53 protein-coding genes and 2 tRNA genes (2 of these 55 cut by a window edge) are annotated in these 57,050 nt (G+C 73.3%); 33 read left to right on the forward strand and 22 right to left on the reverse strand.

What is annotated here, in order from left to right:
- From AB0J24_RS20490 to AB0J24_RS20515, 6 genes are all read left to right on the forward strand, one after another.
- Positions 1-175, forward strand: the 3' end of a protein-coding gene (locus AB0J24_RS20490; protein ID WP_358683625.1) for a UTP--glucose-1-phosphate uridylyltransferase. It extends 728 nt beyond the left edge of the window; only the last 175 of its 903 coding nucleotides appear in the window; the start codon falls outside the window, past its left edge; its stop codon occupies positions 173-175.
- Positions 176-181: 6 nt separating this feature from the next.
- Complete coding sequence (gene glp, locus AB0J24_RS20495; RefSeq protein WP_358683627.1) at positions 182-1,402, forward strand: gephyrin-like molybdotransferase Glp; 1,221 nt, start codon at positions 182-184, stop codon at positions 1,400-1,402.
- Between the two features lie 20 nt (positions 1,403-1,422).
- Positions 1,423-2,073: a GNAT family protein gene (locus AB0J24_RS20500; RefSeq protein ID WP_358683629.1), complete on the forward strand. Its 651-nt coding sequence runs from the start codon at positions 1,423-1,425 to the stop codon at positions 2,071-2,073.
- Positions 2,074-2,250: 177 nt separating this feature from the next.
- The gene (gene glpR / locus AB0J24_RS20505; RefSeq protein ID WP_358683631.1) at positions 2,251-3,471 is read left to right on the forward strand and encodes a gephyrin-like molybdotransferase receptor GlpR; all 1,221 of its coding nucleotides are present in this window, start codon (positions 2,251-2,253) and stop codon (positions 3,469-3,471) included.
- A gap of 44 nt (positions 3,472-3,515) precedes the next feature.
- A tRNA-Ala gene (locus AB0J24_RS20510) sits at positions 3,516-3,588 on the forward strand.
- Between the two features lie 691 nt (positions 3,589-4,279).
- Entirely contained in the window at positions 4,280-4,978 is a 699-nt protein-coding gene (locus tag AB0J24_RS20515) for a DUF3761 domain-containing protein (protein WP_358683733.1), read from the forward strand.
- 60 nt (positions 4,979-5,038) lie between these two features.
- On the opposite strand, the gene AB0J24_RS20520 is transcribed toward AB0J24_RS20515, so the two are convergent.
- Complete coding sequence (locus AB0J24_RS20520) at positions 5,039-5,965, reverse strand: LysR family transcriptional regulator (protein ID WP_358683633.1); 927 nt, start codon at positions 5,963-5,965, stop codon at positions 5,039-5,041.
- A 92-nt stretch (positions 5,966-6,057) separates the two neighbouring features.
- On the opposite strand from AB0J24_RS20520, the gene AB0J24_RS20525 reads away from it, so the two are divergent.
- The 7 genes from AB0J24_RS20525 to AB0J24_RS20555 all read left to right on the forward strand — a co-directional run bounded on the left by AB0J24_RS20525 (position 6,058) and on the right by AB0J24_RS20555 (position 13,505).
- Positions 6,058-7,566, forward strand: coding sequence for an SLC13 family permease (locus tag AB0J24_RS20525; protein WP_358683635.1), 1,509 nt, complete (start codon positions 6,058-6,060; stop codon positions 7,564-7,566).
- Positions 7,563-8,900 carry an acyclic terpene utilization AtuA family protein gene (locus AB0J24_RS20530; protein ID WP_358683637.1) on the forward strand — a complete coding sequence of 446 codons (1,338 nt, stop codon included), beginning with the start codon at positions 7,563-7,565 and terminating at the stop codon, positions 8,898-8,900. Before AB0J24_RS20525 ends, AB0J24_RS20530 begins: the two co-directional genes overlap by 4 nt.
- Positions 8,900-9,226 (forward strand): hypothetical protein, encoded by a 327-nt coding sequence (locus AB0J24_RS20535; protein WP_358683639.1) that lies wholly within the window; start codon positions 8,900-8,902, stop codon positions 9,224-9,226. The genes AB0J24_RS20530 and AB0J24_RS20535 overlap by 1 nt, the downstream gene beginning before the upstream one ends.
- Before the next feature lie 136 nt (positions 9,227-9,362).
- Positions 9,363-10,838, forward strand: a complete 1,476-nt coding sequence (locus AB0J24_RS20540) for a GAF domain-containing protein (RefSeq protein ID WP_358683641.1) — start codon at positions 9,363-9,365, stop codon at positions 10,836-10,838.
- A gap of 80 nt (positions 10,839-10,918) precedes the next feature.
- Positions 10,919-11,383 (forward strand): hypothetical protein, encoded by a 465-nt coding sequence (locus tag AB0J24_RS20545; protein WP_358683643.1) that lies wholly within the window; start codon positions 10,919-10,921, stop codon positions 11,381-11,383.
- A complete protein-coding gene (locus tag AB0J24_RS20550; protein WP_358683645.1) occupies positions 11,380-12,945 on the forward strand; it encodes a GMC family oxidoreductase in 1,566 nt (521 codons plus the stop codon). The genes AB0J24_RS20545 and AB0J24_RS20550 overlap by 4 nt, the downstream gene beginning before the upstream one ends.
- Before the next feature lie 14 nt (positions 12,946-12,959).
- Positions 12,960-13,505, forward strand: coding sequence for a YbhB/YbcL family Raf kinase inhibitor-like protein (locus AB0J24_RS20555; RefSeq protein WP_358683647.1), 546 nt, complete (start codon positions 12,960-12,962; stop codon positions 13,503-13,505).
- Positions 13,506-13,543: 38 nt separating this feature from the next.
- Here the strand turns inward: AB0J24_RS20555 and AB0J24_RS20560 are convergent, their stop codons facing one another.
- From AB0J24_RS20560 to AB0J24_RS20570, 3 genes are all read right to left on the reverse strand, one after another.
- Positions 13,544-14,485 (reverse strand): CopD family protein, encoded by a 942-nt coding sequence (locus tag AB0J24_RS20560; RefSeq protein WP_358683649.1) that lies wholly within the window; start codon positions 14,483-14,485, stop codon positions 13,544-13,546.
- Between the two features lie 16 nt (positions 14,486-14,501).
- On the reverse strand, positions 14,502-15,068 hold the full coding sequence (locus AB0J24_RS20565) for a copper resistance CopC family protein (RefSeq protein ID WP_358683651.1): 567 nt from the start codon (positions 15,066-15,068) through the stop codon (positions 14,502-14,504).
- Between the two features lie 74 nt (positions 15,069-15,142).
- Positions 15,143-16,678: a phospholipid carrier-dependent glycosyltransferase gene (locus AB0J24_RS20570; protein ID WP_358683735.1), complete on the reverse strand. Its 1,536-nt coding sequence runs from the start codon at positions 16,676-16,678 to the stop codon at positions 15,143-15,145.
- Between the two features lie 84 nt (positions 16,679-16,762).
- Between AB0J24_RS20570 and rsmI the strand changes: the two genes are divergently transcribed.
- A complete protein-coding gene (rsmI, locus tag AB0J24_RS20575) occupies positions 16,763-17,620 on the forward strand; it encodes a 16S rRNA (cytidine(1402)-2'-O)-methyltransferase (RefSeq protein ID WP_358683653.1) in 858 nt (285 codons plus the stop codon).
- 36 nt (positions 17,621-17,656) lie between these two features.
- Here rsmI and AB0J24_RS20580 read toward each other — a convergent pair whose 3' ends face one another.
- Complete coding sequence (locus AB0J24_RS20580; RefSeq protein ID WP_358683655.1) at positions 17,657-18,832, reverse strand: cation:proton antiporter; 1,176 nt, start codon at positions 18,830-18,832, stop codon at positions 17,657-17,659.
- Positions 18,833-18,838: 6 nt separating this feature from the next.
- Complete coding sequence (locus AB0J24_RS20585; protein WP_358683657.1) at positions 18,839-19,321, reverse strand: cation:proton antiporter regulatory subunit; 483 nt, start codon at positions 19,319-19,321, stop codon at positions 18,839-18,841.
- 106 nt (positions 19,322-19,427) lie between these two features.
- On the opposite strand from AB0J24_RS20585, the gene AB0J24_RS20590 reads away from it, so the two are divergent.
- Positions 19,428-19,979, forward strand: a complete 552-nt coding sequence (locus tag AB0J24_RS20590) for a Uma2 family endonuclease (RefSeq protein WP_358683659.1) — start codon at positions 19,428-19,430, stop codon at positions 19,977-19,979.
- A gap of 11 nt (positions 19,980-19,990) precedes the next feature.
- On the opposite strand, the gene AB0J24_RS20595 is transcribed toward AB0J24_RS20590, so the two are convergent.
- Entirely contained in the window at positions 19,991-20,554 is a 564-nt protein-coding gene (locus AB0J24_RS20595) for a TetR/AcrR family transcriptional regulator (protein WP_358683661.1), read from the reverse strand.
- 113 nt (positions 20,555-20,667) lie between these two features.
- Between AB0J24_RS20595 and metG the strand changes: the two genes are divergently transcribed.
- The 9 genes from metG (at position 20,668) to AB0J24_RS20640 (ending at position 31,888) form a co-directional block, all read left to right on the forward strand.
- Positions 20,668-22,458, forward strand: a complete 1,791-nt coding sequence (gene metG / locus AB0J24_RS20600; protein WP_358683663.1) for a methionine--tRNA ligase — start codon at positions 20,668-20,670, stop codon at positions 22,456-22,458.
- On the forward strand, positions 22,455-23,303 hold the full coding sequence (locus AB0J24_RS20605) for a TatD family hydrolase (protein WP_358683665.1): 849 nt from the start codon (positions 22,455-22,457) through the stop codon (positions 23,301-23,303). The genes metG and AB0J24_RS20605 overlap by 4 nt, the downstream gene beginning before the upstream one ends.
- A gap of 303 nt (positions 23,304-23,606) precedes the next feature.
- Entirely contained in the window at positions 23,607-24,464 is an 858-nt protein-coding gene (locus AB0J24_RS20610) for a resuscitation-promoting factor (protein ID WP_358683667.1), read from the forward strand.
- A 44-nt stretch (positions 24,465-24,508) separates the two neighbouring features.
- Positions 24,509-25,390, forward strand: coding sequence for a 16S rRNA (adenine(1518)-N(6)/adenine(1519)-N(6))-dimethyltransferase RsmA (gene rsmA, locus AB0J24_RS20615; RefSeq protein WP_358683669.1), 882 nt, complete (start codon positions 24,509-24,511; stop codon positions 25,388-25,390).
- 61 nt (positions 25,391-25,451) lie between these two features.
- The gene (locus AB0J24_RS20620; RefSeq protein WP_358683671.1) at positions 25,452-26,972 is read left to right on the forward strand and encodes a DHA2 family efflux MFS transporter permease subunit; all 1,521 of its coding nucleotides are present in this window, start codon (positions 25,452-25,454) and stop codon (positions 26,970-26,972) included.
- Between the two features lie 63 nt (positions 26,973-27,035).
- Positions 27,036-28,013: a 4-(cytidine 5'-diphospho)-2-C-methyl-D-erythritol kinase gene (locus tag AB0J24_RS20625; RefSeq protein WP_358683673.1), complete on the forward strand. Its 978-nt coding sequence runs from the start codon at positions 27,036-27,038 to the stop codon at positions 28,011-28,013.
- Between the two features lie 15 nt (positions 28,014-28,028).
- Positions 28,029-29,819, forward strand: a complete 1,791-nt coding sequence (locus tag AB0J24_RS20630) for an ABC-F family ATP-binding cassette domain-containing protein (protein ID WP_358683675.1) — start codon at positions 28,029-28,031, stop codon at positions 29,817-29,819.
- A 276-nt stretch (positions 29,820-30,095) separates the two neighbouring features.
- A complete protein-coding gene (locus AB0J24_RS20635) occupies positions 30,096-31,061 on the forward strand; it encodes an ATP-binding cassette domain-containing protein (RefSeq protein WP_358683677.1) in 966 nt (321 codons plus the stop codon).
- Complete coding sequence (locus AB0J24_RS20640; RefSeq protein ID WP_358683679.1) at positions 31,058-31,888, forward strand: ABC transporter permease; 831 nt, start codon at positions 31,058-31,060, stop codon at positions 31,886-31,888. Before AB0J24_RS20635 ends, AB0J24_RS20640 begins: the two co-directional genes overlap by 4 nt.
- Here AB0J24_RS20640 and AB0J24_RS20645 read toward each other — a convergent pair.
- The 3 genes from AB0J24_RS20645 to AB0J24_RS20655 form a co-directional block, all read right to left on the reverse strand.
- Complete coding sequence (locus AB0J24_RS20645) at positions 31,863-35,039, reverse strand: BTAD domain-containing putative transcriptional regulator (RefSeq protein WP_358683681.1); 3,177 nt, start codon at positions 35,037-35,039, stop codon at positions 31,863-31,865. The two genes, AB0J24_RS20640 and AB0J24_RS20645, sit on opposite strands and share 26 nt — an antisense overlap.
- 125 nt (positions 35,040-35,164) lie before the next feature.
- Positions 35,165-35,995, reverse strand: coding sequence for an LLM class F420-dependent oxidoreductase (locus tag AB0J24_RS20650; RefSeq protein ID WP_358683683.1), 831 nt, complete (start codon positions 35,993-35,995; stop codon positions 35,165-35,167).
- Positions 35,996-36,033: 38 nt separating this feature from the next.
- Positions 36,034-37,410 (reverse strand): dipeptidase, encoded by a 1,377-nt coding sequence (locus AB0J24_RS20655; protein WP_358683685.1) that lies wholly within the window; start codon positions 37,408-37,410, stop codon positions 36,034-36,036.
- A 78-nt stretch (positions 37,411-37,488) separates the two neighbouring features.
- Here AB0J24_RS20655 and AB0J24_RS20660 point away from each other — a divergent pair, with 78 nt between their 5' ends.
- Positions 37,489-39,171 carry a fatty acyl-AMP ligase gene (locus tag AB0J24_RS20660; protein WP_358683687.1) on the forward strand — a complete coding sequence of 561 codons (1,683 nt, stop codon included), beginning with the start codon at positions 37,489-37,491 and terminating at the stop codon, positions 39,169-39,171.
- Positions 39,172-39,199: 28 nt separating this feature from the next.
- On the opposite strand, the gene AB0J24_RS20665 is transcribed toward AB0J24_RS20660, so the two are convergent.
- From AB0J24_RS20665 to glmU, 5 genes are all read right to left on the reverse strand, one after another.
- Positions 39,200-40,093: a DMT family transporter gene (locus AB0J24_RS20665; RefSeq protein ID WP_358683689.1), complete on the reverse strand. Its 894-nt coding sequence runs from the start codon at positions 40,091-40,093 to the stop codon at positions 39,200-39,202.
- A gap of 88 nt (positions 40,094-40,181) precedes the next feature.
- Positions 40,182-40,775 carry an aminoacyl-tRNA hydrolase gene (gene pth / locus AB0J24_RS20670; protein ID WP_358683691.1) on the reverse strand — a complete coding sequence of 198 codons (594 nt, stop codon included), beginning with the start codon at positions 40,773-40,775 and terminating at the stop codon, positions 40,182-40,184.
- A complete protein-coding gene (locus AB0J24_RS20675) occupies positions 40,772-41,464 on the reverse strand; it encodes a 50S ribosomal protein L25/general stress protein Ctc (RefSeq protein ID WP_358683693.1) in 693 nt (230 codons plus the stop codon). Before AB0J24_RS20675 ends, pth begins: the two co-directional genes overlap by 4 nt.
- 218 nt (positions 41,465-41,682) lie before the next feature.
- On the reverse strand, positions 41,683-42,663 hold the full coding sequence (locus tag AB0J24_RS20680; protein ID WP_358683695.1) for a ribose-phosphate diphosphokinase: 981 nt from the start codon (positions 42,661-42,663) through the stop codon (positions 41,683-41,685).
- Entirely contained in the window at positions 42,660-44,252 is a 1,593-nt protein-coding gene (gene glmU, locus AB0J24_RS20685; protein ID WP_358683697.1) for a bifunctional UDP-N-acetylglucosamine diphosphorylase/glucosamine-1-phosphate N-acetyltransferase GlmU, read from the reverse strand. Before glmU ends, AB0J24_RS20680 begins: the two co-directional genes overlap by 4 nt.
- A 340-nt stretch (positions 44,253-44,592) precedes the next feature.
- Between glmU and AB0J24_RS20690 the strand changes: the two genes are divergently transcribed.
- Positions 44,593-45,036 carry an OsmC family protein gene (locus AB0J24_RS20690; protein WP_358683699.1) on the forward strand — a complete coding sequence of 148 codons (444 nt, stop codon included), beginning with the start codon at positions 44,593-44,595 and terminating at the stop codon, positions 45,034-45,036.
- A 123-nt stretch (positions 45,037-45,159) separates the two neighbouring features.
- Here the strand turns inward: AB0J24_RS20690 and AB0J24_RS20695 are convergent, their stop codons facing one another.
- From AB0J24_RS20695 to AB0J24_RS20720, 6 genes are all read right to left on the reverse strand, one after another.
- The gene (locus tag AB0J24_RS20695) at positions 45,160-46,104 is read right to left on the reverse strand and encodes an alpha/beta hydrolase (protein ID WP_358683701.1); all 945 of its coding nucleotides are present in this window, start codon (positions 46,102-46,104) and stop codon (positions 45,160-45,162) included.
- Between the two features lie 80 nt (positions 46,105-46,184).
- On the reverse strand, positions 46,185-47,900 hold the full coding sequence (locus tag AB0J24_RS20700) for an NAD(P)/FAD-dependent oxidoreductase (protein ID WP_358683703.1): 1,716 nt from the start codon (positions 47,898-47,900) through the stop codon (positions 46,185-46,187).
- 286 nt (positions 47,901-48,186) lie between these two features.
- Positions 48,187-48,468, reverse strand: a complete 282-nt coding sequence (locus AB0J24_RS20705; protein WP_358683705.1) for a DUF4287 domain-containing protein — start codon at positions 48,466-48,468, stop codon at positions 48,187-48,189.
- A gap of 75 nt (positions 48,469-48,543) precedes the next feature.
- Positions 48,544-48,975, reverse strand: coding sequence for a protein-tyrosine phosphatase family protein (locus tag AB0J24_RS20710; protein WP_358683737.1), 432 nt, complete (start codon positions 48,973-48,975; stop codon positions 48,544-48,546).
- A 74-nt stretch (positions 48,976-49,049) separates the two neighbouring features.
- Positions 49,050-49,916, reverse strand: coding sequence for an AraC family transcriptional regulator (locus AB0J24_RS20715; RefSeq protein WP_358683707.1), 867 nt, complete (start codon positions 49,914-49,916; stop codon positions 49,050-49,052).
- A gap of 102 nt (positions 49,917-50,018) precedes the next feature.
- The gene (locus AB0J24_RS20720) at positions 50,019-50,606 is read right to left on the reverse strand and encodes a TetR/AcrR family transcriptional regulator (RefSeq protein WP_358683709.1); all 588 of its coding nucleotides are present in this window, start codon (positions 50,604-50,606) and stop codon (positions 50,019-50,021) included.
- A 119-nt stretch (positions 50,607-50,725) separates the two neighbouring features.
- On the opposite strand from AB0J24_RS20720, the gene AB0J24_RS20725 reads away from it, so the two are divergent.
- The gene (locus tag AB0J24_RS20725; protein ID WP_358683711.1) at positions 50,726-51,943 is read left to right on the forward strand and encodes a YbfB/YjiJ family MFS transporter; all 1,218 of its coding nucleotides are present in this window, start codon (positions 50,726-50,728) and stop codon (positions 51,941-51,943) included.
- 38 nt (positions 51,944-51,981) lie between these two features.
- Entirely contained in the window at positions 51,982-52,521 is a 540-nt protein-coding gene (locus AB0J24_RS20730) for a pyridoxamine 5'-phosphate oxidase family protein (protein ID WP_358683713.1), read from the forward strand.
- Between the two features lie 92 nt (positions 52,522-52,613).
- Here the strand turns inward: AB0J24_RS20730 and AB0J24_RS20735 are convergent.
- Positions 52,614-52,684, reverse strand: a tRNA-Gln gene (locus AB0J24_RS20735).
- Positions 52,685-52,901: 217 nt separating this feature from the next.
- On the opposite strand from AB0J24_RS20735, the gene AB0J24_RS20740 reads away from it, so the two are divergent.
- From AB0J24_RS20740 to AB0J24_RS20760, 5 genes are all read left to right on the forward strand, one after another.
- Complete coding sequence (locus AB0J24_RS20740; RefSeq protein WP_358683739.1) at positions 52,902-54,125, forward strand: class I SAM-dependent methyltransferase; 1,224 nt, start codon at positions 52,902-52,904, stop codon at positions 54,123-54,125.
- A gap of 1 nt (position 54,126) precedes the next feature.
- Positions 54,127-54,966, forward strand: a complete 840-nt coding sequence (locus AB0J24_RS20745) for a sugar phosphate nucleotidyltransferase (RefSeq protein ID WP_358683715.1) — start codon at positions 54,127-54,129, stop codon at positions 54,964-54,966.
- 31 nt (positions 54,967-54,997) lie between these two features.
- Positions 54,998-55,684, forward strand: coding sequence for a PIG-L deacetylase family protein (locus AB0J24_RS20750; protein WP_358683717.1), 687 nt, complete (start codon positions 54,998-55,000; stop codon positions 55,682-55,684).
- Between the two features lie 31 nt (positions 55,685-55,715).
- Positions 55,716-56,741 carry an SDR family oxidoreductase gene (locus AB0J24_RS20755; RefSeq protein WP_358683719.1) on the forward strand — a complete coding sequence of 342 codons (1,026 nt, stop codon included), beginning with the start codon at positions 55,716-55,718 and terminating at the stop codon, positions 56,739-56,741.
- 69 nt (positions 56,742-56,810) lie between these two features.
- Positions 56,811-57,050, forward strand: the 5' portion of a protein-coding gene (locus tag AB0J24_RS20760; RefSeq protein WP_358683721.1) for a DUF2277 domain-containing protein. The gene runs 30 nt beyond the window's last position; 240 of the gene's 270 nt are visible here — the first part of the coding sequence; it begins with the start codon at positions 56,811-56,813; its stop codon lies off the right edge, out of view.

A 57,050-nucleotide genomic window follows, 5' to 3' on the forward strand; every position in this document is an offset into this window, starting at 1 on the left:
CGTCGCCCTGCTGATCTCCGAGGGGCACCCGGTGCACGTTGTCGTGCACCGCGGCGGGCGCCACGACCTGGGTAATCCGGCCGGTTACGCGCGCGCCTACGTCGACTTCATGCTGCTCCACCCGGAGTACGGCGAGAGCCTGCGCGGCTGGCTGACCGACCGACTGAAGGACTGAGGCGGCGTGCGCACGGTCGAGGAGCACCTCAGCCGGATCCTGGACGTGGCCGTACGGCCGGCCCCGGTGCGGGTCGCGATCGCGGACGCGCAGGGACTTCGCAGTGCCGAGGAGGTCGTCACCGGTCGTCCGCTCCCGGTGTTCGACCAGGCGGCGATCGACGGTTACGCGGTCCGCAGCGTGGACGTCGCCGGCGCCACCGAGGCGAGCCCGGTGACGATCCCGGTGGTCGGTGAGATCGCGGCGGGATCGCGGCAGCCGTTGCGGCTGCAGCCCGGCCAGGCCGTCCGGGTCGCGGCGGGGGCTCCGCTGCCGACCCTCGCCGACGCCGTCGCGCCGGTGGCATGGACCGACTCGGGCGCGGCCAGGCTGACGGTGCGCCGCGGTGTGCCCTCCGCCGGTTTCGTGCGCCGCGTCGGTGAGGACGTGCAGTCCGGTGACGTCGCCGTCCGCGAGGGCGACATCGTGGGATCCGCGCAGGTCGCGATGCTGGCGGCGGCCGGGCGGGACAAGCTGCTGGTGCATCCGCGGCCGCGGGTGTCGATCGTGTCGGCCGGTGACGAGCTGGTCGAGGTGAGCCGGGCGGCGTCGTCCGGGCAGGTCGCCGACGTCTGCTCGCACGCGCTCACCGCCGCCGCCCGGGAGGCCGGTGCGGAGACGAACCGGGCCCGGATGGTCGGCGGCAGCGCCGGTGAGATCCGTGGGGCGGTCGAGGACCTGCTGCCGGCCAGCGAGATCATCGTGGTGTGCGGTGCCGGCGGCGGTTCGGCGGCCGCCGAGGCGCGCAGCGCGCTCTCCGATCTCGGCGGGATCGACGACACCCGGATCGCGGTGCACCCGGGATCCGCGCAGGGGTACGGCCGGCTCGGTCCGGACGCGGTGCCGGTGTTCCTGTTCCCGCCGCACCCGGCGACGGCGCTGGTGTTGTTCGAGGTGTTCGTGCGGCCGCTGGTCCGGCTGGCGCTGGGGCAGGAGGCCCGGCGCCGGACCCGGACCGCGCGCCTGACCTCGCCGCTGGTCTCACCGGCCGGGCGACGGTCCTACGTCCCCGCCCGGTTGTTGCGCGACGACGTGGGTGGTGAGCTGCTCGCTCAGCCGCTCGGCGGGTCAGGCACCCATCTGCTCGCCGTCCTCGCCGAGGTCAACGCGCTGGCCGTGGTCCCGGAGGACGTCACCGAGCTCACGGTGGGGGAGCAGATCGAGCTCGTTCCCCGCGGCCGCGGCTGACCGGGGTGCCCCCCGCGCCGGTGCCGGAGCCACCCGGTGCTCACCCCGGCTGGCCCGCCCGGCTCGGCCCGTTGCGGGTGCGCGGCCATGAGGTCGGGTTGCGCCCGGTCCGGTTGCGCGACGGCGCCGACTGGGCCCGGATCCGGCGGCGTGACGAGGCCTACCTGCGCCCGTGGGAACCCACCACGCACGGTGGATGGGCCCGCCGGAACTCGCCCGCCGAGTGGCCGGGCCGCTGGTACCTGCTGCGTGCGGCGGCCCGCCGGGGTCTGTCGCTGCCGTTCGCGATCACCGTCGACGGCGGGTTGGTGGGGCACGTGATGGTCGGGAACGTCGTGCGCGAACCGCTGCTCTCGGCCTACGTCGGATACTGGTGCGACTCCCGTTTCGCCCGGCGGGGGATCACGACGGCCGCGGTCGCGATGGTGCTCGACCACTGTTTCGGACCGGTCCGGTTGCACCGGGTGGAGGCGACCGTCCGGCCGGAGAACGCCGCCAGCATCGCCGTGCTGTGCAAGTTGGGTTTCCGGCGCGAGGGGTTGTTGCTGCGCTACCTCGACGTCGACGGCGCCTGGCGTGACCACTACGCCTACGCCCTGACCGCCGAGGAGTCCCCGGCCGGTGGTTTCGCAGCGAAACTCATCCGGGACGGCCGGGCCACCCGCGCCTGACCGTCACCCTCCGGAGTCACTGGTGTACCGCCCGTCTCTCAGGTGCTGCCGTCCGTCCGGGGGACCACGGCGCGTCGCGACCGCGGAGCGGACCGTTCGCCGATTACGGTGATCGTCGGTGGACGGGATCGGGGCCCGCCATCGGGTGGACTGCGCCGGTCGGGGAGGAGGCAGCCCGTGCCCAGCTCGCTGATCTTCGTGGGTCTGGTCGTGCTGTGGCTGCTGATCCTGGTGCCGACCGTCGCCCGTCGTCAGCAGGAGGTGGCCCGGCTGAGCCCGGCGCTGCTGTCCGGTCGGGTGCTGGAACGCCCGATGCGGCATCGATACCCGGAGGTACTGGTGATGGAACGATCCGGTCCGAGCACCGTGGGCGAGCTGGTACAGCGCAGCGACGGCGTGCCCGGCCCCCGCGACCGTCACGACGGCGCGTACGACGGGTACGACGAAGAGATCGACGCCGAGATCGACGACGAGGGCCACGTACACGGTCTCGACGACGATCACCTCGGCGTGGAGGCCGGGAGCGACGAGCACCCCGAGCCCGACGGCGGCCGTGCCGCGGACCGGGAGCGCGACCCCCGGGCAGCGGCGTCGGTCGCCGTCGGTGACACCGGTCCCGCGGAGGACCGGTTCGTCGACGGGGATCACGACATCGATCGTGACGAGATGCTCGAACCGGACGGAACCGGCATCGGGCATCGGGACGACGAGCACGCCGATCGGTCCCCGTACCGGTACCGGCCCGGCCGCGGTGGGTTCGATCCCGACGCGGCGGCCGCGGCGGCGCACGCCAAGTACGCGTTCCGCCAGCGGGTGGTGCTGGCCCTGCTCGTGCTGCTGGTCGCCGCGGGCGCGACCGCGCTCCTGGTGTCCACCGTGTTCTGGTGGGTCGCCGGTGCCCTCGGGGCCGGTCTGGTCGGCTACCTCACCTACCTGCGGCGTCAGGTCCGGATCGAGGAAGCCATCCGGGCCCGCCGCGCGGCCCGGTTCGCCGCGCCGCGCCGCGCCACGGCCGAGGCTGCGGTGGGCGAGGACACCGATCCCCGCGGCGCCGACGACCGCGGCGCCGATCACCGCAGTGCCGATCACCGCGAGGGGGGCAGCGACGCCAGGGGTGACCAGCAGCCCGAGAGTGGTGAGGACGACACCGACTGGACCGCCGACGACGGCGAGCCGACCCGGGTGCGCGGAACGGGCCAGCCCCTCGGAGTGCTCCCGGCCCGCCGGCGCACCGTGGACGGCCCGGCCTCGACCGAGCACGAGTCGTCGCTGCCGAGGCTGGTCGCGGCCCCGCCGCCGCCGGTCCCGGAGGGCACATCGCTGGTCGACGTGGACGCCGAGGAGGAGCCGGACGTCCTCGACGAGCTCACCCCGCACCGGCGTGCGGCGGGCGAATAGGGGTCTGTTAGTGTTCTCCAGGTCAGCCCGCGAGGGCGGGCCGCGGGGCTGTAGCGCAGTTGGTAGCGCGTCTCGTTCGCATCGAGAAGGTCAGGGGTTCGATTCCCCTCAGCTCCACATACCACGTCCGGTTCGCGCTCCGACCTCCGGTGGAGGCCGGAGCGCTGTCGTTCTGCTCGGCCCAGGCTCACGAGCGCCATCCGGCCCGGCTCAGCAGGCCCGTGTGGACTTCCCGCGCGGGATGGCCTCTCAACTACACCTGACCCAGGGCAGTGCGCTCGCGTCCGGGCTCGTCACGATCGTCGATCACACTCGGTCCGTCCGTGACGCGGCCCCGGGTCGCGGCCCACCCGGACGCTGGTGCCGCTCGAGCCGGTGACGCAGTCATGCGCGTCGCCGCGCCGCCGCCGTCGAGTACGGAAGCCGCACCGTCGGCCCGGCTGACGGGGCTCTCCGGGGGTGGACCGCTCTGCGGGCCGAACCGGCTCTCCCGGGCACGGGGCCGCGACGACGCTGTGAGGTCAGCCCCTGGCAGTCAGGGCAGTGGTTTCCCTTCCGTGTGCGGAAACCCGGATCATCACAGTTGCGGATAACCGTGAGTAACTCTCCCGTTGCCGCAACGAGGTCGCCGACCGTCTCGATGCTGTGTGTGCCTAGCTGATCACGGCACGTAACTCGACGAAACGGTGAGACGACGGTGAACGGACCCGCACATCCCGGCCGGTACGAGGACCCGCCGACGGATCGGCTCCCCGTGGTGCCGATCGACCGGTCGCGTAACCGCCTTGCGACGGCGGGCATCGTGCTGATGCTCCTGGCGGTGGTCCTGCTGCCGCTCGCACCGGCCGTCGGGACGTTGCCGGCGCTGGCCGCGCTGGTGTGCGCGGCGGTCGGCGCATGGCGCAGCCGGGGCGGGCACGCGGTGAACCGGGGCCGGGCGGTGACCGCACTGATCGGCGCACCGGTCGTGCTCGTCGCTGCGGTCGCGCTGACACCGCCGGTCGCCCCGGTGACGGCCGAGCCGGCGGCGGCGGAGCGAGCTGATGCCCGGGCCGCCGAGACCGCCGCCCGGGAGCGCGCCGCCGAGGAGCGCGCGGCGACGGAACGGGCCGAGCAGGAGCGGCTGGCGCAGGAGCTGGCGGCCGAGCGACGTGCCGCGGAGCAGACCAGGGCAGAGCAGGCCGAGAGAGAGCGGCTGGCCGAGGAACGGGCCGAGCAGGAGCGCGCGGACAGGGAACGGGCCGAGCAGGAACGCGCGGACGGGGAACGCGCTGACAGGGAACGCGCACAGCAGCAGCGGGCCGCGGCCGCCGACCCGGCCCCGGCCTCCGTCTGCAACTCCTCGACGCACTACGTCAACGCCGACGGCAACTGCATTCCCCGGCCGACGGAGGCGGCGAGCCCTCCGGCCGGTGCGACCGCGCAGTGCAAGAACGGTTCCTACAGCTTCAGCCAGAACCGGTCGGGAACCTGCTCCCGCAACGGTGGGGTCGCACGCTGGCTCTGACGGGACGGGCACGCTCGGGGCCGCCGCACGGACCGGACCGGTCCCCGACCGGCCGGTCGGTCAGCCTGCGCGTTCCACCCCCGGGCCGAAGCCGACCCCGGTGCGTCCGAGGTCGTCGAGCAGGCTCAGTAGTGCCGCGGCGGCCGGGGAGGACGGCCGTCGCGGGTCGTGGATCATGCACACCTCGCGGCGCAGCTCCGGCTCCCGGAGCGGGACGTGGGCCAGCCCGCTGAACGGGATCAGCGGCAGGACCAGCGCGGGCACGGCCGACACCCCGAGTCCGGCGGCGATCAGCCCGCCGACGGCGAGGATGTTGCGGGCGCGGGTGACGGTGCCCAGTTCGACCTCCTGCTCGGCGAGGACCCGGTCGGTGTGCGCCCGGATGCTGCTGCTGGGGTCGAACGCGACGAAGTCCCGGCCGTGCAGCTCGCGCCAGGCCACCGAGGCCTGTCCGGCGAAGGGGTCGTCCGCGGGCGCCACCAGGTGGAACAGGTCCCGGACCAGCGGAGTCGTCCGCAACCCGGTGACGGGCTCGGTCGACACGGTGAGTCCCAGGTCGGCGGTGCCGTCCCGGACCCGGTCGAGCACCTCGCGGGACAACCCGTCCAGCACCTCCACGGTGACCTCCGGGCGGTCCTCCCGGTAGCGGGCGAGGGCCGCCGGGAGGAGCCCGGCGGCCAGCGACGGCAGCGCGGCGACCGTGAGGTGGCCGCGGACCCCGGCCAGATAGCCGGTCAGGTGCGCCATCGCGGTGCGGTGCTCGGCCAGCACCCGCCGGGCGAGGACGACGAACTCGGCGCCCTCCGCGGTCGTCGCGACCGAGCGGGTCGTCCGCCGGAACAGCCGGACGCCGACCCGGCGCTCCACATCCTGCACCGTCCGCGACAGCGACGACTGCGCGAGCCCGAGCGACTCCGCCGCCTGCGAGAAGCTCCCGGCCTGTGCTACGGCGACCACCGCGCGGAGCTGCCGAATCTCCACATCCATGTCGGGCATACATCAATGTATCGATATTTGATGTTGGACAGTCAATTATGCGTGCGGTCACAGTGGGCCGATCCGCCACGAGAGGACCGACGATGGTGACGTTCCTGGGCTTCCTGACGATCGGGTTGATACTCACCCTGCTGCTCACCCAACGGGTGAGTGCCGTGGTGGCGCTCGCCGGCGTGCCGGTGGTGACGGCGTTGCTCGCCGGGTTCGGGCCCGGTGAGATCGGCACGTTCGTGTCCGACGGGTTGTCCGACGTGGTCGGTGTGACGGCGATGTTCGTCTTCGCGATCGTCTACTTCGGGGTGATGCGCGATGCCGGCCTGTTCGACCCGGTGGTCCGCCGGCTCGTCGCGCTGGCCGGGAACGCACCGACCACGGTGTGCCTGGCGACGACGGCGCTGGCGATGGCCGCCCATCTCGACGGCGCCGGCGCGACCACCTTCCTCATCACGATCCCGGCGATGCTGCCGTTGTTCGACCGGCTCGGGATGAGCCGGCTGACGCTCACCGTCTGTGTCGGCATGGGTGCGGGCACGATGAACATACTGCCGTGGGGCGGGCCGACCGCCCGCGCGGCGACCACCGCGGGAGTGGACGCCAACGAGGTCTGGGTCCCGCTGATCCCCGCCCAGCTGGCCGGAATGGTGGTCGCCCTGCTGATCGCCTGGTACCTCGGGCGTCGGGAGAGCCGCCGGGAGCCGGTGCGCGAAGCCGTCCGTGCCGCCGCGGGCGCGGACCCGGCCGCCGGTGGCCGGGCTGTCGGGGTCGCCGTCGAAGGATCGGCCGCGAGCGTGCCGGTCGCCCCGAGCCGGGACACGGGAACCGCTGGGCCGGAAGGGGCCGCCGAGCCGGCGAGCACCGGTCGGCCGGGTACCCGGAACAGGACCGGCCGGGAGAGCACGACCGGCGCCGAGCGCTCCCCGGACGACGGCGGTGCCACGACGGAGGCCGAGCCCTCCGCTGTCCCGGCGCGTCGGGTGTCGATGGCGGTGAACGTCGTGCTCACCCTCCTGACGGTGGCCGGTCTGGTGTCCGGGGTCGCGGCGCCCGAGTTCGTCTTCCTCTGCGCCGTCGTCCTCGCCCTGGTGATCAACTTTCCGGGGCTGTCCGAGCAGACCGAGCGGATCAACGCACAGGCCCCGGCCGCGATGCTGATGGCGTCGACGCTGTTGGCGGCCGGCGCCTTCCTCGGCATCCTGGAGGGCAGCGGGATGATCGACGCGATGGCGGTGGCGGTCGCCCAGTCGATCCCGGACGGCGTCGGTGGCGCGCTGCCGGTCGTCGTGGGCGTGCTCGGTGTCCCGCTCAGCCTGGTCTTCGGGCCGGACGCCTACTACTTCGGTGTGCTGCCCGTGCTCACGGCCGTGGGTGCGGAGTTCGGGGTGAGTGCGGTCGACCTGGCCCGCGCCTCGGTCGTCGGCCAGGAGACCGTCGGGTTCCCGATCAGCCCGATGACCGGGTCGTTCTACCTGCTCGTCGGACTGGCCGGGGTCGACATCGGACGCCACATCCGCGCGTTGTTCGGCTGGGCCTGGCTGATCAGCCTGGTGATGCTCGGCGTCGCCCTGGCCACCGGCGTGGTGATGCTGGGATGACCCGTCGGACACGTGTCGGGGCCGGCGCCGGGTTCGCCGGGGACCGCATCGACCCCGCGGTACGGCTGGTCGAGCAGGCCGGCCTGGACCACATCGTCTTCGAGTGCCTGGGCGAGCGGACGGTCGCCGCCGGCACGCTGCGGCGGTTGAGCGATCCGGCCGCCGGGTACGACCCGCTGCTGGCGGCCCGGCTGACGGCGGTGCTCCCGGCGTGCCGGAGCGCCGGGACGACCCTGATCACGAACTCCGGGGCGGCGAACCCGGAGGCCGCCGGTGAGCTGACCGGGCGGGTGGTCGCCCGGACCGGCTGCGGCCCGGTGCGGCTCGGCGTCGTCACCGGTGACGACGTGCTCGATGCCGTTCGACGGGCCGACCCGGTCGTGGCCGAGACCGGTCGCCCGGTGTCGGCGGGCCCCGAGCCGGTCTCGGCGCACGCCTACCTCGGTGCCGAACCGGTCACCGAGGCACTGGAGGCCGGCGCCGGGATCGTCGTCACCGGCCGGGTCGCTGACCCGTCGCTCTACCTGGGTGCGTTGCGCCACGACCTCGGCTGGGACGACGGACCGCATCTGTCCGGGATCGGGACGATGGTCGGTCACCTGCTGGAATGTGCGGGCCAGCTCACCGGCGGGTACTTCGCCGACCCGGTGACCAAGCCGGTGCCGGGCCTGGCGCGGCTCGGGTTCCCGTTCGCCGACGTCACCGCCGACGGCCGTGTGGAGCTGGGCAAACTCGCCTCCGACGGTGGACGGCTGGACCGGCGCACCTGCGCCGAGCAACTGCTCTACGAGGTCGGGGACCCGGCCGCCTACCTCACCCCGGACGTCACCGCCGACTTCTCCGGCGTCACGTTCCGGGAGACCGGCCCGGACACCGTCGCCGCAGGCGGCGCCACCGGCCGGACCCGCCCGGACCGGCTGAAGGTCACCCTCGGCTACCGCGGGGGCTGGGTCGGCGAGGGCCAGATCAGCTATGCCGGACCGCGCTGCCTGGACCGTGCCCGGCTGGCCGGGGAGATCGTGCGGGAGCGGCTGCGCGACGTGCACGGCATCCCGGAGGACGACGTCGAGGTCGAGTTCCTCGGTGCGGGCGCGGCGCACCGCGGGCTGGCTGCCCCGGGCGACCCGGTCGAGGTTCGGTTGCGGGTGGCCGCCCGCGCCCCGGACCGGGAGCGCGCCGATCTGGTCGGCTGGGAGGTCGAGTCGCTGTACACGAACGGCCCGGCCGGCGGCGGCGGCGCCCGTGCGGGTGCCCACGAGCAGGTCGTGGTCCGGTCCTGCCTGCTCGACCGGGCCCTGGTCCGGCCCGTGGTGACCGTGACGGAGGTGCGCTGATGCGGGTCGACGACGTCGCCGATGTCCGGGCGGGGGACAAGGGGGACACCCTGATGCTGGCGGTCCTCCCGCGGGACGAGGCCGGCTGGGCGCTGTTGCGGGAGCAGCTCACCGGCGCCGCGGTGCGGCGGCATTTCGGACCGGCCGTGACCGGCCCGGTGGACCGCTACGAGGTGCCGGGGCTCCCGGCGCTGGTGTTCCGGCTCCCCGGCGCACTCGGCGGGGGGGTGACCGGATCGCTCACCCTCGACGGGCACGGCAAGGCGCTCTCGTACCACCTGCTCACGCTGGAGCTGGAGGATCGGGGTGGGCCGGACGGACGCTGAAGCGGTGACGTGCTCCCACGACGGCACGGACGATCTTGTCTCAGGCTGAGACGTCCGGGGGGCGCGCCGGACGGCTGCGCCGTGCCACAGTCGGAGCATCTGATGAGTGCGACGACGCCTCGGAGGTCGTGAGAACATGGACGGCTCAGCCGGGCTCTGCGAGCGGGAGCAGATCGCACGGGCCACCGCCGTGGGCGGCGGTCCGGGCGTTCCGGACCGGATCGCCGCGTCGTGGCGGCGCAGCACGGAGTTCGGCGCGCCGCTGGACGAGGTCACGCCGTCGTTGTGCGGCGCGGTCGACGACGAGTCGCTGTTCTTCCGCTGCGGGCGCGAGGTCCTCGACGGCCTGCAGGAGACGTTGGCCGGGGAGCCGGTCAGCCTGATGCTCACCGACCCGGACGGGGTGGTGCTCGACCGGTCCTGCCGGGAACGCTCGCTGCTCTCCGCCCTCGACGCGGTCTACCTCGCACCGGGCTTCGACTACAGCGAACGGACGACCGGGACGACCGGGCTGGGCCTGGCACTGGCGGACCGGGCGCCGTCGCTGGTCCGGGCCGATCAGCACTTCTGCACCGAGCTGTGGGGCTACACCTGCGCCGCCGCCCCGGTGTCGGACCCGGTCACCGGTGAGCTGGTCGGCACCGTCAACCTGACCACGTGGGCGCAGCGCTCCGAACCGCTGCTGCTGGCGCTCGCACAGAGCGCCGCGAGCAGCGCGGCCGCGCTGATGCTGGCCCGGCACCGGGGCCGCAGCCCGCGCCCGGTCACCCAGGGGCGGGTCTTCCGGGTCCTGCTGCACCCGCCCGAGCCGGTACCGCCACCGCCGTCGCGGGCCCGCAGGGCCGCACTGGACGACGTCGAGGCCGCACTGTCGGCCGGGCGGATCGTCGCCGTCGTCGGTGAGGACGGGGTGGGCCGTACCGCGTTGCTCACCGACGCGCTCGCCCACACGCACCCGCGCGGGCGGGTGCTCGCGGCCCGGCCACCGACCGACCGGAGCGCCGAGGCCTGGCTCGACCTCTGGACGCCGGAGCTGGGCGAGGACGCCACGAGCATCGTGGTCAGCGCGGTCGACGGGTTGACGCCACCGGTCGCGTCGAAACTGGCCGGGATGCTCCGCGGTGGGAGCCCCGGGCGCCGGCCGGCGTTCGCGTTCACCGCCCGCGACCCGGACGCCGTACCCGCGGCGCTGCGCCCGTTCGTCGACGACTACGTGGAGCTGCCGCCGCTGCGGCACCGCCGCGAGGACGTCCTGCCGCTGGCCCGCACGTTCGCCGCGGCGCGCCGCGGCCGCGAGGTGCGGTTCACCGCGACCGCACGGCGGAGTCTGTCGACGTTCGGATGGCCCGGCAACGTCGAGCAGCTCCGCTCCGTGGTGGAGGCGGCGGTGGCGCGCAGCGACGTGGTCGACACCGGGCACCTGCCGTCCGAGGTGGCCGGCGGTGCGCCCCGGCGGACCCTGTCGCGGATCGAGATGGTGGAACGTGACGAGATCCTGCGCGTCCTCGCCGATCCGGGTACGACCATGAGCCGCGCCGCGCACGACCTCGGCATCAGCCGGGCGACCCTCTACCGCAGGCTCGACGTGTACGGGATCCGCAACGGATCCTGACCCCCTTTTCCGAGAACACACCGCATCCCTTCGACGGGACACCTGTGCCCGATTCCGGCCGAGACGAGAGCGAGACGACGATGTCCACCCTGTTGTCCGACGACCAGCGCCGCACGCTCGTCGACGTACTGCGTGCGGCGTTCCCGCACGACACCTTCCCCACGGGGCCCTACCAGCGGGCCGCGCAGGCCGTCCTCGACGCAGCGGCGGTGAACCCGCGCCTGCAGGCGCAGCTCCTGCAGGGGCTCACCGACCTCGACCGGCAACGCGAGGTCCCGTTCTCCCGTCTCGATCCCGACATCGCCGCGGTGGTCCTGCGCGGAGTGGCCGGCACGCCCTTCCTCACCGGGATCGTCGACGTCGCCGTGGTGGCCCTCTACGACGACCACGAGGTGTGGGAGGTGCTCGGTTACGAGGGCCCCTCCTACGACAAGGGCGGGTACATCGACCGCGGGTTCGACGACCTGGACTGGCTGCCCGACCCGCGGATCGAGAGCTACGGCTCCGGCAACGGGGCCGACGACCGGCAGGAGGCATCGGCATGACCCGCTTCGACTACGACGATTCCGACGTGGTGGTGGTCATCGGTTCCGGCGCGGGTGGCGGCACCCTGGCCAACGAACTGTGCCAGCGCGGCTTCAAGACCGTCGTCCTGGAGGCCGGACCGCATCTGACCGGCGAGGACTACCACCAGGACGAGTGGGCGGCCTTCGGTCAGATGGCCTGGACCGACCCCCGCACCACCTCGGGCAGCTGGGGGATCGCCCGGGACTTCCCGAACCTGCCCGCCTGGATCGTCAAGGCCGTCGGCGGTACGACGACGCACTGGGCCGGTGCCTGCCCGCGGTTCAAACCGCACGAGTTCGCCACCCGCACCATCTACGGCGACATCGACGGTGCCAGCCTGCTCGACTGGCCGATCACCCTGTCCGAGCTCGAGCCGTACTACGACAAGGCCGAGCGGAAGATGGGCGTGACGCACCGGCACGGGCGTCCGCCGCTGCCCGCCAACAACAACTACAAGGTGTTCGCCAACGGCGCCGACAAGCTCGGTTACCGCGACTACGCCACCGGTCCGTACGCGACCAACGCCGAGCCCTACGACGGCCGCCCCGCCACCGTCCAGGACGGGTTCAACTTCCAGGGCGACAAGCACGGGTCGAAGTGGTCGACACTGGTCGCCGAGCTGCCCAAGGCCGAGGCCACCGGGAACCTCGACCTGCGTCCGGACAGCCAGGCCGTGCAGATCCTGCACGGGCCGGACGGCCGGGCCACCGGTGTGCTCTACGCCGACCGCAACGGCACGTTGCGCCGCCAGCGCGCCGCGATCGTCTCGGTCGCGGGCAACTCGATCGAGACCGCGCGGTTGCTGTTGCTCTCGGCGTCCACCCGGTACCCGGACGGCCTCGCGAACTCCTCCGGGCAGGTCGGGCGCAACTACATGCGCCACACCACCGGCACCGTGTGGGGCCAGTTCGACAAACCGGTCCGGATGTACCGCGGCGAGACGATGGCGGGCGTGATCGCCGACGAGTCCCGTCTCGACACCGACCGGGGTTTCGCGGGCGGTTACTACATGGAGACGATCGCGCTCGGGCCCGCGTTCTTCGCCAAGTTCGTCGCACCCGGAAGCTGGGGACCGCGGTTGACCGAGATCGTCGACGGCTACCTCAACACCGCCGGCATGTGGATCGTCGGTGAGGACATGCCGCAGGAGACCAACCGGATCACCCTGTCCGACACGGTGGACGAGCACGGCCTGCCGGTCGCGAACGTCCACTTCGACGACCACCCGAACGACCTGGCGATGCGTCGTCACGGTCTGACCCAGGGCGCCGCGGTGTACAAGGCGGTCGGTGCGCACCGCACGATCGAGACGCCGCCCTACCCGTCGACGCACAACCTGGGTACCTGCCGGATGAGCCAGCGCCCCGGTGACGGTGTCGTCGACCGGTTCGGGCGCGCGCACGACGTGCCGAACCTGTTCGTCACCGACGGGAGCGTGTTCACCACCGGCGCGGCGGCCAACCCCACGCTGACGATCGTCGCCCTGGCCGTCCGGCAGGCCGACTACATCGCGTCCGAGTACCGCGCGAGCGGGAACTGAGGAGGAAGAATCCGATGACGTCATCGGTCTCGGCACCGCCGAACCCGTACCTGTTCCTGCCCGAGGTGCAGAGCTTCACCCTGACCATCACCGACATCGCCGACGGCGTGCCGCTGGCGCCGCCGCAGGTCAGCGGCATCATGGGCGCCGGTGGGCAGGACCGCTCACCGCAGCTGAGCTGGCGCGACTTCCCGGTCGCCACCCGCAGCTTCGCCGTCACCGTCTACGACCCGGACGCCCCGACCGGCAGCGGCTTCTGGCACTGGGCGGTCGCCGACATCCCGGCCGGGGTCACGTCGCTGGCGGCGGGCGCCGGGGACCCGGGCGGGGCGGGCCTGCCCGAGGGGGCGCTCGCCCTGCCCAACGACGCCGGGATCCACCAGTACCTCGGGGCCGCGCCACCGGAGGGCCACGGCCTGCACCACTACTACGTCGTCGTGCACGCCGTCGACGTCACACGGCTGGGTGTTCCGCGCACCGCCTCCCCGGCCTACCTGGGGTTCAACCTGTTCAGCCACACCCTGGCCAGGGCGACCATCACCGCGACCTACGAGCGCTGAGCCCGGACCAGGAGGGAGCCGAGGAGGGCTGCGCCCGGTCAGGCGGTGTGGGTGAGGGTCGCCGCGACACCGATCGCGGCGAGGAGCAGCAGGATCTCCACGCCGGCCCAGGCGAGCACCGGGATCCGCCCGGCACGTAACCGTCGGCGGGTGAGGCCGCCGAGCGCGGCCGCACCCGCCAGCAGCACGATCTTGACCAGCACCAGGGCGCCGTACCCGCCGTCGACGAGCTCAGCGGGTGAGCCCAGCCGCGCGGTCGCGGCGAGCACCCCGGAGACGACCAGCAGCGCGACGCTCCAACCGGCCAGCCGGGAGAAGCGGGGCAGCGCGACCGCCAGTCGTGCGGGTTCGCGGGCGAGTACGAGCACCGCACCGAGGCCACCGACCCACAGCAGCGCCGCGGCCACGTGCAGCACCACTCCGGGGACGGCGAGCGCCGCGTGCGGCGACGCCGCGGCGTGCCCGAACGCGGCGGGTGCCGCGGCCCCGGCGATCGCCAGCGCCAGCACCAGCGCCGCCGGGCCCGCGCCTGCCGGACGCCCGGCGACACAGCCGAGCAGCAGCACGGTGGCCGTCCCGGCCAGGATCAGGCCGGTCCCGGCGGCCGGGCCGGTCAGGTAACCGACGACGTCGGCCGGGCGCACCCTCGTGAGCGGCTCCCCGGCCGCCGTCGCACCCCGGACGACGGCCTCGACGAGCAGCACCGCCGTCCAGGCGGGCACCGCGACGATCAGTGCCCGGTCCGTGCCGGGGGACCGTCCCGGGGCCAGGAGCATCGTGAGCGCCGCCCCCGCGACGAGCAGCGCGGCCAGGTCGGCGGTGGCCCGCACCAGGGCCGCGGCGAGATCGAGCGGCACCGAGTCCGGCCCGATGCCGCCGCTCAGCCCGGCGGCGACGACCGCGGCGCCGAGCGCGACGGCGGACCAGCCCGCGAGGGTGGCCGGTCCGGCGTCGCGCCGGGGGGTGGTCGTGTCGGTCATCTCGTCGGGCGCGGGATCAGCCGGGGCGGCGGCGCAGGGCCACCGCCGCCCCGCCGCCGAGCACGACGACCGCGAGGAGCACCCACGGCCAGACCGGTGCCCCGTCACCGCCGTCTCCACTGTCCTCGGCGGCCGCGGGCGCGGCGGCGGAGGTCGTCGGAGCGGCGGTCGCCGCGTCGGCCGTCGCAGCGCCCGGCCCGGCCTGGGTCAGGACGAAGGGGATCGTGCCGGAGACCGGATGGCCGTCGTCGGAGACGACCCGGTACTCGATGGTGTAGGAGCCGGCGGCGCCCAGCGGTTGCAGGGGCACCGTCAGGGTGCCGTCCGCACCGGTGGCGGGGCCCCCGGCGTGGTCGGTGCCGTCCGGCCCGAGCACGGCGATCTCGGCGGTGTCCGCCGGCACGTTCTCGGAGAAGGTAAGGGTGATCTCGGACGGGGCCTGGGCCACCTCGGCGTTCTCGGCGGGCGTGCTGGACTCCAGCTCGGTGTGCGCCCACGCGGGAGCGGCTCCGAACAGCAGCGCGACCAGCACCACGGGCAGGACGAGGGTGACCCGGCGGATCGGGGAGGGTACGGGTGTCACCCTGCAGGAGTCGGTCGCCGGCGGCAGCCGGTTCCCGGGCAGGCCCCGGTTCACTCGTCCGGCGCAGGGTGCGGTCAGCGCCACGACGGCAGCCACAGCTGCGCCTGCCAGTGTTGCGGGGTGATCGGGTCGCCGACCAGGATCGGCCACAGCCACACGAAGTTGACCAGGATCAGGGCCACCCAGGCCGAGACGACCAGCAGGCCGGCCCGGCGTCGTCGCTCGGACATGCCCGCGGACCCGAGCAGCTGGCCCATCGCGAGCGTCGCGGCCAGCACCAGGAACGGCGCCACCGGCATCATGTAGAAGAAGTACATCTGCCGATCAAGGTTCACGAACCACGGCAGGAACCCGGCGCCGTAGCCGACCAGCACGGCCGTCCAACGCCAGTCCACCCGGGTGAGAGCCCGCCACAGACCCCACAGCAGTACCGGGACCGACGCCCACCACAGCGCCGGGGTGCCGACCAGCATCACCGCCGAGACGCACTCCGAGGCGCCGCAGCCGGTCGCCTCGTCGGAGTAGCGGTAGAGCATCGGCCGCAGACCCATCGGCCACGTCCACGGCTTGGACTCCCACGGATGCTGCCCGGCGCTGTCGCTGGTCAGGTTCGCGTGGAACTCCAGCGCCTGGCCGTGGTAGTACCACAGTGAGCGGAGCGCGTCCGGTGCCCAGGCGAACGGCCCGCCGGTGCCGATCCCGCGGCCCACCTGGTGCCGGTCGATCCCGGTCTCGCTGCCGAACCAGGCCCACCAGGACGCGACGTAGGTGAGGACCGGGACCAGCGCGAGCGCCCACAGGGCCGGGGCGAGGTCGCGTGCCACGGTCCCCGCCCACGGCCGGGCGACGCCTGCGCGGCGTCGCAGCGACACGTCCCAGAGCACGCAGAGCACGCCGAACGCGGCGACGTAGTACGACCCGCTCCACTTCACGGCGCAGGCCAGCCCGAGGCAGACACCGGCGGTGAGCCGCCACCAGCGCACCCCCCAGCGCGGCCCGAAGGGGGTGTCGGTGACCCGGCCCTGGGCCACCACCCTGGCCATCCGGGCCCGCACGTCGTCCCGGTCGCAGAGCAGCGCGGCGAACCCGGCCACCACGAAGAGCGCGGCGAACACGTCCAGCATGCCCATCCGGGACTGCACGTGGGACAGGCCGTCGGCGATCAGCAGCAGACCGGCCAGCCCGCCGAGTGCGGTGGACCGGGTGAGGCGCCGACCGGCCCGCACCACGAGCAGCACGGTCAGCACCCCGGCCAGTGCCGCCGCCGCCCGCCAGCCGACGCCGTCGTAGCCGAACACCATCTGGCCCAGCGCGATGAGCTGCTTGCCCAGCGGGGGATGGACGATCTTCTCGTAGCCGGGGTTGTTCTCCACCCCCCCGTTGCGGACCATCTCCCAGGCCTGCGGCACGTAGTGCTTCTCGTCGAACACCGGGGTGCCCCGGTCGGTGGGCTCGCCCAGCTCGTAGAACCGCAGCAGGGCGGCGAGCAGCACCACCCCGCCGGTGACCAGCCACCCGCGCAACCGGTCGGTGGGCGGCGGCGCGCCGAGCCGCGCGGCCGGACCGGGATCGGCGCGGCGCAACGGCGGGGGGGTGCCGAGGGGCGTCAGCCCCGGCTCGGGGGCCGCTCCGGCGACCCGGCTCCCGGGGTCGGCGGTCGAGGTGGCCACGGGGCCCGATCGTAGGGTGGTGCGGTGCCCGCATCGACCGCTGCTCCCGGTGTCCTGGTCCTGGCCGCCACACCGCTGGGCGACCCGCGGGACGCCTCGGCCCGGCTGTGCGAGCTGATCGGCACCGCGGACGTGATCGCGGCCGAGGACACCCGCCGGTTCCGCACGCTCGCCGCGGCGCTCGGTGTCACCTGGACGGGGAAGCTCGTCAGTCACTACGACGCGGTGGAGACCGAGCGGGCGCCCGGCCTGCTGGCGGCCGTCCGGGACGGGGCGACGGTGCTCGTCGTGTCCGACGCCGGGATGCCCGCGGTCTCGGATCCCGGTTACCGGTTGGTCGCCGCGGCGGCCGCCGAGGACCTCCCGGTGACCTGCCTGCCCGGCCCGTCCGCGGTGACGACGGCGCTGGTCCTGTCCGGGCTGCCGGCCGAGCGGTTCTGTTTCGAGGGTTTCCCGCCGCGCCGGCCGGGGGAGCGGCGCCGCTGGCTGGAGACGCTGCGCGACGAGCGCCGCGCCGTGGTCTTCTTCGAGTCCCCGCGGCGCACGGCGGACCTGCTGTCCGCCGCCGTCGAGGTGCTCGGGGCGCAGCGCCGGGCCGCGGTGTGCCGGGAGCTGACCAAGACCTACGAGCAGGTCCGGCGCGGCACCCTCGCCGAGCTCGCCGACTGGGCGGCGAGCTCGGAGGTGCTCGGCGAGGTCACGATCGTGCTCGCCGGTGCCGAGGCACCGGTGGCACCGCCGGTGGCGTCGCTGGTCGATGCCGTCCGGGAGCGGGTCGACGACGGTGAGCGCCTCAAGGACGCCGTCGCCGCCGTCGCCGCGGCGGCCGGGGTGCCCAAGCGCGACCTCTACAACGCCACCCTCGCCGCCCGGGACGGCTGACCCACCGCACGGATCCGCGGGCGCCGCTCGCCGGTGTCAGGTCGTGACGGCGCTCCGGGTGGGCAGCAGTCGCATCACCGGCTCGACGGAGCGGGCCAGGATCGGGCCCACCATCGCCATGATCAGCACATATGCGGTGGCCAGCGCGGACAGCTCGTCGGGCACCGCCGCGTACCCGACGGCCAGTCCGGCGATGACGATGGAGAACTCGCCCCGGGCGACCAGCGCCGCTCCGGCGCGGGCCCGGCCCATCCGTCCGATCCGGGCCCGGCTCGCCGCCCACCAGCCGGTCGCGAACTTGGTGACGGTGGTCGACACGACCAGCACCAGCGCCCAGCCGAGCACCGGCGGGATCGTCGCCGGATCGGTGGACAACCCGAACACGACGAAGAACACGGCCGCGAACAGGTCCCGCAGCGGCTCCAGCAGCCGGGTCGCGTTCTCCGCGGTGGAGCCGGAGATCGCGATCCCGAGCAGGAACGCGCCGACCGCCGCCGAGACCTGCATCGCCTGCGCGAACCCGGCGACCAGCAGCGCGGCGCCGAGCACCTTGAGCAGGAAGACCTCCTGGTCGTCGGAGTCGACGACCGCGGAGACGTAGCGGCCGTAGCGCAGCGCGACGACCAGCACCACCGAGATCACGGCGACCGAGATCGCGACCGCGCCGATCCCGCCCCACAGGGTCACCCCGAGCAGCAGCGCGGTCAGGATCGGCAGGTAGAGGGCCATCACGAGGTCCTCGAACACCAGTACCGACAGCACCACCGGGGTCTCCCGGTTGCCCAGCCGGCCCAGGTCGGACAGCACCTTGGCGACGATCCCGGACGACGAGATGTAGGTGACGCCGCCGAGCACCATCGCCCCGACCGGGCCCCAGCCGAGGACCAGTGCGACCGCGGCGCCGGGCGCCGCGTTGAGCACGATGTCGACGATCCCGGCGAGCCAGGACCGGCGTAGCCCGGTGACCAGCTCGGCGGCCGAGTACTCCAGTCCGAGCAGCAACAGCAGCAGGACGACGCCGACCTCACCGGCCAGCGAGGTGAAGTCACCGATGTCACCGAGCGGGAGGATCCCGCCGTTGCCGAAGGCGAGCCCGCCGAGGAGGTACAGCGGGATCGGGGACAGCCCGATCCGGTGCGCGAGCCTGCCCAGCAGGCCGAGGCCGAAGAAGACGGCGCCGAGTTCGAGCAGTTCGAGTGCGGTGTGGTCCAAGACGGTTCAGCCGCGGGCCAGCACGTCGGCGGCCTGGTCGAGCTTGTCGGCCTCCCCGACGGCGATCACGATGTCCCCGGAGACGAGCACGAAGTCCGGCGTGGGCGAGGGGACCACCTGCCCGGCCCGCATCACGGCCACCACCGACACCTGGGTGCGGGTGCGCAGCGAGGTGTCGCCGAGCGGGCGACCGTCGTAGGGGCTGTTCGTCCGGATCGGCAGCTTGCGGGTGGTGATCCCGGGCAGGTCGCGGTGCTCGTCGTTGAGCTGGTTGACCAGCTGCGGGGCGCCGAGCAGGTTCGCCAGCGTGCCCGCCTCCTCGACGGTGAGCGGGAGCTCGGCGAGGCAGGCGTCCGGGTCGTCGGCCCGGGAGAGGATGAGCTCGATCCGGCCGTCGCGGTGGGTGATGACACCGATCCGGCGGCCGCTGCGCAGCTCGATCTCCTTGCGCACCCCGATCCCGGGCAGCGGTGTCACGTCCACGTTCACGGTGCAACGATACGCCGCACCGGTCGGTCCGCGAAGGGACGACGGTCCGGCCGCCATCCGTCCGGATCGGGTCCCGGGGTGCTGCCCGCTGCGTATCATCACCTCCATGAAGGTCCTCATGCTCGACCCGCCGCAGGCGATGCTCGACGAGCGCCGCCGGCTGGGGCTGGACGGCCGGGACGAGATGTGGGACGGAGTGCTGCACATGGTTCCGCCGCCGGGTGGCCCGCATCAGCGGCTCAGCACGAATCTGATGCTGGCCCTCGGCCGGCTCGCACAGCGTCGCGGACTCGTCCCGCACGTGGAGACGGGGCTGTTCCGTTCCGAGGACGACTACCGGATCCCGGACCAGCTCTACTGCCGCCCCGAGCATCTCTCCGACCGTGGCGTGGAAGGTGCCGATCTCGTCGTCGAGGTCCGATCCGCACAGGACGAGACCTACGAGAAGATCGAGTTCTACGCTGCGGCCGGCGTGCGGGAGCTGCTCGTCGTGCACCCCGACGACCGGCGTGCCGAGGTGTTCCGCGCGGTCGGGAGCCGGCTGCTCCCGGTGCAGGCGACCGGTGGCGTCCTCGGGCTGGAGACGCTCGGCGTCGAGCTGCGTACCGTCACCGGTGCCCTGCACCTGAGCTGGGACGAGGGCTCCGCGCAGGTCTGAGCGGCGTCGGTTCAGCGGGTGGACATGCAGGACTCGTAGAGCCGCACCCCGTGTTCGAGGGCCTGGCCGCGGGTCACCGGGCTGTCCGGGTCCAGCCAGGCCAGGATGATCTCGGTGAGCCCGCCGAGGCAGAAGTGCCCGGCGACCCGCAGGTCGTCCGGTTCGATCCGGCTCCCGGCGTGGCCGCTGGTGATCAGCTCCGCGAAGCCCCGGTTGGCGCTGCGCCGCCGGGCGGCCAGCGGAGGGCAGCCGATCGCGTCGACCAGCGCGACCACCCGTCGCGGGTCCTCGTCGACGTTGTCGAAGAACGCCTCGAGCGCCGCCCGTACCTTCGCCATCGTGCTCGGTCCGGCCTGCTCGACCGCGCTGAGCGTGACGGCCGCGCGCTCGTCGACGACGTGGTCGAACACCGCGCACGCCAGGTCCACACCGGAGTCGAACTCCCGGGTGCTCTCTGCCCCGACGCCGGCCCGCTCGGCGGCCGACACGGGGTCGACTGCCGCCCAGCCGCCGTCCGCCCACTGCTGGAGGGCCGCGTCCAGCAGCGCGTCCCGGTCGCGCTCGGCAGCATCCATGACGTTCATCATGGCACCGGCCCGCCGCGTCGGCCGGTGGATCTGCGGTCCGGGCCGGCGTGGCGGACGTGCCGCCCGGCGGCGCGTCGGCCGCCGTGAATAGGCTGGGGAGCATGAGTAATGCCGTGCTGACCGCCGTGGCGTGGCCCTACGCCAACGGACCCCGGCACATCGGCCACGTCTCCGGCTTCGGTGTGCCCTCCGACGTGTTCGCCCGCTACCGGCGAATGGCGGGGGACCGGGTGCTGATGGTCTCCGGGACCGACGAGCACGGCACTCCCATCCAGGTGCAGGCCGACGCCGAGGGGCTGACGCCGCGACAGCTGGCGGACAAGTACAACGACGTCATCACCGCAGACCTGCAGGGTCTCGGACTGTCCTACGACCTGTTCACCCGCACCACGACCTCGAACCACTACGAGGTCGTGCAGCACATCTTCTCCTCGCTGTACCGCAACGGCTACATCGTGCCGAGGACACAGCTGGCCGCGATCAGCCCGTCCACCGGGCGCACCCTGCCGGACCGTTACGTCGAGGGCACCTGCCCGATCTGCGGTTACGACGGCGCCCGCGGCGACCAGTGCGACAACTGCGGCAACCAGCTCGACCCGGCCGATCTCAAGAACCCGCGATCGAAGATCAACGGGGAGACGCCGAGCTTCGTCGAGACCGAGCACTTCTTCCTGGACCTGCCCGCCTTCTCCAAGGCGCTGGGTTCCTGGCTGGCCACCCGGACCGACTGGCGGCCGAACGTGCTGCGGTTCTCGGCGAACCTGGTCGAGAACCTCAAGCCGCGGGCGATCACCCGTGACCTGGAGTGGGGCGTCCCGGTGCCGCTGGACGGCTGGTCGGACAACCCGATGAAGAAGATCTACGTCTGGTTCGACGCGGTGATCGGCTACCTGTCGGCGTCGGTGGAGTGGGCGCGCCGTGGGCCCGACCCGGACGCCTGGAAGCAGTGGTGGACCGACCCGGCGGCCCAGGCGTACTACTTCATGGGCAAGGACAACATCACCTTCCACTCGGTGATGTGGCCGGCCATCCTGCTCGGCCAGAACGGGCAGGGCGACCGCGGCGGCGAGCCCGGTACCTTCGGCACGCTGAACCTGCCCAGCGAGGTCGTCTCGTCGGAGTACCTGACGATGAGCGGCTCGAAGTTCTCCACCAGCCGCGGCACCGTCATCTACGTCGGCGACTTCCTGCGCGAGTTCGGGCCGGACGCGCTGCGCTACCACATCGCCGTCGCCGGGCCGGAGAACCAGGACGTCGACTTCACCTGGGACGAGTTCGTCCGCCGGATCAACTTCGAGCTGGCCAACGAGTGGGGCAACCTGGTCAACCGGTCCATCTCGATGGCGCACAAGAACGTCGGCGCGATCCCGAAGCCGACGGCACCCGCGCAGGCCGACGCCGAGCTGCTCGCCTACTCGAAGGCCGGGTTCGACACGGTCGGCGGGCTGCTCGCCCGCAACCGGTTCAAGCAGGCCGCGGGCGAGGCGATGCGGGTCGTGACGGCGGCCAACCGGTACCTGTCCGACCAGGAGCCGTGGAAGCGCAAGGACGACCCGGAGCGCCGGGACACGATCCTGCACACCGCGCTGCAGGTCGTGCAGGACGCGAACACGCTGCTCACCCCGTTCCTGCCGCACTCCGCGCAGCAGGTGCACGAGTCGCTGGGCGGAGCCGGGGTGTGGGCGGCGCAGCCGGAGCGCCAGGAGGTCGACGATCTCGGCGACGGGCCGTCCTACCCGGTGCTGACCGGCGACTACGCCGCCGAGCAGGCGCACTGGGGCTCCACCCCGATCGAGGTGGGCCGCCCGCTGGCCAAGCCGTCGCCGATCTTCACCAAGCTCGCGCCCGAGCTGGGGGAGACGGGCCCGGAGTGGGCCCCGATCCAGCAGTGAGCGAGGCGCAGACCGGCGCGCACGGGCGCCGGCCGCGACCGGACCCGCCCGAGCCGCTCGCCGCGCCGACGATCGACAGCCACACCCATCTCGACGCGTGCGGCTGCGAGACCGACGCCGACGTGGTCGCCGCGATGGACCGGGCGGCGGCGGTCGGCGTCGTGGGTGCGGTGACCATCGCCGACGACCTGGCCGGTGCCCGGTTCGCCGTGCGCGCCGCGCACGCCGACCCGCGGGTGTGGGCGGCCGTCGCGCTGCACCCGACCCGCACCGCCTCGGTGAGCGCCGGCGACCTCGCCGAGATCGAGCGGCTCGCCGCCGACGAGCGGGTGGTCAGCATCGGCGAGACCGGCCTGGACTACTACTGGGACCACTCGCCGCCCCCCGCCCAGCAGGAGGCCTTCCGCTGGCACATCGGACTCGCCAAGCGGACCGGCAAGCCCTTGATGATCCACGACCGGGACGCGCACGACGACGTGCTGCGCATCCTGCGTGAGGAGGGCGCACCGGACACGGTGGTGTTCCACTGCTTCTCCGGTGACGCGGCGATGGCCCGCGAGTGCGTGGACGCCGGTTACCTGCTGTCGTTCGCCGGTCCGGTGACGTTCAAGAACAACGACGAACTGCGCGCCGCTGCGGCGCTCGTCCCCGACGAGCAGTTCCTCGTCGAGACCGACGCGCCGTTCCTCACCCCGCACCCGCACCGCGGCCGGGCGAACGAGCCCTACGTGCTGCCCTGGACGGTCCGCGGGATGGCGGCGACGCGCGGGGAGACGGAAGCACGCGTCGCCGAGATGGCTCGGCGCAACGCCGAACGGATCTTCCGGACGGGCGCAACCGAATAACGCCGCCCGCCGAGCCCGCAGGCGGCTCGGTCGTCACTCACCGTCGATCACGAGCCGCTCGCCGCGGCAAGCGCGTCGGGTGCACCACCGGCGGGTCACGGTCCGCTAACGTCCTGCGTCGTACCCACCGGGATGGGAATGCCCCCCGACCCGCGGGACGACGGCCGGTCCGCTCCCCACGCATCGGTTCCGCTCCCCGGCACCGCGCCGGCCGTCGTCTCCGCAGGTCACACCCCCTGCCCGGAGAGCCGAGTCACCCGGGAAGTTATGTTCGAGCGCAACGTTGGTGTGTCCGGAGACGGTGTGTCCGAAGACGACGTCACGCGTCCGCTTCCCGTCTCCGCCCCGGCGGGTCTGGCCGGACCCGCGTACGAGGGCAGGCACCGGTCCACCGCGCGTTCGAAGGCGGGTGTACGCACCGTCGCCGCGGCGGCGTTGTTCTCGCTGCCCACCGGCGGCCTCGCCGCGGCCGTGATGGTGCCGCAGGCCGAGCCGGAGCCGCAGACGCTGCGCGCCGACCTGGCTGCCGGCGCCACCGATCTCGGCGCCGCGTCGATGGCCCTGGACAACACCGCCTCCGCCGCGTCGTTCGCCCCGGTCGCGGCCCCGGCGAGCGCGGCGGACATCGTCGACGCGCAGGTGGTGGAGCTGCTGAAGCTCCCGGTCCCGGAGCAGGAGGTGGCTGACCCGACGCTCGAGGAGGGCACCCGCACCGTCGTCGACCCGGGCTCCGAAGGTGAGCGCAGCGTGATCTGGCGGGTCACCTACGAGCAGGGCAACGAGGTCTCCCGCGAGCGGATCGGTGCCGGTCAGGACACCCCGGCGACACCGCGCGTGGTGAAGGTCGGCACGAAGAAGAAGGTCGAACAGACCCAGGAGCGCACCTCGACCGAGGCGCCCGCCGTGTCGAACGGTGCGACCTGGGACCGGCTCGCCCAGTGCGAGTCCGGCGGCAACTGGTCGATCAACACCGGCAACGGCTACCACGGTGGCCTGCAGTTCAACAAGCAGACCTGGCAGGCCTACGGCGGCAGCAAGTACGCGCCCACCGCCGACAAGGCGAGCCGCGAGCAGCAGATCGCCATCGCCGAGAACGTGCGTGACGACCGCGGTGGTTACGGCGCCTGGCCCGCCTGCTCGCGCAAGCTCGGCCTGCGCTGATCCCCGGATCGCCCGGCCCGCGGGCGCCCCGTGACAATGGGGCCGTGAGCGACCACGGGACCGTCCGGCTGCTGGGCCCCGCCGACGTCCGCGTGCTGGCCGAGCGGCTCGGCCTGCGGCCCACCAAGAAGCTCGGCCAGAACTTCGTGCACGACGGCAACACGGTCCGGCGGATCGTGAAGGTGGCCGGTGTCGGCCCGGCGGACGTCGTGCTGGAGGTCGGCCCCGGCCTGGGCTCGCTGACCCTGGCGCTGCTCCCGGTCGTCTCCCGGGTGCACGCGGTCGAGATCGACCCGGTGCTCGCCGGGGAGCTCACCGGCACCGTCGCCGAACGCGCGCCCGGTCTCGCGGACCGGCTCACCGTCACCACCGCGGACGCGCTGCGGGTCACGGCCGCCGAGCTGGCCGCCGACGCGGGCCCCGGCGCTGCCGCTCCGACCGCGATCGTCGCGAACCTGCCGTACAACGTCGCCGTCCCGGTCCTGCTGCACCTGCTCGCCGAGCTGCCCGGTATCGAGCGCGGGCTGGTCATGGTGCAGGCCGAGGTCGCCGACCGGCTCGCCGCGCGGCCGGGTTCGAAGGAGTACGGCGCGCCCAGCGCCAAGCTCGCCTGGTACGCCGACGCGCGCCGGGCCGGGCCGGTGCCGCGAGCGGTGTTCTGGCCGGTGCCCGGCGTCGACTCGGGCCTGCTCGGGTTCGTCCGGCAGGATCCGCCCGCAGGCGCCGACCGGGCCGCGACCTTCGCGGTGATCGAGGCCGCGTTCGCCCAGCGGCGCAAGGCGCTGCGCGGGGCGCTCGCCGGCTGGGCCGGGTCGCCGGCTTCCGCCGAGGAAGCCCTGCGGGTGGCCGGCATCGACCCGGTGACCCGGGCCGAGCGGCTCTCGGTGGCCGACTTCGCCGCCGTCGCCGCCGCGCGGCCGGTCTGATCGGGAGCGGCGTGGTCGGCCCCGTCGCAGCGGGCCGGTGCCCCGGGCGCATCATGGTCGGGTGACGAGGGCACGCGACGCGGTCGTGAGCGAGGACGGGACGAGTCCGTGGCCGGCGCTCTGGGCGCTCGTCATCGGGTTCTTCATGATTCTCGTCGACGCGACGATCGTCACGGTGGCGACACCGGCGCTGCTCGCCGCGTTCGGCACCGACGTCAACACCGTGGTCTGGGTGACGAGCGCCTACCTGCTCGCCTACGCCGTTCCGTTGCTGGTCACCGGCCGGCTCGGTGACCGGTTCGGGCCGAAGAACGTCTACCTGGCCGGGCTCACCGTGTTCACGCTGGCGTCGCTGTGGTGCGGGCTGACCGCGACGATCGGGGAGCTGATCGTCGCTCGCGTCGCGCAGGGGCTCGGGGCGGCGTTGATGACCCCGCAGACGATGGCCGTGATCACCCGGACCTTCCCGGCGGCTCAGCGTGGCCGGGCGATGAGCCTGTGGGGAGCCGTGGCGGGCGTCGCGACGCTCGCGGGCCCGGTGCTCGGCGGCGTCCTGGTCGGCGGGCTCGGCTGGGAGTGGATCTTCTTCGTGAACGTGCCGTTCGGCGTCCTCGCGTTCGTCGCCGTCTGGTACCTGGTTCCTGCTCTGCAGACCTCCTCCCGGAGGTTCGACCTGGTCGGCGTCGTGCTGTCGGCGACCGGTGTGTTCCTGTTGGTGTTCGGCATCCAGGAGGGCCAGCGCTACGACTGGGGGCCGATCGTCGGCCCGGTCCCGGTGTGGACGCTGATCGTCGCCGGTGCCGCGGTGCTGGTGGTCTTCGTGTGGTGGCAGTCCCGCACCCGGGCCGAGCCGCTGGTGGCGCTGGCGCTGTTCCGGGACCGCAACTTCTCGCTCGCCAACATCGCGATCTGCACGGTCGGCTTCGCGACCACCGCGCAGGGCTTCCCGCTGATGATCTACGCCCAGAACGTCCGCGGGTTCTCACCGAGCGAGGCGGCGCTGCTGCTGGTGCCGCTCGCCGTGCTCTCCGGTGCGCTCGCACCGTGGACCGGCCGGTTGACCGACCGGATCCATCCGCGGCTGATCGGCGGCTTCGGCATGGCGACGTTCGTCATCGGGCTGCTCTGGCTGGCCGCGGTGATGACCCCGGACACCCCGGTCTGGCAGCTGCTGTTGCCGATCTCGCTGCTCGGCATCTCCAGCTCGTGCGTGTGGGCGCCGATCTCGACCAGTGCGACCCGCAACCTGCCCATGGCACAGGCCGGGTCGGGATCCGGCGTCTACAACACCACCCGGCAGGTCGGTGCGGTGCTGGGCAGCGCAAGCATCGCCGTGTTGATGGAGGCACGGATCGCGGCCCTCGTACCGGGGCTGGCCCTCAGCCCGGACGCCGCGGCCGCGGCCGGTTCGCTCCCCGACCAGGCGCGCGAACCGTTCGCGACGGCGATGGCCCAGTCCGTCCTGCTGCCCGCGGCGGTAGTGGCGGTCGGACTCGTCGCGGTGCTGTGCTTCGCCAGGCCGCAGCACCTGCGCGCCCGCCCGGCAGCCGCTGCGGGCGGGGGCGAGCCGGCCCGGCGGTGAGCCGGGCCACCCCTCGCCCCCGGGTGGCGGCACGCCGCCCGGCGCTGCCCGTAGGGTTGAACGGTGCTGTCCGCCGTGCCGCGACCGGTCACCGTCCGGGTCCCCGCGAAGATCAACCTGCACCTCGCCGTGGGCGGGGTGCGGCCGGACGGATTCCACGACCTGGTCACCGTGTTCCACGCGGTGAGCCTGTTCGACGAGGTGTCGGTCGAGCCGGCGGAGGAGCCCGCCCTGGACGTGCACGGCGACGGTGTCGCCGAGGTCCCGCTGGACGCCACCAACCTGGCCTGGCGCGCCGTCGAGCTGCTGGCCCAGCACGCCGGCCGCGAACCGGACGTCCGGGTCACCCTGCGGAAGGGGATCCCGGTCGCCGGCGGGATGGCGGGCGGCTCCGCCGACGCCGCGGGTGCGCTGGTCGCGTTGTCCACCCTGTGGCGGCTGGACCTGGGCCGCGACGACCTGTCCGGGCTCGCTGCGGAGCTCGGCTCGGACGTCACGTTCGGCCTGCACGGCGGCACCGCGCTCGGCACCGGCCGCGGTGAGCAGGTCATCCCGGTGCTGGCCCGGCATCGGCTGCACTGGGTGATCGCGCTGGCCCGCGGTGGATTGTCCACCCCGGCGGTGTTCGCGGAGCTGGACCGGCTGCGCGCAGGCGCCGAGCCGCCGGTGCGCCCGGTCGAGCCGGTGCTGGAGGCGCTCGCCGGCGGCGACCCGCGCCAGCTCGCCCTGAACCTGGGCAACGACCTGCAGGCCGCCGCCGTCTCGATGGCGCCGGACCTGCGTCGCACGCTGCGCGCGGGGGTGAACGCAGGGGCGATCGCCGGGCTGGTCTCCGGATCGGGGCCGACCTGCGCGTTCCTCTGCGCGGACGCCGACTGCGCGGTCGAGGTCGCCACCGAGCTGGCCGGGATGGGCGTGTGCCGCACCGTCCGCGTCGCCCACGGCCCGGTCGGTGGCGCGCGGGTGATCGACGAACACGAGCCCCCGCCGGGGCGCGGCGGACCGACCGGATCCGGCAGCTGGCCGCCGGCACGTGCCTGAGGGCCGGAGGAACTGATGCCCGAGAACCTGCTCAACCTGGAGAACGTCACCGCGCACGTGCCCGGTGACGCCTCACGGATCCTGCTCGACTCCGTGTCGCTGGGGGTGGAACGCGGCGAGCGGATCGGCGTCGTCGGCCTCAACGGCGGCGGCAAGACCACCCTGCTCGATGTGCTCACCGGGGAACGCCCGACCGAGGGCGGCCGGGTCTCCCGGCTCGGTGGCCTGCGGATGGCGCACCTGGCCCAGCGCGACCGCTTCCCGGCCGGGTCGACCGTCCGTGACATCGTGCTGGAGCACTACGGTGCCGACCACGAGTGGGCGTCCGACCCGCGGGTGCGCGACGTGCTGGACGGCCTGGGGATCACCGACGTGGAGCGGCCCACCGACGGGCTCTCCGGCGGTGAGAAGCGGCGGGTCGCGCTGGCCGCGGCACTCGTCGGTGAACTCGACCTGGTGGTGCTCGACGAGCCGACGAACCACCTCGACGTCGAGGGCATCGCCTGGCTGGCGAACCATCTGATCACCCGCCGGATCGCACTCGTCGTCGTCACGCACGACCGCTGGTTCCTCGACACCGTCTGCACCCGCACCTGGGAGGTCGCGAACGGGAAGGTCGAGTCCTACCTGGGGGGATACGCCGACTGGGTCTACGCCCGGGCCGAGCGGTCCCGGCAGGCCGACGCCGCCGAACAGCGCCGCCGCAACCTCGCCCGCAAGGAACTGGCCTGGCTGCGGCGGGGCCCGCCCGCCCGCACGTCCAAGCCGCGGTACCGGATCGAGGCCGCGGAGGCGCTGATCGCCGACGTCCCGGCGCCGCGCAACACCGTCGAACTGATGCAGTTCGCCACCAACCGGCTCGGCCGCACCGTGCTGGAGCTGGAGGACGCCACGGTCGAGATCGCCGGCCGCACGTTGCTGGACCGGGTGACGTGGCGGCTCGGCCCGGGGGACCGGGTCGGCATCGTCGGGATCAACGGGTCCGGCAAGACGACGCTGTTGCGCGCGCTGAGCGGAGAGCGCGAGCTCGACGCCGGACGCCGGGTGCAGGGCAGCACGGTGAAGCTGGCGCAGCTGACCCAGGAACTCGTCGATCTGCCGGCCGAGATGCGGGTGCTGGAGGCGACCGAGGCCGTCGCCAAGTACGTGCGGTTCGGCAAGCAGGAGATGACGGCGTCGCAGGTGCTGGAGCAGCTGGGGTTCCCCGCCGCCCGGCAGTGGACCCCGGTCGGGCGGCTCTCCGGTGGTGAGCGTCGCCGGCTGCAGCTGACCCGGTTGCTGATGGACGAACCGAACGTGCTGCTGCTCGACGAGCCGACGAACGACCTCGACGTCGACACCCTGGCCGGCCTGGAGGACCTGCTCGACGGCTGGCCGGGCACGCTGGTCGTCGTCAGCCACGACCGGTACCTCACCGAGCGGGTCTGCGATCAGGTGCTCGCGCTGTTCGGCGACGGGAAGCTCACCCATCTGCCCGGTGGGATCGGCGAGTACATGGCGCGCCGAGCTGCCGCCGGCCCGGCCGGGGCGGCCCCCACCGCACCGGCGACCGCGCGGCCCCCGGCGGCGAGTGCTCCCAAGGTCGACGCGGCCGCGCAGCGGACCGCCCGCAAGGACGCGCAACGCCTCGAACGGCGGATGGAGCAGCTCACGAAGCGTGAGGAGCGGCTGCACGGGCAGCTGGCGGAGGCGGCCACCGACCCGGACCGGTTGATGGAGCTCGATCGCGAGCTCAAGGCGGTCGTCGCGGAGCGGGAGACGGTCGAGATCGAATGGCTCGAGGCCGCCGAACGCGCCGAGGGATAGGGCGTTTCTCCTACCTCGGTAGGAGGAGCGGGGGTTGGAGATCAGTAGTTCGACCGATCCGGAGGCTGCGGGGGCCCCGATACCGTCGGACGGGTCACGGCGGGCTGGGGAGCGTCGTCGTGACGGGGGGAGCGGTTCGGTTCCGCCGCCGCCGTCGGGGGGTGGCGGTGGAGCCGGGCCGATCGACCGTGCCGGGCCGCGCCCGGTCGGCGTCGCACCCGAGCCGTGCCAGCCCGGTGCCAGGATCATGTCAGGGTCCGGGAGCATGGTGGAGGTATGAACGCTCCACCGCCCGCCATCGAGGTCGACGGGCTCGTCCGCACGTTCGGCGACGTCCGCGCCGTCGACGGCATCTCCTTCACCGCGCGTCCCGGCCAGGTCCTCGGCCTGCTCGGGCCGAACGGCTCCGGCAAGACCACCACCGTCCGGATGTTGGCCACCCTGTTGCCGCCGACGGCGGGCCGGGCCACCGTCCTCGGGCACGACGTGACGGCGGACCCGGCAGGCGTCCGTCGCCGGATCGGGCTCACCGGGCAGTACGCCGCTGTCGACGAGGCGCTGACCGGCCGTGACAACCTGGTGCTCATCGCGCGCCTGCTGGATCTCCCCGGCCGCGCTGCGCGCGCCCGCGCCGACGAGCTGATCGACCGGTTCGGGCTCACCGAGGCCGCCGGGCGCCGGGTCCGTACCTACTCCGGTGGTATGCGCCGCCGGCTGGACCTCGCGGCCAGCCTGGTCGGCGACCCGGAGGTGCTGTTCCTCGACGAGCCGACCACCGGGCTCGACCCGCGGCACCGCAACGAGGTCTGGGATGCCGTCCGCTGGCTCGCCGGTGAGGGCGTCACCGTCCTGCTCACCACCCAGTACCTGGAGGAGGCCGACCAGCTCGCACACGATCTCGTCGTCCTCGACCGCGGGCGGGTGATCGCGGCCGGAACGGCGGCCGAGCTGAAGTCGCAGACCGGGGGGCAGCTGCTGCACGTACGTCCGGTCCGGCCGGACGACGCACCGCAGGTCGCCGCGATCGTCGCGGCCGAGACCGGTGCGGAGCCCTCGATCGAACTCTCCGGTGAGGTCGGGGCCCCCGCCGGAGAGCCGGGCGCCCTCGCGCGCACCGACGCCCGGCTGGCCGAGGCGGGGATCGCGGTCGCCGAGATCGGGCTCCGGCTGCCCAGCCTGGACGACGTCTTCCTCACCCTCACCGGCCAGCAGCCCGGCAGCACCGACGGAGAGCCCACGTGACCGCCACCCTGACCGACCGGCCGTCGCCGAGCGGACCCGCCGCACCGATCGCCACCCGCCGCAGCTGGGTGCCCGCCCCGGTGCGGCACAGCGCCGCGCTCGCCCGCCGCGGACTGATCAAGACGATCCGCTCGCCCGAGGCGCTGTTGGACGTCACGCTCCAGCCGATCGTGTTCCTGCTGCTGTTCGTCTACGTGTTCGGCGGCGCGATCGCCGGGAGCAGCGACGACTACCTCCAGTACGCGCTGCCCGGCGTGCTGCTGCAGACCGTCGTGTTCGCCTCCGCCGGGACCGGTGTCGGGTTGGCCGAGGACCTCAAGACCGGGATCTTCGACCGGTTCCGGAGCCTGCCGATCTCCCGGGCGGCACCGCTGGTCGGAGCGGTCGGCGCCGATCTCGTCCGCTACATCACCTCCGGTGTGATCATGCTGGCCTTCGGGTTCGTGCTCGGCTACCGGACATCGGCCGGGCCGCTCGCGGTGCTGGCTGCGTTCGGCCTGGTCGTGCTGTTCGCCTTCGCCATGTGCTGGATCTTCACCGCGCTCGGCGTGGTGGTCCGCGAACCGCGGTCGGTGCAGGGCATCGGCGCGATGATCATGCTGCCGCTGACATTCGCCAGCTCGGTGTTCGTCCCGGTGGAGACCATGCCGGGCTGGCTGCGGCCGTTCGCGGAGGTGAACCCGGTCAGCCGGTGCGCGGACGCGGTCCGGGCCCTGCTGGACGGTGAGCCCGCCGGTTCGGCGGTCACCGCCTCGCTGGTCGCCTCGGCGGTCGTCGTCGCCGTCTTCGCCCCGCTGGCGGTCAGCCTGTACCGGCGACGGACCTGAGGTCATGGGCCCGCAGCGGCCGGGGCGCGACGTCGCGGCCCGCGGCCCGGCCGCGGTCGATCGCCGTCTGCGCACCGTCCTGGCCGAGAGCGGCGACGACGGCGTCGCGGGCCGCGACGACCTCGGGGTCGCCCAGGTGCAGGGTGCCCCGCCGGGCGATCGCGATCCCGAGCAGCTCGCCGGCCCGCTTCGGGTCACCGGTGGCGACCGCCCAGCGGGCCGACGCCTCGGCGACCATGCCGAGCACCGGGCCGTCGTTGCTCTCCATGGCCGCGTCCGCGGCGCCGTCGAGCAGCTCCCGGGCGGCGTCCGACCGGCCGAGGTCCAGCTCGGCGGCCGCCGCGAACAGGTGCAGCAGGGCCACCCGCTGCATCCGGCCGGTGCCGGGCCCGGTGGCGTGCCACGTCTCGTCGAGCAGGGCTCGGGCGTGCGCCGGCCGGCCGAGTCGCCGCTCGACCTCGGCGCGACCCCAGTCCAGCCAGCCCACGGGGCGCTGGTGGGGATGCTCACGGAGGTGGTCCTCGGCGAGCTTCAGCTGTTCGCGTGCCCCGGCCTCGTCACCGCGCCGGGCGGCGAGGCCGGCGAGCTGCATCCGGTAGTGCGGAAGGTCGTCGAGGTTGCCCAGCTCCGCGATCAGCGCGATCGACTCGGTCCAGGCGGCACAGGCGGCCTCACCGTTGCCGGCGAGATCCTCCAGCTCGCCGAGCGCCGCCACGGTCTGCCCGAGACCGAACCGGTCACCGACCGAGCGGAACAGCGGATGCGCGACCCGCAGGTAGGCGCGCTGCTCGTCGAGATCCCCCTCGTACTCGGCGTGTACCGACGCCAGGAACGCGGCCGCGCCGCGCAACCACGGCGACTCACCCCCGGTCACCAGGGCACCCAGCTCGGTGGGGTCGCCGACGCTGAACGCCCGCGCCACCGGCCCGGCGAGCACGACGGCCGGGTGCCGCGGGTGCGGTAGCCCCGGCAGCGCCGACTCGACGGCGTCGACCTCGGCGATCGCACCCTCACCGGCGACGTACCCGGCGAGCAGCAGCGCCCGGATCGCCCGGTTCGTGGGGACCGCGGGCACATCCTCCGGTGGGTCGAGCCCGGCCACCAGGTCGGACCAGTGGAGCAGCGCGATGCTCTCACCGCGGATCATCCAGCTCCACGCCACCGCCGCGAGCAGCCGGTGCGCATGCACCGGGCGAGGGTCGGTGACGGCCCGGTCGAGCGCCCGGAACGCCTCGCCCTCCACCCGGCGCAGCACCGCCAGCGTGTCGAGCTGGGCGCGGGTCCGCAGCCCGGGCTCACCGGGTTCGAGCACCGCCAGCAACCAGTCGGCGTGCGCCCGCACCATCCGCCCGTACTCCCCGGAACCACCGGAGGGGCCGGGGCCGCCCGACTCGGCCAGCCGGGCGGCCGCATAGTCCCGGATCGTCTCCAGCATCCGGTACCGGGTGGGCCCGCCGCCGGGATCCTGGGTCGCCACGACCAGGGACTTCTCGACCAGCGCGGCCAGCAGACCGAGCGGGTCGCCGTCGAGCCCGGCACCACCGCAGACCGCTTCGACGGCGGGCGCGTCGACCGGCCCGGCGAACACACCGAACCGCACGGCCAGGGTGCGCTCGGCGGTCCCGAGCAGGTCCCAGCTCCAGTCGACGACCGCGCGCAGCGTCTGATGCCGGGGCAGCACCGTCCGGCTCCCGGTCACCAGCAGCCGGAACCGGTCGGCCAGCCGGTCGGCGATCTCGCGGGCGCTCAGCATCCGGGCCCGGGCCGCGGCCAGCTCGATCGGCAGCGGCTGCCCGTCGAGCCTGCGGCAGATCTCGACGACGGTCATGGGGTCGGCGGCGAACCCGGGCGCGACCGCCGCCGCCCGGTCGGTGAACAACCGTGCGGCCTGGTCGTCGTCGAGGGCGCCGAGCGGGTGCAGCACCTCCCCGGGCACCCCCAGCGGTTCCCGGCTCGTGGCGAGCACCGTCAGCCCCGGCACCGTGCCGAGCAGCTCGTGCACCAGCGCCGCCACGGAGTCGATCAGGTGCTCGCAGTTGTCGAGGACCAGCAGCAGGTCCCGGCCGGCCAGCGCGGTGTGCAACCGGCTCACAGTGTCGGGCCCGGTGCGGTCGCCGAGGGTGAGATCGGGACCGCCGACGGCGTGCAGCACGGTCGCCGCCAGCTGCTCCGGCCCGGCGAGCGGCGCCAGCTCGGCCACCTCCACCGACCGGTCCAGATCGCGCACCACCTCCGAGACGATCCGGGTCTTCCCGGCCCCGCCCGGCCCGGTCACGGTGACCAGCCGGGCGCTCGTGACGAGGGAACGCAACCGGGCGAGATCGTCCTCCCGGCCCACGAACGAGGTCAGCGCGGGTGCCCGGTGTCGCGGGGTGCCCGCCGCCCCGGCGCGGGGGGCCGGCGCGGTGACCCGGCCGTTCCCGGCGGGCGCGTCGTGTAACAGTTCGGTGCGGGCGGCCCGCAGCTGCGGGCCCGGGTCGACGCCCAGCTCGTCGGCGAGTGCGGAACGGGTGCGGTCCAGCACGGCGATGGCGTCAGCGCGGTTCCCGGTGGCGTGCAGCACCCTGGCGAGTGCGACCGCGGAGGTCTCCCGCATCGGCTGCTCGGCCAGCACCTCGGTGAGGACGGCGCACAGGCCGGCGGGGACCGGCGTCCCGTCGCCCAGCGTGCGGCGGGCCAGGTCCTCGGCCGTCACGGCGCGGGCCTCGGCCAGCCGCGCCGCCGCCGGGCCGACGAAGGCGAGCTCACGCAGGTCGGCGAGTGCGGGGCCGGACCACAGCCCGAGCGCCTGCTCCAGGAGGGACCGGGCCCGGTCCCGGTCCGGTTCGGTCGCGGCCTCCCGCCGCAGCCGGTCGAACCGCAGCACGTCGACCCCGTCGGGCCCGACGTCGAGCCGGTAGCCCCCCGGTGCCGACACGACCCGGTCCGCACCCAGTGAGCGTCGCAACCGGGACACCAGCGACTGCAACGCGTTCGCCGTCGCCGGCGGCGTCTCACCCCAGAGGGCGTCGACCAGGGTGGCGGCGTCGACCGGGCGGCCGGCATCCAGGGCCAGCCGGGCCAGCAGTCCACGCAACAGCGGGCCGGCGGGGAGCAGCTCGGCACCGGACCCGTCGGTCGCGGACATCGTGCCCAGCAGCCGGATCTCCATCGGGGCCCATTCTGCCCGGAAGGTGCGAGGCGCCGCCGGTCGCGGTGGCGCGCCGCGACCCCGCCGTCGGGCACCGTGTCCGGCTCCACGCGGGGAGGCGCGGACCGCGCCGGTGCCCGGCGGGATCAGCGGAAGCGCTGCGCCACCTGCGCGAGCTCGTCCAGCTCCGTGAGGGTGTCGGGTTCGGGCCGGGTCGGCAGCAGGAACGTCACCCGCTCGACCCCCGCCTCGGCGTAACCGGCGACCAGATCGGGGTCGGCCGGCGCGGCGAACACGGTGGTCGGCACGTCGGGTTTCCCGCGTCCGGCGAGCTCGTCGCGGATCCGGCGGATCTCCTCGACGGGCAGTCGCGCCCGCGGCAGCCAACCGTCGCCGACCTTGACCAGCCGGTTCAGCGCCGCCTCGCTCTCCCCACCCAGGTAGATCGGCGGGTACGGGCTGCGTTCCGGTTTCGGCCAGCAGAACGACCGCTCGATCGACACGTGCTCGCCGTGGAACTCGGCTTCGTCCTGGGTCCACAGGGTGATCAGCGCGCGCAGCTGCTCGGTCATCAACGGACCGCGGACCGACGGGTCCACCCCGTGGTTGCGCATCTCCTCCCGGTTCCAGCCGGCGCCGACACCGAACAGCAGGCGCCCGCCGGAGACGAGGTCCAGGCTGGCCGCCGACTTCGCGGTGTGGATGACGTCGCGCTGCGGGAGCAGGACGATCCCGGTGCCGAGCAGTAGTTCGGTCGTCGTCGCGGCCATCGCGGTCAGCGCGACGAACGGGTCGAGCGTGCGGTGGTAGACGCGCGGCAGCTCGCCGCCGCCCGGGTACGGCGACTCGCGGCTGGTCGGGATGTGCGAGTGCTCCGCGACGAAGACCGAGTCGAACCCGCGCTCCTCCACCGCGCGGCCCAGCGGCCCGGGCCGGATGCCCTCGTCGGTCACGAACGTGGCGATGCCGAACTTCATGGGACCCGTATACCCGTTCCGGTCGGAACCGGCGGTGCTCACCCGTTCGTGGCGAGCCGCTGCAGGAACAGCGCCTCGGCCAGTACGCCGCGGCCGAACATTCCCAGGTCCAGGCTCTCGTCGATGCCGTGCCACCGGCTCGCCGGGTCACCGACACCGGTGACCAGCACCGCGGCCCCGGGGAAGGTGCGCGCGAACTCGGCGATGAACGGGATCGAACCGCCGATGCCGGTCTCCACCGCGGAGTTGCCGTAGGCCGAGGAGAACGCGGCCCGCGCGTGGTCGTACACCTCGCCGGTCGTGGACAGGGCGAACGGCTCGGCGACCCCGGTCCCGGGGGTGACCGTGACGTGCGCACCCCAGGGCACGTTCCGCTCCAGGTGCGCGGCGAGCGCCTGCTGCGCCTGCGCGGTGTCCTCACCGGGGGCGAGCCGCATGCTCACCATCGCCCGGGCCCGCGGGAGCAACACGTTCGACGCCTCGGCGACCCGCGGTGCGTCGATGCCGAGCACCGAGACGGCGGGCTTGACGTACGTCCGCTCCGGGATGCTGCCGGAGCCGATCAGCTCGACGCCGTCGAGGAGGCCCGCGTCGGCGCGGTAGGTCGCCTCGTCCGGGTCGGGTGCGTCCGAGCTGCCGTGCACCAGGCCCGGCACCGCGACCTCACCCTTGTCGTCGTGCAGCGTGGCCAGGGTCCGGCAGAGCGCGGTGAGCGCGTCGCCGATCGGGCCGCCGTACACCCCGGAATGCACCGGGCGTTCCAGCATCGAGACCTCCACGACCACGTCGACCAGTCCGCGCAGGCTGGTGGTCAGCGCGGGGACGTCGACGGCAGGGTTGGCGGCGTCGGCGATCACGATGACGTCTGCGGCGAGGCTCTCCCGGTGCTCGGCGAGCAGCGCGGTCAGCGTCGGCGAACCGGACTCCTCCTCGCCCTCGATGAACAGCACCACCCCGACCGGGGGCGTGCCGCCGAGTTCACCGAAGGCGCGCAGCACCGCCAGGTGGGTCATCACACCGGCCTTGTCGTCGGCGGCGCCACGGCCGTAGAGCCGGCCGTCGCGCTCGCGCGGCTCGAACGGTGGCGTCGTCCAGTGCTCGTCGCCGCCGGTGGGCTGGACGTCGTGGTGGGCGTAGAGCATGACGGTCGGCGCACCCACCGGGCCCGGCCAGTGCGCGACGACGGCCGGCGCGCCACCCTCGGCGGCGATCACCTTCACCTCGGCGGCGCCGGCGTCGCGGGCCAGCGCGGCGACCGCGTCGGCGCAGCGGCGGGTGTCCTCGGCGTGGGCCGGATCGGCCCAGATGCTGGGGATGCGGACCAGGGCCTCCAGATCGGTACGTGCCCCGGGCAGGACGGCCGTGACGGCGTCGGCGAGTTCGGCAGGAGGGGCGCTGATCTGCTGATCCGTCATGGCCCCTGATGCTACGCGCGGTCCACCGGTCACCGATCCCGGCCGCGCGCCACGCCGGTCGTCGCTAGTGTCGGGTGCATGTCCCGATTCCTGGCGACGTTGCTGGAGTCCGCGACCGGTCCCGACCGGGATGCCCGCGGGATGACCACCGGGGAGCCGCGCGAGCCGGTGCGGCGCAGCTGGGCGCAGGTGCACCGGGAGGCCCGGGCCCGCGCCGAGGCGCTGCGCAGGCCCGGAGCCGACGGCGAGCCCGCCCTCCCGTCCGGTGGTGCGGTCGGGGTGCTGGCCGGCGAGCCGGCGACGATCGCCCCGGTCGCGCAGGCGGTGTGGCTGCGCGGTGGCAGCGTGACGATGCTGCACCAGCCGACCCCGCGGACCGATCTCGCGGAGTGGGCGGCGGACACCGTCGCCACGCTCAAGATGATCGACGCCTCGATGGTGCTGCTCGGGGCGCCCTTCGACGGCCTGGCCCCGGTGCTGATGGAACAGGGCATCCCGTTCCGCACCCTGGACTCGCTGGACGGTGACCCGGACGCGTTCGTCCCCGACGCCGGCGTCGCCGACGAGGGCGACACCGCGCTGCTCCAGCTGACCAGCGGTTCGACCGCGGCGCCCAAGGCCGTCCGGATCACCCACGCGAACCTGCACGCGAACATCGGCTCGATGGTCACCGCGTCGGAACTCGACGTCGCCTCCGACCGGATGGTGTCGTGGCTGCCGCTGTTCCACGACATGGGGATGGTCGGCTTCCTGACCGTGCCGATGACGGTCGGGCTGGACCTGGTCACGGTCACCCCGGTCGACTTCCTCGGCCGGCCGCGGCTGTGGGCGGAGCTGATCTCGAAGTACCGGGGCACCGTGACCGCGGCACCGAACTTCGCCTATGCGGTGCTGGCCCGCCAGCTCGCCCGGGTCGACGACGGGGAGCTGGACCTGTCGTCGCTGCGGATCGCGTTGAACGGCGCCGAGCCGGTCGATCCGGCGGCGGTCGCCGCGTTCACCGAGGCCGGAGCCCGGTTCGGGTTGCGCCCTGAGTCGGTGCTGTGCGCCTACGGGATGGCCGAGACGGCGCTCGGGGTGTCGTTCGCCCCGGTGCACACCGGCCTGACGGTGGACCGGGTGGACGCCGAGGCGCTGGAGACCCGGCGGCGTGCCGAACCCGCGTCGGGCGGGCCGGCCCGGGAGTTCCCCGAGCTCGGGCCGCCGCTGCCCGGGATCGAGGTGCGGGTGGTCGGTTCCGGCGGCCGGGTGCTCGGCCCGCGTGAGGTCGGCGTGCTGCACCTGCGCGGGGAGGCGGTGACGCCCGGCTATCTCACCGTCGACGGGCCACGCTCCACACAGGACGGCGACGGTTGGTTCGACACCGGCGACGAGGGCTACCTGACCCCGGAAGGTGCCGTCGTGGTCTGCGGCCGGACCAAGGACGTGATCATCATGGGCGGGCGCAACATCTACCCGACCGACATCGAGCGGGCCGCGGGCGCGGCCGAGGGGGTGCGGGCCGGGAACGTCGTCGCCGTGCGGCTGGCCGCGGGGCCGGACCGCCGTCGCGAGTCGTTCGCGGTCGCGGTCGAGGCGAAGGGCGCCGACAGCCCCGAGGCGGTGAAGGCGATCCGTGACGACGTGGTGCGCCGGGTGGTGTCCGCGGTCGGGGTGCGCCCGGCCGAGGTGGCGGTGCTGGCTCCCGGGACCCTGCCGAAGACGCCCTCGGGCAAGCTGCGTCGCGCCGCGACCGCCGACCTGCTCGGCACCGCGGGCTGATCCCGTCGGAGCCGGCCCGCCGTGGCACTCAGCCGGGGCGGCGCCGCAGGTGCGGTGCGTTGGTGAGAACCACCCCGGCGATGACCACCAGGCCGCCGACGACCTGCGCCGCGGTGTAGGGGTCGCCCACGGCGATCGTGAAGGCGGCGGTGAAGACGGTGATCAGGTTGAGGAACACCCCGGCGCTCCCGGCCGGCAGGACGAGCAGGGCCCGGGTCCACAACAGATAGGACAGGACCGACGGGAACACCACGATGAACAGCAGCGAGCCGATCGAGGCCGGGTCGTCGGGCAGGGTGAGGCCGGTCAGGATCCCGAACGGGGCGAGCAGGAGCACCGCGAACGCGGCCTGCGCGGCGGTCGAGGCGATCGGTGGCAGCTGCGGAACGCGGCGGCCGACGATCGCGTAGCCGGTCCAGGCGGTGATCGCGCCCAGCATGAGCAGCTCGCCCGGCCCGAAACCGGTCCGGAACACGCTCGCCGGGTCGCCGTCGGTGACGACGACCAGCACGCCGACCAGCGCGACGAGGATCCCGGTCGTCGCGAGCGGCGTCAGGCGTTCGCGCAGGAAGACCGCCCCGGCGAGGGCGATCAACGCCGGGTTGAAGGCGTTGATCAACGAGGCGTTGAAGGCCGTGGTGGATTCGAGGGCGGCGTAGAGGAACCCGGTGTAGGCGAGCAGCCCGAACAGCGACAGCACCAGCAGCCACGGCCAGGCGGCGAGCACCCGCCGCCAGTCCGGGCGCTCGATCAGCTGCGCGAGCGCCACCAGCAGCGGGAGCGCCAGCACCCACCGGAGCAGCGTGAGGCTGAACGGGTCGATGCTGCGGACCGCCTCGGCGCCGACGATGTAGTTGCCCGCCCAGAACAACGTCGCGCCGAGCAGCGAACCGGCGGCGCCGACCAGCGCGGGACGAGCCATGTGCGCGACGGACCCTTCTGGGGCGGACGTGCCCCCGCACCCGCGACGGCCCGGCCCGGACGGCGTCCAGACCCCGGCCGGGCGCGGGTCAGCCGGACAGCGGGTGGAAGCGGTTCTGCGCCGCCTCCAGCCCGTCGGCCAGCAGCGCCTCGGCGGCGTCGGCGGCCAGGTCGACCCCGAGATCGAGTTCGCGCTTCTCGGCGGCCGAGAACCGCTTCAGGACGTAGTCGGCCGGGTCCTGCCGGCCGGGCGGCCGCCCGATGCCGAACCGCACGCGCAGGTAGTCCCTCGTCCCGAGCGAGCGGCTGATCGAGCGCAGGCCGTTGTGCCCGCCCTCGCCACCGCCGCGCTTGAGGCGCACGACACCGAAGTCGAGATCCAGCTCGTCGTGCACGACGATCACGTCGGTCACCGGTACCGAGAAGTACTGCACGAGCCCGGCGACCGGGCCGCCCGAGAGGTTCATGTAGGTCCGCGGCACGGCCACGGTCACCGGTCGCCCGGCGAGGCGGCCCTGGGCCAGATCGGAGTTCGTCCGCTTGTGCACGGAGAACCGGCCCGCGCCGGTCCGCGCCGCCAGCAGGGCGGCGACGCGGGTGCCGACGTTGTGCCGGGTCTCGGCGTAGTCCGGGCCCGGGTTACCGAGCCCGACGACCAGTGCGGGACCCGGCACAGGGCTCACTTGGAGTCGTCGGAGCCGGCCTCGGCCGACCCGTCCGAGCCCTCGGAGGGCTCTCCGGCCGATCCGGCGGCCTGCTCCTCGTCGGACGGCTCCTCGACCACGCCGGCACCCTCGGTGTCGACCTCGGCCTCCAGGTCCTCCTCGGTCGGGGCCGGGACGACCTGCACGACCAGGTACTCCTCGTCGGTCCGCAGCTCGACGCCGTCGGGCAGGCGCAGGTCCTTCGCGAAGTACTGGGTGCCGATCTCGGCGTCGGCGACGGAGATCTCGATGTTCTCCGGGATGTTCAGCACGTCGGCCTCGACCAGGACGGTGTTGAGGTCCTGGGTGACCAGCGAACCGGGGGCGGCGTCACCGGTGACGACGACGTCGAGCTCGACCTCGACCTTCTCGCCACGCTTGATGACGAGCAGGTCGACGTGCTCGATGTAGGGCCGCAGCGGGTGCACGACCACGGTCTTGGTCAGTGCGAGCTGCGGCTTGCTGCCGGCCACGTCGAGTTCGAGCACCGCGTTGCGGCCCTGCTCACGGACGACCGCGGCGAACTCCAGCGACGGCAGCGACAGGTGCACCGGGTCGGTGCCGTGCCCGTAGAGGACGGCGGGGATCTTGCCGGCGCGGCGTGTGCGGCGGGCGGCGCCCTTGCCGAACTCGGTCCGGTTCTCGGCGGGAATGCGTGTCTGGGCCACGGGAGTGCTCCTCGGTTCTTGCGGCGTTCTGCGCGGGGACAGGCGTGCGCGCGGCGAGGAGCCGACCGGGATCGGCCCACGTCGATCACGGCGGGTCAGCGTGCACCCGCCCTCGCCGCGGAGATGGGGAGGAGTCTACGGCACCACTGCACTACACCCTGCGGGGCCCACCCGCAACGCCTCGGTGGGGCGCACTGCAGGGAGTCGGCGTGATCGGTTCAGGCGTTGCCGTCGAACAGGCTGGTGACCGAGCCGTCCTCGAAGACCTGGTGGATCGCCTCGGCCAGCAGCGGGGCGATCGGGAGCACCGTCATCTGGCCGAAGCGCTTCTCGTCCGGGATCGGCAGCGTGTCGGTGAAGATGACCTCCTCGGCACCGCAGTCCGCGAGCCGCTGGGTGGCCGGCCCGGACAGCACGCCGTGGGTGGCGGCGACCAGCACCTTCGCGGCGCCCTGCTGGAGGAGCACCTCGACGGCCTTCGCGACGGTGCCACCGGTGTCGATCATGTCGTCGATGACGACGCAGCAGCGGCCCTCGATGTCACCGACGACCCGGTTGGCGACGGCCTCGTTCGGCTTGAGCGGGTCGCGGGTCTTGTGGATGAACGCCAGCGGGGTACCGCCCAGGGTGTCCGCCCAGCGCTCGGCGAGCCGGACCCGGCCGGAGTCGGGGGAGACCACCGCGAAGTTCTCGCCCGGGCGGGTGTTCTTGATGTGTTGGGCCAGCACCGGCAGGGCGAACAGGTGGTCCACCGGGCCGTCGAAGAAGCCCTGGATCTGCGAGGTGTGCAGGTCGACGGTGAGGATCCGGTCGGCGCCCGCGGTCTTGAACATGTCGGCGACCAGGCGGGCCGAGATGGGCTCCCGCCCGCGGTGCTTCTTGTCCTGCCGGGCATAGCCCCAGAACGGCATGACGGCCGTGATCCGCTTGGCCGAGCCGCGCTTGAGCGCGTCGACCATGATCAGCTGCTCCATGATCGCGTCGTTGATCGGGGCGGAGTGCGCCTGGATCACGAACGCGTCGCTGCCGCGGACGGACTCCTCGAAGCGGCAGAAGATCTCGCCGTTGGCGAAGGAGTACGCCGACTGCGGGGTGACCGTGACGTCGAGCTCCTTGGCCACGTGCTCGGCCAGCTCCGGGTGCGCCCGTCCGGAGAAGAGCATCATGTTCTTCTTCGGGGTACCTGCGATCGCGCTCACCGTGCGGTGCCTCCTCGGCTGAGGTCTCTGCTGTCGTCGCCGGACGAGCCGGCCTGGTGCTGGACGTCGGGTGACGCGGTCGTGCCGTTCCCGGACGGGCCGCTCCCCGCCCGGGCGGCCGCCTCGGCGGCCGGGGTGCCCGGACGCTTGCGGGTCACCCACCCCTCGATGGTGCGCTGTGTCCCACCCGATACCGCGAGCGCCCCCGGCGGGACGTCGGAGCGCAGCACGGTCCCGGCGCCGGTGTAGGCGCCGTCCCCGACCGTGACGGGAGCGATGAACATGGTGTCGGAGCCGGTCCGGACGTGCGAACCGATCGTCGTCCGCTGCTTGCGGACCCCGTCGTAGTTGACGAACACCGAGGAGGCCCCGATGTTGCTCATCTCGCCGATCGAGGCGTCGCCGACGTAGGTCAGGTGCGGGACCTTGCTGCCCGCACCGATGTCGGAGTTCTTCACCTCGACGAAGGTGCCGATCTTGCCGCCGGCGCCGAGCCGGGCGCCGGGGCGCAGGTAGGCGAACGGCCCGACCGAGCCGCCCGGCCCGATCTCGGCGCCCGCACCGTGCGTGCGGACGACCGTCGCACCGGGCCCGACCGCGCAGTCGGTGAGCGTGGAGTCGGGGCCGATCTCGGCACCCTCGCCGACGGTGCAGGCACCGTGCAGCTGGGTACCCGGGTGCAGGACGACGTCGGTGCCCAGCCGCACCTGGACGTCGACCCAGGTGGTGGCCGGGTCGACGACGGTGACGCCCTCGACCATCCAGTGCCGCAGCACCCGGCGGTTCATCTCGGCGCGCAGCTCGGCGAGCTGCACCCGGTCGTTCACCCCGCGCAGCAGCCACTCGTCGGCACAGCGCACCGCGTGCACGGCCCGGCCGGCGGCGACGGCCGCTCCGACCAGGTCGGTCAGGTAGAGCTCCTGCTGGGCGTTGTGCGCCGCGAGACCGTTGATCCCGGACCGCAGGAAAGCGGCGTCGAAGGCGTAGACACCGGAGTTGACCTCGGTGATCGCACGCTGGGCGTCGGTGGCGTCGGCGTGCTCGACGATCGCGGTCACCGGCCGCGCCGGGTCGGCGTCGTCGCGCACGATCCGGCCGTACCCGGTGGGGTCCTCGGGATCGCAGGTGAGCAGGGTGACCGCGGCGCCGGCCCGCTCGTGCTCGCCGACCAGCGCGGTGAGCGTCGCGGTGTCGAGCAGCGGGACGTCGCCGTAGGTGACCAGGACGGTCCCGTCCAGATCGGCCGGCAACGCGGCGAGGCCGGCGCGGACCGCGTCCCCGGTGCCGAGCCGGTTCTCCTGCACGGCGGCGGTGACGGCGCGGCCGAGCTCGCCGGCGACGGCGTCGACGGCCTCGGTGACCCGCTCGCGCTCGTGCCCGACGACGACCACCAGATGCTCCGGTGGCACGCCCGCCACCGCGTGCAGTGCGTGTCCCAGCATGCTGCGGCCGCCGAGCCGGTGCAGCACCTTCGGCGTCGCCGAGCGCATCCGGGAACCCGCCCCGGCGGCCAGGACCACGGCCGCGGCAGCGCCGGGTGCGGTCGGGTCGGTTCGGTCGCCGGTGCCGCCCTGGTGGGCATCGGGCATGTTCGGTTCCTCCTGCTGGGGTTCCCGCCGCCGGTCGGGCGGCTCGTGCCCCGGCCGCCTCGCGGATGGTCGGTCGCTCGTGGTGCAACGGCCCCCCGTGCCGGTACGGAATCGTACGGGGCCGGTCGGGACGGGTCCCGGCCCGCCGTTCCGGTGTCGGGCCGGGCAGCTCCGGCGCAGGTCGGGCGATGGCCCGGCGACCGGGGCGGGATCCACGGGGTGAACCGCTCGACGCCCGCCCGGCGCCTTTCGGCGCGGCGGGGAACGGTCGAGGAGTCGTGCGCCTCAGGATCGGGTTGACCGGTCGCGTACAACCGATTCCGATCCGCCTGGAGGCATCATGCCCACCCGCAGCGCCCGCACCGCCTGGAACGGCACTCTCGAGCAGGGCTCGGGGCAGGTCGAGCTCAGCAGTTCGAAGGTCGGCACCTACGAGGTCAGCTTCCCGAAGCGTGCCGCGGACGACGCCGGCGGTGTCACCTCGCCGGAGGAGCTGATCGCGGCCGCGCACTCGGCCTGCTACGCGATGCAGCTCTCGGCGAACATCGGCCAGGCGGGCGGAACGCCGGAGTCGCTCGACGTCTCCGCCGACGTCTCGCTCGGTCCGGACGAGGCGAACGGTGGATTCAAGCTCACCGGCATCACCTTGACCGTGCGTGGCGAGGTCACCGGGCTGGACGAGGACGGCTTCCGGGAGGCCGCCGAGGCCGCCAAGGCCGGCTGCCCGGTCTCGAAGGCGCTCGCCGGTGTCGAGATCACACTGGATGCCGCGCTGGAGAGCTGAGCGGGCGGACGACCGGCCGGGTGCCGGTGCGGGTGCGGGTGCCCGCGACGGTGCCCCCGGCTCCCGCCCCCGCGTGCCGCACCCGGGCCGGAGTCCCGGCCCGGGTGCGACCGGCCTTGCGGGTTACCCGGGGACCCCGGGGCGCTCGTAGGCCGCCCGGAACGCCGCGGCCAGGTCATCGATCATGCCGGCGCCGCTGGGTGTCGCCCCGAGCGTCCAGGCGAACCCGTGCAGCATCCCGTCGTAACGCTTCGCGGTCACCTCGTTGCCCGCCGCCCGCAGCTGCGCCACGTAGGCCTCGCCCTCGTCACGCAGTGGATCGAACTCCGCGGTGGCGACGAAGGCGGGCGGGAGTCCGCTGAGGTCCTCGGCGCGGGCCGGGCAGGCGTAGGGATCCTGGCCGAGGTCCTGCGCTCCGAGGTAGTGCGCCCAGAACCACTGCATGGATCCCTTCGTGAGCAGGTACCCCTCCCCGTTGTCCCGGTAGGACTCGGTGCCGAAGCTGAAGTCGGTCACCGGGTAGATGAGCAGCTGCGCGGCGAGCCGGGGGCCGCCGCGGTCGCGGGCGGCGATCGCCACCGCGGCGGCGAGGTTGGCGCCGGCACTGTCCCCGCAGGTGGCGATCCGCTCGGGATCACCACCCAGTTCGGCGGCGTGCTCGGCGACCCATGCGGTGGCGGCGTAGCTGTCGTCGAACGCGGCCGGGTAGACGTGCTCGGGTGCGAGGCGGTAGTCCACCGAGACGACGACCGCGCCGGTGCGTGCCGCGATCCTGCGGACCGGGTTGTCGCAGACCTCGAGGTCGCCGATCACCCAGCCGCCCCCGTGGAAGTAGACGATCACCGGTTTCGGCCCGTCACCGGCCGGGGTGTAGATGCGGACCGGAATCTCCCCGGCCGGGCCGGGGATCGTCCGGTCCTGGGTGTCCATCGACTCGGGCTCGCCCTGGAGGTCGATGAACCCCAGGGCGGCCTGACGTGCCTGAGGGACGGTCATGTGCTCGAACGGTGGCATACCTGCCGCCTCCAGGGCGGCGAGCAGCTGCTGGGCTTCGGGGTGGAGTGGCACGGGAGTTCTCCGATCGGAGGTCGTGGGCGGGTGTGGCCGGGCCGGTGCCGGGTGCGGGGCGCACCCGGCACCGGCCGGGATCAGGAGACCGCTGCGAGCGCCTCGTTGAAGGCGGTCCGTGGGACGCCGGTGTAGGTCCCGGACGGGACGCCGTCGGCGGTGCCGAGGGCGAAGCCGTCGTAGTCCCGGGCCGCGACCGCGTCGCAGACCAGGCGGTAGGTGCCGACCCCGCCGACGTAGGGGTAGAGGTTGCGGGGTTTCCCGGGGATGTTCGCGCCGACCCACCACGAGTTCGCCCGCGGCAGCAGCGTGGTCTCGGTGACCTCGTTGTGGTGGGCCACCCAGTCGTCCTCGGCCTCGGGCAGTGGTTCGATCGTGTCGAACCCGTTGTCCCGCAAGTACCTCAGGCATGCGGTGATCCAGTCCACATGCTGTTCGATGGACACCGGCATGTTGCTCAGCACCGAGGGGCTCTGCGGGCCGGTGATCATGAAGAGGTTGGGGAACCCGTGGGTGGCGATCCCCAGGTAGGTGCGGGGCCCCTCGGACCACTTCTCCTGCAGACCGGTGCCGCCGCGGCCGCGGATGCCGAGGCGGAACAGGCTGCCGGTCATCGCGTCGAAACCGGTGGCGTAGACGATGACGTCCACCTCGATCTCGGCGTCCGCGGTCCGGATGCCGGACGGGGTGATCTCCTGGATCGGTGCGTTCCGGACGTCGACGAGGGTCACGTTCTCCCGGTTGAACGTCTCGTAGTAGCCGTTCTCCAGCGGCGGGCGCTTGGTGAAGAACGGGTGGTCGCGCGGGGTGAGCAGCTCGGCCACCTTCGGGTCGCGCACCCGCTCGCGGATCCGCTCGCGGACGAACTCGGCCGCGGTCTCGTTCGCGTCCTCGTCCATGAGCAGGTCGTTGAACGTGGTGCCGAGGCGGAAGCCCCCGCGTTCCCAGGCCTCCTGGTAGATCTGCCGGCGTTCCTGCTCCGAGACGGCGAGCGCGGAGCGGTCGGCGGTGTGATACGGGAAGCCGAACCCGGTCTCCCGGGTGTTCTGCCAGATCTCGCGGTACCGCTCCTTGATCTTGCGGCCGTCCTCGGCGTCCATCGGCCGGTTGCCCCCGGCGATGTCGTAGTTCGCGGTGCGCTGCAGCACGTAGAGCTGTTCGGCCTGTTCGGCGATCTCCGGAACCGCCTGCACCGCCGTCGCTCCGGTGCCGATGACCGCGACCCGCTTGCCGGTGAAGTCGACACCGTCGTGCGGCCACAGGCCGGTGTGATAGGTCTCGCCGCGGAAGTCGTCGCGGCCCGGGAAGTCCGGGACGTTCGTCGAGGAGAGGCAGCCCACGGCGGTGATCAGGAACCGGGTCGTGACCGTCCCGCCGTCGTCGGTACGGACCGACCACCGACCGGTCTGCTCGTCGTACTCGGCGGCGACCACCCGGGTGTTGAACCGGATGTCGCGACGGAGATCGAACCGGTCGGCGACGTGCCGCAGGTAGTCGAGGATCTCCGGTTGGCCGGCGAAACGTTCGGTCCAGGTCCATTCCTGGAGCAGGTCCTCGGAGAGCCGGTCGGAGAAGCTGTAGAAGTAGCTCTCCGAGTCGCACCGGGCGCCCGGGTACCGGTTCCAGTACCACGTGCCGCCCACGTCGTCCGCCGCCTCGAACACCCGTGCGGTGAGGCCGAGGGTGTCGCGCAGGCGGTGCAGCATGTACAGCCCCGAGAATCCCGCGCCGATGACGACGGCGTCGAACTCGTCGCGCGCGGTCGCACCGTTGCGGCCGTGTGGGGTCTCTGCCATGGAAGCGCTCCTGTCGGTCGTCGTTGACCCGAAACCGAACCCCGTGCCGGCCCGACCGGCACGCGGGCTCAGTCGTTAGTGATACTTACCACATTTCGCTCCGAAAGTGGTCGTTCCGGTGGCTCCGCCCCCGGGTGCCGGTCGCCGACGACCCGGACGGCGCAGCGCGCCGTGCCCGCGATCGATCGATCTGCCGCCCGGTGCCGCACCCCTGGGCTCACCGGGACGGCGACGGCCTACCGGGGGTGTGGTGTCGCCGCCGCGCTGATCCTGCGGGACCCGCGGGTCAACGGTTCGCGATGCCGTCGAGGCGCAGCTGAGCCGACTCGTCGCGGTGGGTGCCGGTCGTCCCGACGTGCTTGTCGCTGATGGCGGCGCCGTTGCGCACCACGTGGGCCAGCGCCATCGCATGCCCGCGGCCGAGGTCGTACTCCGCCTTCAGCCAGGCGACGATGTCCCCGGCCTTCGTCGCCGGGCCGAAGCCCCGCGCGGTCGCCTCGGCGACCAGCTCGGCCGGGATCTTCCCGGTCTTCTTCTCGATCGCGTCGAGGTAGGCCTGGAACGACATGGGCGTGTCCGATCTGTCGGGTGTTCTCGACGGTTGGACCGCCGGCCGGGGCCCGGCTCATCTATGACGACCGTCTCAGATCCGGAAGCGCCGTACGAACCGCTTCTGCCACGGGGTCTCGACCGCCCGTGGCGAGTAGTGGCGCCGCACGAAGTCGACCGCGTCGCGGGGCGGGACACCGTCGAGGACGGCGAGGCAGGCGAGTGCCGTGCCGGTGCGGCCGGAACCGCCGGCGCAGGCCACTTCCACGCGCTCCGCACCGGCCCGGTCGCGGACCTCGTGCAGGCCCGCCGTGAACCCGGCCCGGTCGCGGGGCAGCAGGAAGTCCGGCCAGCGGACCCAGCGGTACGGCCAGGCGGTGGGCCCGGGCGCGCGACCGAGGAGGTAGAGCCCGAAGCGGGGGGCCGGCCCGTCGGGGAGCGGGCGGCGCAGTGCACGGCCGCGGACCAGCACCCCGGAGGGCAGACGCAGCACCCCGGGCGCGTCCTCGGCCCAGGTGTCCGGCATGGTCGGCCCGCCTCCCCGGGGATCGTCGTCGCCGGGCCCAGGATCGTGGTCCGCGGCCGTGTCGTCCATCGGGATCAGGGCGTGGGACGGACGGCGAGCCAGAGCTCGACGTCGGCCCGTGTGCCCTCCTCGTCGTGGTAGACCGCGCCGACCAGGGACGGCGCCGGCACCAGCTCGTACGGGTTCGCGGGCAGCCACTCGGCCCCGACGGCCCGCCAGAGCGTCTCCAGCGCCTCCGGGAACGGCCCGGACGCGGTGAACGACGCCCAGGTGTGCGCCGGTACCTCGAGCACGTCGAGCCCGTCGGGGGCGGGACGGCCGGTGACGGCGCCGATGTAGCAGTCGGCCTCGGAGCCCTCGGCGGGTCCGCTCCCGTCGGCGTCGTCCCACACCGTCACGGCGCCGTGGGGCTCCTGGTCGGAGAGCTCCTCGAACAGCTCCCAGTCGGAGTCGGGCAGCGCCCGGACGAACCGGTCGACCTCGGCGTTGACGCCCTGGAACGCGACGGTGGCGCGCACCCGGCGGCCGGCCACGCGGAAGGCAGGCTTCTCGACGATCTTGTAGCGCATGTCGGTTCTCCCGTCGACGGTGAGGTGGAAGGCCAGCCGGGGTTGTGACACCAGGACGGCGTCCGGGCGCCGTGCCTGCTCGGGGCCGATCCCGTGCACGCCGCGGAACGCCCGGGAGAACGCGTCGGCCGAGGAGTAGCCGAAGCGCACGGCGATGTCCTGCACGGCCTCGCCACCCGCCCGCACGGCGCAGGCGGCGACGGTCATCCGCCGCCGGCGGACGTACTCCGACAGCAGCATCCCGGCGAGCACCGAGAACACCCGGCGCAGCTGGTACTCCGACGTCGCCGCCACCGCGGCGACCTCACGGACGTCGAACTCGCGGTCGAGGCGCTCCTCGATCGCGTCCATCGCGTGGTTCCACAGTTCCATGTCCACTCCCTGGGGCCCTTCCGGTGCGGGCTCCAGTGTGGAGAGCGGCGGTCGGTGATCTCCGACCTTCGGTGCCCGGGATGGTCGGAGCCGCTCGGCGCGTCATCGCTCGGCCGACTGTTCCGATGCGTCCGGTGGCAGCAGCGATTCGGCGAACCCGCGGGCGACCCGGAACGGTTCCGCACTCCGCTCGATCCCGGACGTGACGACGGCCCCTTCGAGCAGGAGCATCAGTCGCGCGGGGAGCTCGGGACCGGGCTCGCACAGCAGGTCGACCTGCCGGGCGAGGTAGCCGCGCACCGCGCTCTTGTGGTGCCGCACGACCTCGCGCGCCGGATCGTCCGGCCGGGGCAGCTCGGCGGCCGCGTTGACGAACGCGCAGCCCCGGAACCGGTCGCGGGCGGACCAGGCCTCGTAGGCGTCGAACACCGCGAGCACCCGCTCACGGGGCGAGTCGATCGAGGCCGTGATCCGGTCGATCTCCGCCTGCCAGAGCCGATCACGTTCACGCAGGTAGGAGACGACCAGCTGCGCCTTGGAACCGAAGTTCGAGTACAGGGCGGTCTTCGTGACACCGGCCTCGGCGGCGATCGTGTCGACCCCGACGGCGTGGATGCCCTCCCGGTAGAAGAGCCGGTGCGCCGTCTCCAACACCTTCGACCCGGCACCGCCCCGTGCAGTGCGCGCCATCACAACCTCCTGCGTACTGGCCGGTCCACCTGGCGAGTATCGAGGTTAGCAGCGCTTCTGTGGTCGACCGCGACGCCGTGGAGCGGTGGAAAATATACCGGTCTGTTTACTATCGAGGCATGGATACGGGATGTGACCGCTCGTCCGCTCGGGTGGGCGTCGCCCGGAGCTGGTGGACGATCGCCGCACTCGGCGCCGCCGTCATCGCTCTGTGCTACGGCTTCGCCCGGTACGCCTACGGCCTGTTCGTGCCGCGGTTCAGCGCGACGTTCGAGCTCGATCCGGTCGCCGTCGGGATCCTCTCGGCCGTGTCGACCACCGGGTACGTCCTCGGCCTCGCCGCTGCTCCGGCCGCGTCCGCGCGCTCGGCCCGGGCCACGACGCTCGTCGCGGGCGGATTCGCCACGGCCGGGCTGGCCGCCATGGCCGTCGCACCGGGCGTCGTGTCGTTCGGGATCGGGATCCTCGTCGCCGGAGCGGGGGCCGGGCTGGCGTCACCGGGTGTCGCTCAACTGATCGTCCAGTCGGTTCGCGGCGGTGCGCGGACCCGGGCCCAGACGTGGGCCAACACCGGGACCGGTGCCGGACTGGCCCTGACCGCCTTCACCCCGCTGCTCCCGGTCGACTGGCGGCCGATCTGGTTCGGATTCGCCGTCGTCGCGGCGGTCGTCACGGCCGTTGCCGCATGGTCGCTGCCCCGCCCGGTGAGCGGCGCCGTGGCATCGGGACGACCGGGCGACGGATCGTGGCCCCGGCCGGTCGTGATCGGTCCGCTGCTGTTCAACGCCACCCTGCTGGGGGCGGTGAGCGCGCCCTACTGGACGTTCTCCACATCGCGGCTCGATGAGGCCGGCCTGAGCCCGGGGGTCGCCACCTGGGCCTGGTGCGCGATCGGCCTGGTCGGCCTGGTCGGCGGTACCGCGGGTCGCGCCGTGGAACGCCACGGTCTGCGGGCCACCGGCCTGGTGATCTGGACGTGCTGGGCGGCCGGGATCGCGCTGCTCGCGCTCCCGGCGCCGGGCCCGCTCGGTGCCGTCGTCTCCGCGGGCGTGTTCGGAGCCGGCTTCATGGCGTTGACCGGGCTGTGCATCCTGTGGGGTGCCCGCCTGTTCCCCGAAGCGCCGTCACGGGGCGTGACCTGGGGTTTCCTGGCCCTCGGCCTCGGGCAGACCGCCGGTTCGGCACTGGCCGGCACCGCCGCCGGCCTGGTGGGTCTCGGCCCGACGTTCGCGCTGACCGCACTTCTCGCGCTGGCCGGGTGGACGCAGATCCATCCGCGACTCGCTCCACCCGGACGCACCGAGACCCATGAGGTCGTGCCCGACCGGGCCGCGTAGCAGCCGACACCGTCGGTGCGAACTGGTTGCCTGGCCCAATGTTCGAAACTCCCGACGAGCTCCGCCGGCTCCAGGCCCTGCTGGACACGTCCTGGGCGGGTTCCAGCAGCCATCTCAAGTCGATCGTCCGGCCAGGGGAGTGCACCCTGAACGCCGAGCAGGTGGTCCGGGTCTGCCGAGGCATGTGCACCCTGGCCGTCGCCACGGTCACCCGGCGCGGTGAACCACGCATCAGTGGTGCCGACGGGCATCTCCTGCACGGCCGCTGGGTCGTCGGCACCCACCGCCGGGCCGCCAAGGCCCGTCATCTCGCGGCGCGGCCGGGCGTCAGCGCGAGTTTCCTGCGCGGTGAGCAACTCGGCGTCTTCACGCACGGCCGTGCCGTGGCGCTGAATCCGGCGGGGGCGAGCCACGACCCGACATGGCCGGGCATCCGGGACCACCTTGTCAGTCACTACGACGGAGACAGCGACGATCCGTTCTGGGACGAGAACGTGTGGTACCGCATCGACCCGAGCTGGATGGTCGCCTACAGCCCCGACCCTGCCGGTCTGCTCGCCGGTCAGTCGTCGGCCTGATCCGGGTGCTGATGCCGGGGCGGATGTCAGGTGCGGTGTGCGGCCCGGCCCGGGGGAGACCCGGCCGGGCCGCGTCGCACGTCAGGGCCCTGCTCCGCCGCCAGGATTCGAACCTGGACCATCGGAACCAAAATCCGAGGTGCTGCCGTTACACCACGGCGGATCGTGCCGGGTCATGGTGGCATGCGCCATCGGGCGCCCTCGCGGCGCACCTCGCCCCGGCCCGGTTTGCGATGGCCGATCCCCGGACAAACACCCACTATCGGGCGACACCACCCCCGGGCGTGCCGCGGGCGTCCGGAGTTGACAGACTGCGGTACGTGCTGAGAGCGGGGGTGTCCAGGCCGGGTGGCGTGGAGTCCGGCGCGGCGGCGGACGAGGTGCTCACCTGCCGGCTGTGCGGCGCCACGGACCTGCGCAGCTTCTGCGACCTCGGCGCGACACCGCCGTGCGAGCTGTTCCTCACACCGGAGGCGGCCGGGCGGCCCGAGGTCACCTATCCGCTGCACGTCCGGGTCTGCAACGCCTGCCTGCTGGCCCAGCTCCCGCCGGAGATCACGCCGGAGGAGACGTTCTCCGAGTACGCCTACTTCTCCTCGTTCAGCTCGTCCTGGGTGGAGCACGCCCGCCGGTTCGTCGACGACGCCGCCGCGCGGGCCGGCCTGGGGCCGGAGTCGTTCGTCGTCGAGGTCGCCAGCAACGACGGTTACCTGCTCCAGCACGTCGTCGCCGAGGGCATCCGCTGCCTCGGCGTGGAGCCCAGCGTGAACGTCGGTGAGGCCGCCCGGGAGAAGGGCGTCCCGACGCTCACCGCGTTCCTCACCCCGCAGACCGGCGCCCGGGTCCGTGCCGAGCACGGCCCGGCCGACCTGGTCTGCGCGAACAACGTGTTCGCGCACATCCCGGACGTCGTCGGTTTCGCGCAGGGCCTGCGCGCCCTGGTCGCCGACGACGGCTGGGTCTCGGTCGAGGTGCAGCACCTGCTCACGCTGGTGGAGCGCCGCCAGTTCGACACGATCTACCACGAGCACTTCCAGTACTACACGCTGCTCACCGGGCAGCGGGCGCTCGCAGCGGGCGGTCTGACCCTGGTCGACGTCGAGCCGCTGGACACACACGGTGGGTCGATCCGGATGTGGGCCCGCCCCGACGGCGCCGCCGGGGAGCCGAGCGAGCGGGTACGCGAGGTGCTCGCGGCGGAGGCGGCGGCGGGCCTGCACACCCCGCAGGGGCACGACGGGTTCGCCGAGGCCGTCTCCACCGTCCGCGACGACCTGGTGTCGTTCCTGATCGGCGCGCGTCGACGGGGCCAGCGGGTCGTCGGCTACGGGGCCCCGGGGAAGGGCAACACGCTGCTCAACTACTGCGGGATCCGGCCCGACCTGCTCGCCTACACGGTCGACCGGAACCCGTACAAACACGGCAGGCTCACGCCGGGGACCCGGATCCCGATCCACGATCCCGAGCGGATCACCCGGGACCGCCCCGACTACGTGCTGGTCCTGCCCTGGAACCTGCGCACCGAGCTCACCGAGCAGCTCGCCCACGTGCACGACTGGGGTGGGCGGCTCGTGTTCCCGATCCCGTCGCTGGAGGTGGTCTGAGGTGAAGGTCGTCCTGTTCTGCGGTGGTTACGGCATGCGGATGCGCGACGGCACCTCCGATCTTCCCAAGCCGATGCACCCGGTCGGGCCCCGTCCGCTGGTCTGGCACGTGATGCGCTACTACGCCCATTTCGGCCACAAGGACTTCGTCCTGTGCCTGGGTTACGGCGCGCACCACATCAAGAACTACTTCCTGAACTACGACGAGACCGAGTCCAACGACTTCGTGCTGCACCACGGCCAGGTCGACCTGATGGGCAGCGACATCCAGGACTGGAACATCACGTTCGTCCACACCGGTCTGGACTCGCCGATCGGCGAGCGGCTGCGGCGGGTGCGCCATCTCGTCGAGGACGACGAGATGTTCCACGCCAACTACGCCGACGTCCTCACCGACGCGCCGCTGGACCGGATGGTCGACCAGTTCCGGGACACCGACGCGATCGGTCAGCTGATGGCCGTCCCGCCGCAGTCGGCGTTCCACTGCGTGGACGTGACCGACGACGGGAAGCTCGAATCGATCACCACGCTGCAGGAGATGCCGTTGTGGGAGAACGGCGGCTATCTGATGTTCCGGCCCGAGGTCTTCGACCACATCGAGAAGGACTGTGACCTCATCGGTGACGTGTGCGCGCCACTGGCCCGCAAGGGCAGGATGACGGCGTTCCGGCACCGGGGATTCTGGCAGCCCGCGGACACCGTGAAGGAGCGCAACGCCCTGGAGGCCGCCTATCAGGGTGGCGCCCGGCCGTGGATGCTGTGGGAGTCGCACGGGACCGACCGCGACCCGCTGCAGGCTGCGATCGCCGCGATGCACAACAGCAGCCACCAGCGCGACTGACGCGCCGAGTTGCCGGAGGGACCGAGACACCGTGCTGAACCTGCTGCCCGAGCGCCTGGACCGCATCCTGCTGCTGGGGGCGCACTGCGACGACATCGCGATCGGCGCCGGTGGCTCGCTGCTCGAACTGTGCCGCGCGTACCCCGGTGTCCGCGTCACCGCACTGGTGCTGACCGGCGCCGGTTCGCTGCGGGAGGAGGAGGAGCGCTCCGCGCTGGCCGCCTTCACCCCGGGGGCCGAGCTGGAGGTCGCCGTCATGGACCTGCCGGACGGGCGGGTCCCGCAGCACTGGGAGCGGGCCAAGATGGCGCTCGAGGAGCTGCGCACCAGGGGAGAGCCGGACCTGGTCCTCGGGCCGTCCCCGCACGACGCCCACCAGGACCACCGCACGCTCGCCCAGATGATCCCGACCGCCTTCCGGGACCATCTGACGCTGGGCTACGAGATCCTCAAGTGGGAGGGCGACCTCGCCCAGCCCTCGGTCTACCTGCCGCTCGCGGAGCCGGTGCTGACCGAGAAGGTCGCGAAGCTGAGCGAGCACTACGGTTCCCAGCAGGACCGTCCCTGGTTCGACGACGAGACCTTCCGCGGGCTCGCCCGGGTGCGCGGCGTGCAGTGCCACGCCCGCTACGCCGAGGCGTTCCACGTGCAGAAGCTGACCCTGTCCGTCGCCCCGATCGCCGGAGCCGAGCCCTCGCCCGGGTTCGGCGCGGCCTGATTCGCACGACCACACTCTCGAAGGGACCACCATGCGGGTACTGCTCACCGGACATCAGGGCTACCTGGGAACGGTGATGGCGCCGATCCTCGCCGCCGCGGGCCACGAGGTCACCGGGCTCGACTCCGGGCTGTTCGCCTCCTGCGTCCTCGGGTCGCTGGACACCCCCGACGTCGACGGGTTCTCCACCGACCTGCGGGATGTCACCGTCGACCAGTTGCAGGGCTTCGACGCCGTCGTGCACATGGCCGCGCTGTCGAACGACCCGCTCGGCTCGCTCGCACCGGAGATCACCTACGACATCAACCACCACGCGTCCACCCGGCTGGCGAGGTTGTCGAAGGAGGCGGGCGTCGAGCGGTTCGTCTACGCCTCGACCTGCTCGGTCTACGGCGCCCAGTCCGGCGACGACCTGGTCGACGAGGACGCCCCGCTGAAGCCGGTCACCCCGTACGCGATCTCCAAGGTCCGCGTCGAGGACGATCTCGCCGATCTGGCGTCCGCCGACTTCGTGCCGGTGTCGATGCGCAACGCGACCGCCTTCGGCTTCTCGCCGCGGCTGCGCGCCGACATCGTGCTGAACAACCTGGTCGGACGCGCGGTGCTCACCAACGAGGTGACCGTGCTCTCCGACGGCACCCCGTGGCGTCCGCTGGCGCACGCCGAGGACATCGCCGGTGCGGTCGTCGCCGCGCTGGCCGCCCCGGCGGACGTGGTCCGGGCCCGTGCCTACAACGTCGGGACCGAGAAGAACAACCGGACCGTCGCCGAGATCGCCCAGGCCGTCATCGACGCCGTCCCCGGCTCGACGCTGAACATCACCGGCGAGGCGGGCAACGACCCACGCTCGTACCGGGTGGACTTCTCCCGGGCCCGCAAGGAGCTCGGTTTCGAGGCCGGCTGGACCATCCCGGCCGGTGCGGAGCAGCTCGCGACCGAGTACAAGGCGCGCGGTCTCACCCAGGAGGCGTTCGACAACTCCTTCACCCGGCTCGCCGTGCTGAACGCCCGGCAGAAGGCCGGCGAGCTGGACGGGTCGATGCACGTCGTCAAGTAGGCGAGGGCCGCTCGTGAGTGGCTATCGTGGCTCGCACCGCGAGACCACTCACGAGCGCCGGAGGCGCCGATGTGCCGGAACATCCGGACGCTGCACAACTTCGAGCCGCCCGCCGACGCCGACGAGGTGCAGGCGGCGGCGCTGCAGTACGTCCGCAAGATCTCGGGGACGGCGAAGCCCTCCCAGGCCAACACCGAGGTGTTCGACCGGGCGGTGGCGGCGGTCGCCGCCGCCACCCGCGAGCTCCTGGACGGCCTGACCACGACCGCCCCGCCGAAGGACCGTGCGGTCGAGGCGGCCAAGGCCCGC

Source organism: Pseudonocardia sp. NPDC049635 (assembly GCF_040659795.1).
Lineage (GTDB): Bacteria > Actinomycetota > Actinomycetes > Mycobacteriales > Pseudonocardiaceae > Pseudonocardia.

Bases quoted from the DNA above. Each gene is read 5' to 3' on its own strand.
- AB0J24_RS20515 (WP_358683733.1), top strand. From the start codon at position 4,280: ATGCTCCTGGCGGTGGTCCTGCTGCCGCTCGCACCGGCCGTCGGGACG.
- AB0J24_RS20520 (WP_358683633.1), bottom strand. From the start codon at position 5,965: ATGGATGTGGAGATTCGGCAGCTCCGCGCGGTGGTCGCCGTAGCACAG.
- AB0J24_RS20525 (WP_358683635.1), top strand. From the start codon at position 6,058: ATGGTGACGTTCCTGGGCTTCCTGACGATCGGGTTGATACTCACCCTG.
- AB0J24_RS20530 (WP_358683637.1), top strand. From the start codon at position 7,563: ATGACCCGTCGGACACGTGTCGGGGCCGGCGCCGGGTTCGCCGGGGAC.
- AB0J24_RS20535 (WP_358683639.1), top strand. From the start codon at position 8,900: ATGCGGGTCGACGACGTCGCCGATGTCCGGGCGGGGGACAAGGGGGAC.
- AB0J24_RS20540 (WP_358683641.1), top strand. From the start codon at position 9,363: ATGGACGGCTCAGCCGGGCTCTGCGAGCGGGAGCAGATCGCACGGGCC.
- AB0J24_RS20545 (WP_358683643.1), top strand. From the start codon at position 10,919: ATGTCCACCCTGTTGTCCGACGACCAGCGCCGCACGCTCGTCGACGTA.
- AB0J24_RS20550 (WP_358683645.1), top strand. From the start codon at position 11,380: ATGACCCGCTTCGACTACGACGATTCCGACGTGGTGGTGGTCATCGGT.
- AB0J24_RS20555 (WP_358683647.1), top strand. From the start codon at position 12,960: ATGACGTCATCGGTCTCGGCACCGCCGAACCCGTACCTGTTCCTGCCC.
- AB0J24_RS20560 (WP_358683649.1), bottom strand. From the start codon at position 14,485: ATGACCGACACGACCACCCCCCGGCGCGACGCCGGACCGGCCACCCTC.
- AB0J24_RS20590 (WP_358683659.1), top strand. From the start codon at position 19,428: ATGAAGGTCCTCATGCTCGACCCGCCGCAGGCGATGCTCGACGAGCGC.
- AB0J24_RS20595 (WP_358683661.1), bottom strand. From the start codon at position 20,554: ATGGATGCTGCCGAGCGCGACCGGGACGCGCTGCTGGACGCGGCCCTC.
- metG (WP_358683663.1), top strand. From the start codon at position 20,668: ATGAGTAATGCCGTGCTGACCGCCGTGGCGTGGCCCTACGCCAACGGA.
- AB0J24_RS20630 (WP_358683675.1), top strand. From the start codon at position 28,029: ATGCCCGAGAACCTGCTCAACCTGGAGAACGTCACCGCGCACGTGCCC.
- AB0J24_RS20635 (WP_358683677.1), top strand. From the start codon at position 30,096: ATGAACGCTCCACCGCCCGCCATCGAGGTCGACGGGCTCGTCCGCACG.
- AB0J24_RS20645 (WP_358683681.1), bottom strand. From the start codon at position 35,039: ATGGAGATCCGGCTGCTGGGCACGATGTCCGCGACCGACGGGTCCGGT.
- AB0J24_RS20650 (WP_358683683.1), bottom strand. From the start codon at position 35,995: ATGAAGTTCGGCATCGCCACGTTCGTGACCGACGAGGGCATCCGGCCC.
- AB0J24_RS20655 (WP_358683685.1), bottom strand. From the start codon at position 37,410: ATGACGGATCAGCAGATCAGCGCCCCTCCTGCCGAACTCGCCGACGCC.
- AB0J24_RS20660 (WP_358683687.1), top strand. From the start codon at position 37,489: ATGTCCCGATTCCTGGCGACGTTGCTGGAGTCCGCGACCGGTCCCGAC.
- AB0J24_RS20665 (WP_358683689.1), bottom strand. From the start codon at position 40,093: ATGGCTCGTCCCGCGCTGGTCGGCGCCGCCGGTTCGCTGCTCGGCGCG.
- glmU (WP_358683697.1), bottom strand. From the start codon at position 44,252: ATGCCCGATGCCCACCAGGGCGGCACCGGCGACCGAACCGACCCGACC.
- AB0J24_RS20690 (WP_358683699.1), top strand. From the start codon at position 44,593: ATGCCCACCCGCAGCGCCCGCACCGCCTGGAACGGCACTCTCGAGCAG.
- AB0J24_RS20700 (WP_358683703.1), bottom strand. From the start codon at position 47,900: ATGGCAGAGACCCCACACGGCCGCAACGGTGCGACCGCGCGCGACGAG.
- AB0J24_RS20705 (WP_358683705.1), bottom strand. From the start codon at position 48,468: ATGTCGTTCCAGGCCTACCTCGACGCGATCGAGAAGAAGACCGGGAAG.
- AB0J24_RS20710 (WP_358683737.1), bottom strand. From the start codon at position 48,975: ATGCCGGACACCTGGGCCGAGGACGCGCCCGGGGTGCTGCGTCTGCCC.
- AB0J24_RS20715 (WP_358683707.1), bottom strand. From the start codon at position 49,916: ATGGAACTGTGGAACCACGCGATGGACGCGATCGAGGAGCGCCTCGAC.
- AB0J24_RS20720 (WP_358683709.1), bottom strand. From the start codon at position 50,606: ATGGCGCGCACTGCACGGGGCGGTGCCGGGTCGAAGGTGTTGGAGACG.
- AB0J24_RS20725 (WP_358683711.1), top strand. From the start codon at position 50,726: ATGGATACGGGATGTGACCGCTCGTCCGCTCGGGTGGGCGTCGCCCGG.
- AB0J24_RS20730 (WP_358683713.1), top strand. From the start codon at position 51,982: ATGTTCGAAACTCCCGACGAGCTCCGCCGGCTCCAGGCCCTGCTGGAC.
- AB0J24_RS20755 (WP_358683719.1), top strand. From the start codon at position 55,716: ATGCGGGTACTGCTCACCGGACATCAGGGCTACCTGGGAACGGTGATG.